A 57,002-nucleotide genomic window follows, 5' to 3' on the forward strand; every position below is an offset into this window, starting at 1 on the left:
CACACTCAGCTTGAAACACTGTTATTGGACGTGCTTATCAAGTGCCCCAAGCTATTTCGGTTGCTAGAAGCTTGGCGAGTTCCACACGTACTGCATGTGGTGCGGCTCGTTCTCCACCAGCGGGCCGACGGTGGCGGTGTTGACCACGTGGCCGTAGGTCGGCGAGCCCTCGGTGGCGTCGATGACGGCCAGGAAGTCCGGGCCGGGCAGCGCGTTGGTGATCTTGCTGAGCCCACCGGCGAGCGAGCCCGGCAGGTTCTTGAGGTCCTTGACCAGGGTGTCGGCGATGTTCTCGTCACCGGCCCAGACCAGCAGCCACTCCTTGCGCTTGCCCTCCGCGGCGGCGGAGCGGTTCGCGGCGTCGCCGACGAGGTGGTTCTTGACCCAGTAGGACTTGCCGTCCGAGGCCACCAAGCTGGCGGTGGTCGTCTGGACATCGGCGTAGGCGGCGCTGTTCTCACCGCTGTAGGTGACGGCGCCGACGGCGAGGACGCCGGTCAGCAGACCGACCAGGCCCTTGCGCCATCGTTGTGATTTCGAGGACATGACTGTCTCCGTGTTCGATGCGGGTCCGCGCGCCCGGATTCGGGCGCGCGGCAGTTCCCGACCCGCTCAGGGCACGCGTCGGGAGTCCACACGGCATGGCCGCGGGAGTACTTGGGGTCTAACGGAAGTGGACAGTCCTACTCGGACTGATCAGAGCGCGCTGGACTGCAGGCACAGGTCGACGTGGAGCCGCCAGACCAGGGGGAGTGAGGAGCGCATGCCGGAGAGCATCGCCATCCCGGCCGGGGGGTGTCAATCGATGTCACAAGCTGAGACGAGCCTGAGAGAAACTGCGCTTACCCCATTCGGAGCAGCGGCGACTACCCTGGGTGCGCCATGGGCCGGGGTGCGTCACCGCCGGTATCCGACTGAACCGTTCCACCTGCGGCAAACGGGTTCTCCGGAATGTCCACGAAGGCCAGTGGGAAGTTCCCGGGTGGACCTGTGATCACGACGACCGTAACCCGGGACGGCGTTGATCGTTAGAGTGGCTTCCCGAATCCTTTTCAGGATACCGAAAGGAACCACCGTGACCGCACCGACCGTGACGCAGGTCGCCGACGGCGTCCACTTCGTCGAGAGCACCCACGTCAACTGGACCCTGCTGACCGAGGGCGACGCGCTCACCCTGGTCGACAGCGGCTACCCGGCCGACTTCCCGGCGCTGCGGCACTCGGTGCAGAGCATCGGCTTCCGGCTGGAGCAGATCGCGGCGGTGCTGCTCACCCACGCCCACGTCGACCACATCGGCGGTCTCCCCCGGTTGCTCGCCGAGGTGCCGGTTCCCGTGCACGGCACCGAACCCGAGGCCCGCCACGCCCGCCGCGAGTTCCTCCAGCAGGCCACCCCCGTCGACGTCCTCACCAACCTCTGGCGCCCGGGTTTCCTGCCCTGGACCCTCTACCTGGTCCGCGCGGGGGCGTTGAAGGACATCAAGGTCCCCACCGCCACACCGTTCCCGGACCCGCTGGACGTGCCGGGCGCGCCCGTCCCCGTCCCCACCCCGGGCCACACCAGCGGCCACTGCGCCTACCACCTGCCCGCCGCGGGCGCGATCATCACCGGCGACACCCTGGTCACCGCCCACCCCACCTCGTCGGCGGACGGCCCCCAACTCCTGCGCCCGTTCTTCAGCCACGACCAGGCGCAGACCGTCGCCGCCCTGGACACCCTGGCGGCCGTGGACGCGAACGTGGTCCTGCCCGGCCACGGGCCCGTCGTCCGCCAGGACATCGCCGCGGCCACGGCCCACGCCCGCTCCCTGCTCTGACCGCGTTCCCCCGGTCAAGCCGCCCGGTGCACCGACACCGCGTAGTCGCCGCCCTCGAACGGGTCGCGGGACCAGGTGGCGAACCGGGAGTCGAGGACGAGCCCGGCGGCCGCCGCGTGCGCGTCGTAGTTGGCGGTGCCGTAGCCGCGGTCCAGGGAGAAGCCCGCGATCAGCACCCCGCCGGGGCGCACGTGCCGTGCGACCCCCGCCACCAGCGCGGCCTGCGTGCCCGGCGGGGTGAAGAGGGGGACGTTGCCCGCCATGACCACCACGTCGAACACCCGCCCGAGGTCGAGGGTGGTGAGGTCGGCGGGGACCCACTCGATGCCGGGGCCGAGGCGGGCCGCGGTGGCGAGCATCGACCCGTCGACGTCGGTGCCGGTGACCTCGATGCCGTGTCGGGCCAACTCGACGGCGACGCGCCCGGTGCCGCAGCCCGCGTCCAGGACGGTGGACGGGTCGAAGGCGCGGACGAAGGTGGCCTCACCGTGCACGTCGGTGCCGGTGGCCGCCAGCGCGTCGAACCGCCGTTGGTAGTCCTCGCCGTTCCAGCTCATGCCCCCACCGTGCCACAGGCACCCGCCCTCAGCGCCGCCGCAGCGCCGAGAGCGCGAACGGGCCGGGGCCCAGCGCGGCGATCAGCAGGAACACCCAGCAGAACAGCACCGCCTGCTCGCCCATGTTCTGCAACGACAGCACCGCCAGGGGCTGGTGCACGGTGAAGTACGCGTAGGCCATCGCCCCGGAGCAGACCAGCGCGGCGGGCCGGGTGAACAGGCCGACGAGCACCAGTGCCCCGCCGACGACGCCGATCACACTGGCGTACCAGCCGGGCCAGGAGCCGACCGGCACCGCCATGCCCATCGTGTCGACGCCGCCGAACAGGCCGAAGCCCTGCAACCCGTGGCAGAGGAACAGGAACCCGACGACGACCCGCACCGCGGAGAGGACGGCGCCGGACACCGCCGGTCCGGTCAGGCGGGCGCGCAGAGCGGTGGTGCCGGTGGTGCTCATCAGGCGTACACCCCGTCCAGCCAGGCGTTCCAGGCCTTGGTGATGGCCTCGGCGTCGGCGTCCTCGGCGAAGACGTGGTGCGCGGCGGCGACCGGCATCCCCCACGGCTCGCGGGCGTAGAAGCGCAGCAGCGAGTCGGTGGTGCGGATGCCGACGAACTGGCCGTCGAGGTAGTCCACCTCGCCCTCGACCGGCGCCAGACCGGGGACGTCCAGGGTGATCTTGTCGCCCGGCTCGCTGTTCGCCGTGAGCCCCAGGGCGGCGTGCAACTTGTCGACGGCGCCGGGGAACTGCGAGGCCTCGGTGCCGGGGGCGGCGACGTAGGTGACCGGCCTGCCCGCGAAGTGCTCCAGGTACTGCCCGAGCGAGTGCAGGTAGAAGTCCGTGTGCTTGCCCGCCGCGTCGAACTGGGTGTCCCAGTCGTCGGCGAAGACCCCGCTGTGGACGTAGCGGACGACGGTCGTGCCGCCGTCGCGGGCCTCGATGACGTGCTCCAGGGCGTTGAACCAGCCGTCCTCGCCGTCGGTCCGGGTGTGCAGGTGGTTCGGGGCGTCCCAGACCAGCGCGCGGGTGCCGGACTCGTCCGGGGTGCCGTCGGCCGGGGGCGGCGAACCGGGGAACAGCCAGCCGCCGAGACCGTCGGTGACCGCCGCGAAGACCTGCTCCGGGGTGGCGCTGAGGACGACCTCGCGCTCGATCTCGAAGTTCTTCGACATTCTCACTTCTCCTTGGCTTCCGTGCTGAAGTCTCGGGTGATGGCCGGGTGCAGCGCCACGATGAAGCGGTGCTCGCGCCCGTTCGGCGCGTTCTCGCTGTGGTAGCGGCGGACCAGGTCCGCCACCGCGCCCTGCAACTCGCCCGCGAAGGCCGCCCGGTCGGCGGCGGAGGCGAAGGTGACCCTGGCGTCGGCGGCGTAGGTGGCCAGCCGCCGGTCGGCGGCGTTCGCCCCGGCGATGAGCCGCCCCAGTTCCCGGACGAGCCGGGCGGCCAGGGCCATCAGCCAGCGGGCGGAGAGCTGGTCCGGCGACCGGTCCGGGTCGGGGGCGACCGCGGCCAGCGCGCTGGGCGAGATCACGTACGAGGCCGCGCTGGCCCGCATGACCCGCTCCGTGCAGTTGCCCTTGCGGCGCTCCTCGACCAGCTCGACCAGGCCGTGCTTCTCCAGGGCGCGCAGGTGGTAGTTGACCTTCTGCCGCGGCAGGCCGACCGCCGCGGCCAGCGTGCTGGCCGAGCCGGGTTCGACGAGCGCGGCCAGCAGACCGGCGCGCACCGGGTCGAGCGTGACCTCGGCCGCGGCCGGGTCTTCGATCACTGCCACCTCGTGCATGGGAGAACCCTCGCACCGACAACTTTATTTGTCAAGACAGTTGTCCTTGTCGGCTACCGGGATGCTTTAAACTGCCCCTGACCAGCACTTCTCCGACCTGATCAGCGGGAGCCATGACCCAGTACGCGCTGCTTGTGCAGCCAGCCGCGAACCGCGTCTACGCCGAGGCCTCGGTGGCGCTGACCACCGCGGAACTGGAGGTGGTCAACCGGGCCGTCCTCGGCGGGCGGCTCACCGACATCGCCGAGACCGACCTCGCGGGCGTGCGCTACGTCGGGTTCCGCGCCGATGCCCTGGACGAGCGCGACGCGGAGTTCCTGGCGAACCTGTCCTCGGCCTTCGCCCTCTTCGCGGTCCGCGACGGGGGCCTGCTCGAGCCGGTGGAGCTGCGGCGGCTGGACAGGTTCGACGACGACCTGCTGACCATCCAGAAGTACTCGGGCAAGACGAACGAGCACTTCACCAAGCTGCTGCTGAACGTGACCGTGCTGTCCTCGACCGCGGCCCCGGACATGCTCGACCGGCGGCTGCGCGTGCTGGACCCGGTGTGCGGGCGGGGGACGACGCTCAACCAGGCGCTCATGTACGGGTGGCACGCCGCCGGGATCGACCTGGACCAGCAGGACTTCGACGCGTACTCGACGTTCCTGCAGACCTGGCTCAAGCGCAAGCGGGTCAAGCACACCGCCGAGGTGGCGCGCATCCGGCGCGAGAAGCAGAACGTCGGGCGGCAGCTCAAGGCCTCGATCGGCGTGGACCGCGAGAGCTACAAGGCGGGCGACGCGCTGGACCTGGGCTACGTCAACGCGGACACGGTGAAGGCCGGGGAGTTCTTCCGCGCCGGGACGTTCGACGTGGTCGTCGGCGACGCGCCGTACGGGGTCCGGCACGGGTCGCGCGCGGCCGGGCCGCGGCCGCTGGACCGCAGCCCGCTGGAGCTGATCTCGGCGGCGGCACCCGGCTGGGCGCGGCTGCTGCGGGCGGGCGGGGCGCTGGGCATCTCCTGGAACAACGTCGTCGCCAGCCGCGAGTCGGTGCTCGACGCGTTGGCCTCGGCGGGGTTGCAGCCGCTCGACGACGGGCCGTACCGGGGCTTCGAACACCGCGTCGACCAGGCGATCACCCGCGACATCGCGGTCGCGCGCAAGCCTGTGGACAACTGAACGCGACGATCGGGCTTTCGGCCTAGCCTGGGAGCCATGGAAAGCCCCGTTCTGCAGACCGTCCCACTGGGATCGCAGTGGCCCACGCTCGACCCGTTCCTGTTCTGCGCGCACCACGACGACGCCTACCCACCGGGCGACGACCGCATGGCCCCCGCCGTGCCGATCGACGACCGGGACCTGGGGCAGGACTTCTCCGGCCTGGACGGCTGGTCGATGTACCACGGGCTGGAGGTCCCGGGCTTCCCCGGCCACCCGCACCGCGGCTTCGAGACGGTCACCTACGTCCGCGAGGGCCACATCGACCACAGCGACTCCCTCGGCGCCGCGGCCCGCTTCGGCCGGGGCGACGTGCAGTGGCTCACCGCCGGGCGCGGGATCGTGCACGCGGAGATGTTCCCGCTGCTGCAGCGGGACGGGCCCAACCCGCTGCACCTGTTCCAGATCTGGCTGAACCTGCCCGCCTCGGACAAGCTGGTGGACCCGTACTTCACCATGTTCTGGGACGACGACGTGCCCCGCCACCGCCCAGCCGACGGCGTGGTGGTGACGGTCATCGCGGGCGCGCTCGGCGCGGCGGAGCCACCGCAGCCACCACCGAACTCCTGGGCCGCCCGCCCCGACGCCGACCTGGCCATCTGGCACCTCCGGCTCGACGCCGGAGCGTCCTGGGAACTGCCCGCGGCGGCGGGGCGGGAGACCGGCCGGGTGCTGTACGTGTTCGGGGGCGACCGGCTCCGGGTCGCGGACACGTCGGTGGGCGACGACACCGGCGTGGTGCTCGACGCGTCGGTGCCGGTCGCGCTGACCGCGGGGTCGACCCCGGTCGACGCGCTGCTGCTGCAGGGGCGGCCGATCGGCGAACCGGTGGCCAGGTACGGGCCGTTCGTGATGAACACCGAAGCGGAGATCCACCAGGCGCTGCGCGACTTCCAGGACTCCCGGTTCGGCGGCTGGCCGTGGCCGGACCAGGCGCCCACCCACGGCCGCGAGCGGGGCCGGTTCGCCCGGCACGTGGACGGCCGGGTCGAACAGGTCGATTGAAGTGCAACCGATGCCGAAAACCGGTGTTCTCAAGGGTATGGACATCGTTCCCACCCCCACGGCAGTCCTGCCGAACGCCCCACCAGGCGAGGTCCCCGCCGACCCCGACCTGGTCCCGCTCCTGCTCGCGGACCGCGACCGGGGATTCGAGGAGGTGGTGCGCCGGTACCAGCGCGACGTGTACTCGGTGGCGGTCCGGCTCTGCGCGCAACTCGGCAGCTCCGACGCCGAGGACCTGTCCGCCGAGACGTTCCTGCGGGCCTACCGGGCGCTGGTGGGCTACGACGGGGAGCGGATCGCGGCACTGCGGGTGCGGCCGTGGTTGTTGACGATCCTGCTCAACACCTGGCGCAACCTGGTGCGCACGGCGGCCCGGCGCCCGCGGCAGGCGCCCCTGGCGTCGGCGTTGGCGGTCTCGCCCACCGGGATCTCGGCCGAGCCGCTGGGCCCGGGCGCGGCGGAAGTGTTCGAGCGCGGGGAGACCAGCCGCGAACTGGCCAACCTGCTGGCCGAACTGCCCGAGCGGCAACGGCTCGCCGTGGTGCTGCGGCACGTGGTCGGGCTGCCGGTGGCCGAAGCGGCCGAGGTGTTGCGGCTCCCGGAGAACACCGTCAAGTCGCACACCGCCCGCGGGCTGGCGACGCTGCGGTCGCTCTACACCGAACCCGGACGTCGAAAGGAGAAGCTGTGAACCACGACGCGGTACTCAAGGGCCTCGCCGAACTGGTCGCGGCACCCGCCACCGACCTCACCGATTCCCTGTTCGCCGACTGGACCCGGGTCCCGGGCCCGATCGGCGAGATCGACATCGCCTTCTCCGTCCGGGGGATCAGCTACGTGCGGGTGGTGGGCCTGCCCGACCGCACCGCGTCCGGCGATTTCGCCACCTCCTTCCACACCCGCTTCGGTCGACCACTGCGCCGCACCGACCGGGAGCCCCCGGGCCTGCGCGCGGCCCTCGACGGCAACCCCCCGGCGGAGCTGCCGGTGGACCTGCACACCCTGACCGAGTTCGAGCGCGAGGTACTGCGGGCCACCCGGCAGATCCCGCGCGGGCAGACCCGCCCGTACGGCTGGATCGCCGCGCAGATCGGCCGCCCCAAGGCCGTGCGCGCGGTGGGGACGGCGGTGGGCAACAACCCGGTGCCGCTGGTCATCCCCTGCCACCGGGTCGTCCGCTCCGACGGTTCCCCCGGCGAGTACGTGTTCGGTGCCGCCGCGAAGCAACGGCTGCTGAGCGCCGAGCGGGAGGCCGGTTGAGCGTTGTCACCCACGTGATCGGCTTTTGCGAATCCACGCGCTGTTCTCCCCCTCACCTTGTCCGGGTGGTCGCGGCCGTGCTCTGCTGACCACCGGTTCTCGACGACGAGGGTGGACGGCGATGGCACGGCAGCACGGGTACGTGATCCGGCGGAAGTACACCGCACCCCCCGAGCGGGTGTTCGCGGTACTGGCCGACGCCGCGCACTGGTCGTCCTGGGCGCGGCCGGTGATCATGACCTCCCGGTGGGCCGAGGGCACCGGGGACGTGGACTCGGTCCGGGTCGCCGGGATGTGGCCGGTGCTGATCCGGGAGCGGATCACCGAACTGCACCCGCCGTCGCGGTTGTCCTACCGCATGCTGGGCCGCAACATCCCGGTGCGCGACTACGAGGCGGCGGTCGAGTTCCGGCCCGCTGCGGACGGGGGGACGGAACTGACCTGGTCGGCGTCTTTCCGGCCGCTGGTGCCGGGGACCGGGGCGTTGATGACCGCTGTGGTCAAGTCGACGGTTCTGTTTCTGGCGTGGCGGTTGGGGCCTGCTGCTGCTCGTGGTCGGGTCGGGACTGAGCACCAGGGCTGAGTACTGGGGCTGGGGCTGGGCCGAATCTGGTTGAAAGCTCGGTTGTTTGTGGGTGGTGCCCGGCTGGGTGGATGTGTTTGGCCGGGGCCCCTATGGCGATCATGTGCTCCAGTGTGACCGGGTGGGGCTGAAAAGATGCCCCACCGCCCAGGCAGGCTGTCACATGATCGCCACCCCCGGCCAAACACATCCACCCACCCGGGCATGTCCGTAGCCGGGTCGCCGGTTCTCGGGGTGGGCGACTGTCTTTGAGACAGATCCCCAGGCCAAGCCCGCTTGGCTGGTCAAGGAGGCGAACTGGGCTGGCGCGCCAGCCGGGCCAGGCTGGCCCGGCCCGGGTGGGCCGGACCGGGTGGGCCGGACCGGCTGAGCCGGGCCAGGCCAGGCCAGGTGGGGTGAGCCAGGCCGGGTGGGGTGAGCCGGGCCGGGTGGGTCAGGTGCCGAGGGTGGTGGCGAAGAGGGGGGTGGCCTTGTCGATGGCGTAGAGGGTGCCCAGGGTGGAGCCGCTGGAGAAGGCGTTCACCAGGGTCTTGTCGTCCAGGATGACCAGGTGGCCTGCCTTTGCCGAGGGGATCTGGTTGAGGACCTGGTCGTTGCGCAGTGGTGTGCCGTCGGTGCCGATGGGGAAGACGACGGTCAGGTCGGCGCTGAGGAGTTCGATTTGTTCTCGGGAGAGGTCCACGGCGAAGCTTTCGCCTGCCAGGGCTTGGACTTCGGGTTTGTTGGTGAGGCCCAGGCTTTCCAGGAAGTCCACTCGGGAATCGCCTCGGACGTAGGCGCTGTACTTGTCGGAGTAGTGGGCACCCACCGCGACCGTCTTGCCGGTGAGGGTGGGGTGGTCGGTCTTGGCCTTGGTGAAGGCGTTGTCGACCTCGGTGGTGAGGCGTTTGCCCTCTTCGACCTTGCCCAGGGCCTGGGAAACCAGGTCCATTTGTTGGCGCCAGGTGGTTCCGTAGGCGACCACGCCCGCCGGTGAGGAGACGGTGGGGGCGATCTTGCTGAGTTCCCGGTACTTCTCCTCGGAGTTGTCCGAGCGGGTGTTGAGGATCAGGTCCGGTTGGAGTTGGGCGATGGTGGGGTAGTCCAGCTCCAGCGTGGGCAGGATCTTGGGTGGGGTGGTGTACCTGCCCGCCGCCCACGGTCCCACGCCCTCGCCGCCGAAGGCGAGCCAGTCGCTGGCGGCGATCGGTTGCACGCCCAGGGCCAGGGCGGTTTCGGCGTCGGACCAGCCCAGGGCGATGACCTTGGTGGGGTTGGCGGGGACGGTGACCGGGCCGAAGCGGGTCTGCACGGTGGGGCCCGCCTGGGCGGTGGTGTTGTCGCCGGGCTCCTCCACCTGGCCGCAGCCCGCGAGGGCCAGGCCTGCGGCGGCCAGCACGGCGGCGATGCGTCTGATCACTGGGGTTCTCCTTGTTCTGCGCAGTGGTGGCGGCCGATGGGGACGACCATCGGAGTGGCGGACACCGGGTCCGGCACGACGTGCGCGCGGAGTCCGAACACGCGCTCGATGACCTCCTCGGTCACCACCTCGGTCGGGCTGCCCTGGGCGACGATCTCCCCGGCGCGCATGGCGATGAGGTGGTCGGCGTAGCGGCAGGCCAGGTTCAGGTCGTGCAGCACCACGACGACCGTGGTGCCCTGGGTGCGGTTGAGGTCGGTGAGCAGGTCGAGCACCTCGACCTGGTGGGTGATGTCGAGGTAGGTGGTGGGCTCGTCGAGCAGCAGCAGGTCGGTGCGCTGGGCCAGGGCCATCGCGATCCACACCCGCTGGCGCTGCCCGCCCGACAGCTCCTCCACCGGGCGGCCCGCCACCTCCAGGGTGTCCGTGGCGGCCAGCGCCTCGGCGACTGCGGCGTCGTCCTCGGCGGTCCAGCGGCGGAACCAGCCCTGGTGCGGGTAGCGGCCCCGGCCGACCAGGTCCGCGACGGTGATGCCCTCGGGGGCGACCGGGGTCTGCGGGAGGATGCCCAGCACCGTGGCCAGTTCCCGGCTGGGGATGGTGTGCAGCTCGCGGTCGTCCAGGTGGACCGTGCCGGAGGCGGGGGTGAGCAGCCGGGCGAGGCCGCGCAGCAGGGTGGACTTCCCGCAGGCGTTCGGGCCGACGACCATGGTGACCCGGCCCGGTGGGATCGCCACGGTCAACCCCTTGACCACCTCGCGGCGGTCGTAGGCCAGCCGCAGCGCGTCGGTGCGCAGGGTGTGCTCGGCCGTCATCATCCGCCCTTCCCGGTCCGGTTGGCCCTGGCCAGCAGCAGGAGCAGGTAGGGGGCGCCGACCGCGCCGGTCAGCACCCCCACCGGGTACTGCGGCAGGCCGGGCAGGTTCTGCGCGGCGAAGTCGGCGACCAGCACCACGGCCGCGCCGACCAGCCCGGACGCCACCAGCGCCGGACCACCGTCGCGGGTCAGCCGCCGTCCGATGGGGGCGGCGAGCAGCGCCACGAACGCCACCGGCCCGGCCGCCGCGGTGCCCGCCCCGGCGAGGGCGACCGCGCAGCCCAGCAGGGCGAGCCGGGCGGGTTCCACCGCGACCCCGAGGCCGCGGGCGGCGTCGTCGCCCAGGCGCAGCAGGCCGAGGGTGCGGGCGAGCACCGCCACGGCGGGCAGCAGCACCGCGAGCAGCACCGACAGCGGCACCACCTGCGTCCAGTTGCGACCGTTGAGGCTGCCGGTCAGCCACACCAGGGCGTCCTGCGCGGTGGCCACCCGCGACCGCGTCATCAGGTACGACACGACGCTCAGCAGGATCGCCGCGACGCCGATGCCGACCAGCACCAGCCGGGAGCCGGAGATGCCGCCGCGCCAGGTCAGCGCGTACATCAGGGCCGCGGTCAGCAGCGCGCCCGCCAGGGCGACGACCGAGACGGCGGTGCCGCTGAGTCCGAACGCGACGATGCCCAGCACGGCCGCGGCGCTGGCCCCGGTGTTGATGCCGATGACGTCCGGGCTGGCCAGCGGGTTGCCCAGCAGGCTCTGGAAGATCGCCCCGGACACGCCGAAGGCGAACCCCACCAGCACGGCCGCCAACGCCCGGGGCAATTTCAGGTCGAGGATGACGTAGTCGGTGCTCCGGCTCCCCAGACCGACCAGAGTGGACAGCACGTCCGGCAGCGGCACGTACCCCCGCCCCCAGGTGAGCGCCACGCCGAAGAACACGACGAGCAGCAACCCCAGCGCCCCGGCCACCGCCGCGAACCGCCGCCGCGCCCGCCCCCGACCGGCCGCGATCGCCGCACTCCCCGCCGACACCGCCATCACGCCCCCACCCCGACGCGGGAGCACCCGGCACTCGGCGCACCGAGCCGCGTCCGCGGGCCCGCGGGGGCTCCGACAGGGGCCGCGCCCGTCGGTGGTGTCGTCACAGCCCGGCCACCTTCCGGCCGCGCACGATGGCGATGAACACCGGCGCCCCGATGACCGCGGTGAGGATGCCGACCTGCAGCTCACCGGGCCGGGCGACGACCCGGCCGACGACGTCCGCGCCGACCACCAGGACCGGGGCCAGCACCATCGAGTACGGCAGCAGCCAGCGGTGGTCGGGCCCGGTGACGGCGCGGGCGAGCAGCGGCACCGCCAGCCCGACGAAGGCGATCGGTCCCACGCTCGCCGTGGCCGCCCCGCACAGCAGCACCACCGCGAGCCCGGCGACGACGCGCGTGCGGGTGACGTCCTGGCCGAGCGAGCGGGCCAGGTCGTCACCCAGGGACAGGGTGTTCAGCGAGCGGGCGGCACCGAGGGCGACCACCAACCCGAGCGCGATGAACGGCAGCGACTGCCAGAAGACCGCCATGGAGCGCCCGGACAGGGCGCCGACCTGCCAGAAGCGGAACTGGTCGAAGGTGTCGGAGTCGGTCAGCAGCACAGCGGTGGTCAGCGAGACGAAGGCGGCGTTGGTGGCGGCCCCGGACAGGGCCAGCTTGATCGGCGTGGCCCCCTCGCGCCCCATCGCCCCCACCCCGTAGACCAGCAGGGAGGCGACCAGCGCGCCCGCGAAGCCGAACCACACGTAGCCGGTGAGCGCGGTGATGCCGAACAGGTTGATGCCGATGACCACGAACAGCGCCGCGCCCGCGTTGACGCCGAGCACCCCCGGGTCGGCCAGCGGGTTGCGCGCCACCGCCTGCATGACCGCCCCCGCGACGCCGAGCGCGGCGCCGACGAGCAGGCCCACCAGCGTGCGCGGCACCCGTTCGGCCCGCACGAACAGGTGGTCGTTGTCGGTCGGGTCGAAGCGCAGCAGCGCGTCCACGACCGTGCCCGCCGGGATCGGTTTGGCCCCGGTGAACACGCTCGCCACGGCCACCGCGATCAGCAGCGCGGCGGCCAGCAGCAGCCCCAGGGAGAGGTGGCCGGACCGCCGGGTGGTCACCTGCGCCATGCCACCTCCCGCACTCCGACCGGACCGAGCGGGCTTAGGTTAGGCTAAGGACAGTATCACTGAGTAGTTGAAACGTGGAGTTCCCAGTCACAATCCGGCCACGCGATCACCCGGGGTGACCACCCGGTCCACCGCCGGGTCACAGGACGGAGATGAGGACCCGCAGCTCGTCCGCCCGGACCTCCAGCGACACGAAGCACCGGTCCAGCACGATGTCGAGGCCGACGACCTTCTCCGCGGCGCGGGTGAGGTGTACGGCGACCACCGTGTTGCCCACGACCTGGGCGTACCCGGCCGCCGCGGAGCGGTCGAAGACCGTCCACTTGCCGTGCCTGCGGACGAACTCGCGGTTCTCGTCGGTCAGCGGCTCGGTGAACGGGTCGACCCACTCCCTGGCCTCGACCCGGATGGACTCGCCGTCGGCACCGGAGTCGAAGAGGGCGACGAACCCGTCGTCGGCGCTCAGCTCGATGAACCCGGACCCCGTGTCCGGCTCACCGCTTGGGTCGACGTAGTGCACCCGCCGCACCCGTCGGATGGTCTTGCCGACCAACTCGTCCACGCGAAGCTCCACCGGCGCCACCACCCCGCATGTGATCGACTCTATTCCCCCAGGGTAAGCCAACAGCGGCACTCCACGGCCCGTTTGCGGCCCGTTTGTCACCCACTGATCGCATCGAACTCCCCCGGTCGCCCGGGTCCGGTCCCGGCACCGCACGCCGGGCCACCCCGGCACGCCGCCGACCGGGTGACGGCGCACGGCCGCGGGCAGCGAACCGCGGCGGTGCGCCGCCCGCGGTTCGACAGGGAGCGAACAAGCGGACTCGCCGAACGCCCCGGCCGGCCCCTCCGGCGCGGTGGCGCGCTCGCGACCGGGGTACCGCCGGGCCGGTTCGACCCGACCGGCCGCGTCCCCGGAGCGGGCTCGACAGCCCCACCGCGCGCACCGGGTTGTCCACACCGGACAACCCGTTCGCGGCGCACCGGTTGGGCCGTGGGGGATCTCGACCGGGGGACGTGCCCGCGGCCTGGCTCGCGTCGGCGCGGACCCGGCACTTACACTCGACGCACTCGCCGCTCCCCCACCGGGTCCGCAACACCACGATCCGGGAGAACGATGACCGCCACCCTCACCGCCACCGACACCGCGACCCGGTTCGCCATCACCGAGGCGTTCGTCCGGGAAGCACTGAACGAGGGAGACCTCGCGGTCGTCGCGGACTTCGCCCACCCCGGCATCCGCGACGGTTCCGGCACCCGACTGTTCGACGACGGCGTGCGCGGCCTGGAAGCGGCCGTGCTCGCGATCCGGCGATCCATGCCGGACCTGTACGCCCGGGTGCCGTTCATCCGCGACTGCGGGAAGGACACCGTCGAGGTGCACCTGGAACTGACCGGCACCTACCGGGCACCCAACCTCGCCCAGAGCGGGCGGGACGGGCGGGTGGCGCGGTGGCGGCAGATCCACCGGTTCAGCTTCCGCGGTGCGCTTGCCGAGGCACACCTGGGGTGGGTGGACCGGGCCGCGATCCGGGCGTGCCTCGGCGAGCCGTACTAGGCCGGGCTGTTTTGGAGCCCGGGGTTTTGGTGGGGGTGCCCGGCTGGGTGGATGTGTTCGGCCGGGGCCCCTACGGCGATCATGTGCTCCAGTGTGACCGGGTGGGGCTGAAAAGATGCCCCACCGCCCAGGCAGGCTGTCACATGATCGCCACCCCCGGCCAAACACATCCACCCACCCGGGCAGGGCCGTAGCCGGGCCGGCGGTTTCGGGGGTGGTCGGCTAGGCAACCGCATCCACCCACCCGGGTAGTGGCGTAGCCGGGCCGCCGGTTTGTGGGGTGGCCGGTTGTCGCTTCGCCGATGGGTCCGGGTGGGTGGTGGCTGGTGGGCCCTCACTCGTCGTCGAAGACCTCTTCGAAGACCTCGCCGAGGACCATGCCGCCGACGATGCCCGCTGCCGCGCCGCCGACGATGCCGCCCATGCCGGGGCCGCGTCGGTGCGGGTCGCCGTAGTGGCCGTGGTCCTGGTGGTACCCGTGGTCCTGGTGGTGGCCGAAGGCGGAGTGGCCGCCGCGACCGGCGACCTGGGTGAGCCAGTCGCCCACGATGGGGGTCCAGTCGGTGCGTTCCGCTTCCTGGTGGGTCATCCGGAAGTGGCCGAAGGCGTCGCCGCCGGAGCGGAAGAGGCCGCCGCGCTTGTCGGCCTCCAGCACCACGTACAGCTCGTGCGGGGTGGCCACGAAGGTCAGCTCGACCTGGTTGATCCGGCCCGCCGCCTCGCGCGGGGGGTAGAACTCGATCTCCTGGAAGAAGCCGAGCTGTTGCGGCACCCCGTGCAGCACCCCGGCCTCCACGTCGGCGCTGCTGAACTGGAAGCCCAGGGCGCCGAAGGCGTCGAGCACCCGGTCCTGCGACGGCAGGGGGTGCACCTCGACCGGGTCCAGGTCGCCCTTGTCCGGGGCGCCCGCGATGACCAGTTCGGTGCGCAGGCCGACCGACATCCTCGGCAGCGGGGAGCCGGAGACGGCGGTGATCGGCGCCTCCCACGGCAGTTCGACCCGGAACGGCACGTCCACCCGCTGGTTCTCCGGGATGACCAGGCGGTCGGCCACGACCACCCGCAGGAGTTCGCCGGTGCCCACGCCCTCGTGGTCCCCGTGCTCGACCTCCACCCTGGTGATCAGCGACAGCACGATCCGGTCGATCTCGGCGCGCGCGCTGCCGCCCTGCACCCGCACCTGGCCGGTGACGGCCTGCCCGGGGTAGACGTGCGGCGAGTCGAGCACGGTGTCCACCGACGGGCCGCCGACGCCGAAGGCCGAGAGCATCCGCTTGAACATGTGGGAGTCCTCCTGGGGTCGCGTCCGGGGGCCCGCACGTGGGGCCACGACGCCGAAGCGCTCCAATCGGACAGTACCGGATCTTGTGCTCGGGATGACAAGAACCCGGAGCGGAACAAATGCGGAAATGCCGTCCACGCGGCGGGCACCATTGCCGGGAAAAGGTCAGCCGCCGGGAGGTCGGCCGCAGAAGGGTCAGCGCAGTGCGGTGACGACCTGTTCGGCGACCGACACGGCGGTCTGGCACTGGCCCCCGGTGTCGTTGGCCCCGCTGGCGCCTGCGGCCACGACGACGCCCCCGCCGTCCCCGGCGCCGACGACCACCTCGCACAGCACGGTGCCGTCGGTCCGCTGCGCGCGCACCAGGGCGGGCTGGCCGTCGACGCTGATCTGCTCGAACAGCTTCCACCGCAGCCCGGTCCCGTCGGCGCCGGGCCGCGACGAGTCCTGGTACGCGGCGGCCAGCGGGTCGTTGCCGCTGAAGCCGACGCTGATCCGGGGCCACTCCACCCGGTCGGCCCACACGCAGAACCTCGTGGTCCCCGCCTCGCCGCCGTGCGGCTGGCCGGGTCCGTAGACGCCGAGGCCCAGCGGGATGCTCTTCGGCACCACCGCGCACGGGTCGACGGCCTTGGCCAGGTCGAGGGTCCGGGTCGCCGCGGGCGCCTCCGTCGGCCGCCCCGCCGCGGTCACCGTGGGCACCTGCGAGGCCCCCGCGGCGCACCCGCCGAGCAGGGCGGCCACCACCGACCCGACCACCACCCGACCGAGCACCATGTCCCCCACCCCTCATTCCGACATCCACCATCATCCCCGGCCGCCATCGTTTTCGGGCGGCCCCGGGGCGGTTTTTTCCACGTTGTTCGCTCACGCAAAGAGCGAATGCTGTGTGTGATTGTTCGGATACCGCCTTTTTGCGTTCCCGGTGACAAAAAGCGGGGTCAGTTCAAATGCCCGACCCGGCGATCGTTGAGGTCAGCGCCCACCCGAGCCGGGGACAACACTCGGGTTATGCCCCTATCCGAACCCCTGATCCCCGGCTTTCGCCGCGACCGGGCACCCGGCGCCACCCTAGGGGTTGAGCCCCGCCGAACCGGGGTGGCACCTTGGGCCGAGCGTCGGGGGAAAGGGAGTCGGGCAGCCGATGAGTGGACCGGGGGATTCCTGGCTGCGCCGCCTGCGCGCCTGCGACCGCCCGGCGGCCAGGGTCGTCTGCCTCCCGCCCGCGGGCGCCGACGCCCTGTTCTACCTGTCCTTCGCCCGCGCGGTGTCGCACCCGGTGGAGGTCCTGGGGGCGCAGTACCCGGGCCGCCGGGACCGCCGGGGCGAGGCGCCCGCGCGGACGGTGCAGGAGTTGGCCGACGGGATTGCCGGGGCCGCCGGGTCGGACCTGCCGGTGGCGCTGTTCGGGCACGGGATGGGGGCGGTGGTCGCCTTCGAGACGGCCCTGCGGCTGCACCGGCCGCCGCTGGTGCTGTTCGTCTCGGGTGCGCCGGGACCGCCGCGGCACCGGGTGGCGGAGTCGGCCGAGTCCTCCGGGACGGCACACGCGGACCTCTCGGCGGCGGCGACCTACCGGTGGGGCGACGCGCGGGTGGGTGCGCCGGTGGTGGGCATGGTCGGCGACGAGGACCCGGTGGCGCGGGCCGAGGAGGTCGCCACCTGGCAGTCCGTCACCTCGGGGGCCTTCGAGTTGCAACTGTTCTCCGGGGGCCACCTGTACCTGACGTCTTTCGTGTCCACTGTGGCCAACGCGGTGGGGGAACGGGTGCTGGGGATGCTGGGGTGATCGTGGCGCTCCACCGGTGCCAGGCGGAGCAGCCAGTGCCAGGCGGAGCAGTCGGTGGCCAACCGGGCTAGCTGGGGCAGCCGGTAGCCAGCCAAGCGGCCGGTGTCAGGCGGAGCAGCCAGTTGCCAGCCGGGGCAGCCAGCGGCCAACCGGGCGGCCGGTGTCAGGCGGGGCAGTCGGTGGCCAACCGGGCTAGCTGGGGCAGCCGGTAGCCAGCTAGGGCAGCCGGTGGCCAACCGGGCGGGCGGTGGCCAGCCGGAGCAGCCAGTTGCCAGCCGGGGCAGCCGGTGGCCAGCCGGGCGGTCGGTGTCAGGCGGGGCGGCCGGTGGCCAGCCGGGCGGGCAGGTCGCCCCGGCGGCGGACGCCGAGCTTGCGGTAGACGCGGGTGAGGTGCTGCTCGACCGTGCTCACCGTGACGTGCAGGCGGTCGGCGATCTCCTTGTTGGTGTGGCCGAGGGCGGCGAGGGTGGCAACCCGCTGCTCGGCCTCGCTGAGGTCGGCGAAGGCCGCGTCGGTGGGTTCGGGGTGGGCGGCGGGGCGGTGCCGCAGGACGCGGTCGACCAGGTCGGTCACCCCGCACAGCTTGGCCTCGTCGGTGGCGCTCCTGGCCACCCGGCGGGCCTCGGCGGGGTCACCGCCCTCGGTGAGGGTGCGGCTCAACTCCGCCAGGGACACCGCGGCGGCGTAGCGATCCCCCGCGGCCCGGAACTCCTCGGCCGCCTGGTGCAGCAGGCCCGCTCCCCGACTGCGCGCCAGCACCCGCAGGGCCAGCGCCCGGGTGTAGCGGCTGGCGGCGGCGGGCAGGGCCAACTGCTCGTCGGCCAGCAGGGCGGCGGCGCGGACCCTGCCCGCGCGGAGGTGCGCGGCGGCCAGACCGGTGCGCCAGGGAGCGAGGGACGGCAGGTCGAGGCCCCAACCGGTCATCCGCCGCCCGCACTCCTCCAAGTCCGCCACGGCGGCCAGCACCCGGTCGGTGGCCAGGTGGCGCATCCCACGGGCGTACAGGTAGCGGACGCCGAAGACGGTGTCGTAGGTCGATTCCGGCAGGACGTGGCGCAGCGCCGCGCTCGGGGTGACGCCGAGCGCGGTCTCCGCGCTGAGCATCGTCGCCAGCGGCAACGCCACCAGAATCCCCCAGGAGCGGTCGGGGAGCATCCGCAGGCTCTCCTCGGCCGTGGACCGCGCCACCCGCAGCGCACCTTGGCGCAGCGAGATCTCCGCACGCGCCGCACCGAGCACGGCCGACCACGTGGTGGCCCCCCGTTCCCGCGCCCGCCCGAGCAGGTCATCACCCCATCGAGCAGCCAGGTCCACCCGATCGGCGTGCACGAGGGCGGCGAGCGCCCCCGCGAGCACCTCGAGCGTGTGGTCGGTGAGGGGACAACCGCGGAGCACCCGCTCCGCGTCCCGGACCACATCCGGGAGCGCACCCGCGAGCAGCCCCGGCAGCAGCGCGGCGGCAGAGCGCTGCCAGCGGTCGACGGCCCGCACGGGCTCCGGAACGGGCCGAGGACGGCGGGGACCGCGCAGCCAGTCGTCGGCGAGGGTCAGCTCGGCGCCCACCCGAGGATCGGCACGGCGGGCAGCGGCCAGTAGGGCGGCGGCGGTGTCCGGATCGGCGTGCCAGAGCCCGTGCCGGGCAGCGACGACGGGATCGGCGAAGCCGTGGTGGGCGGGGTGGGCGGGGTGGGCGGGGTCCGCCACGCGGTGGAGGTCGCCGCCGGGGCGGGTGGTCCGGCCTGCCGCGTCTTCGGCGCGGGAAGCCGGGCCGTGGGAGCCGCCTGCGTCGGCGGCGGGGGTGGTCGCGTCGCGAGTGGGGCGGGCGGCGGGATCACCGGAAGGACGACCGGGGCCGCCTGAGGCGGGATCGGCAGAGGCGGGACCGGCGGAGCAGGCGAAGCGATCGGTGGAGGTGGCGGAACCACCGGCGGAACCGACGAGACCGCCTGCGGTGGAACCACTGGTGGCGAGGTCGGTGGGGGTGCTGGGGCAGGCGGCGGTGGCAGGACCAGCCGCAGCAGGGCCACCACCAGCGGCAGCGGCGGCAGGACCAGCGGCAGCAGCAGGACCAGCGGCGGTGGCAGCGGCCGAGCCGACCGCAGAGACAGCGGCGCCGCTGGCGGCGGGGGCAGGGCCGCTGGCGGCGGGGGCAGGGCCGCCAGCGGCACTGGCCACGGTTCTGCCGTCAGCGGTGGCGGCAAGGGCAGCAGTGGTGGGGGCAGTGGGGGCGGGGCTGGCGGCAGCAGGGCGGGCGGTGGGGGCTGCGGTGGGGGATTCGGGGAAGGTGGTGTCGGGGCGGGGGACGGGGTTGTAGCGCCATTCGGCGGCGGCCAGGGCGTCGGCGGTTCGTTGGGGGGTGGGGGAGGTCGGGAGGGCCAGTTCCAGGCAGCGGACGGCGAAGGGGCCGTCGTCGGTGGCTGCTGCGGTGTGCAGGACGTCGGTGGCCCAGGGGTGGTCGGTGCGGCCTGCGGCGACCAGGTGGTGCGCGACTTCGGTGGGGCAGGCGCCCCGGTCGTGCAGGAGGGCGGCGGCTCGGTGGTGCAGGTCCGCTCGTTCTTCTCCGGTGAGGGCGCCCAGGACCGCTTCCCGCACGGCGGTGCGGGCGATGCGGCCGCCGGACATGAGGCCCGCCGAGGTCAGGGCTCCGGTCATGGTCGCCACCGCTGACCTGGTGGTGCCCGCCAGGTCGGCGATGAGGCCGGGGAGGGCCTGGTTGCCGAGGACCGCCGCCGCCTTGGCCAGGTCGGGGACGCCGTCGTCCCAGCGGTGCAGGCAGGACAGGACGGCCTGGCGGAATGCCGTGCCGTGGCCGGGTTCGGCGGGGGCGTCGGCGAGGAGGGCGTGCAGGAGGACCGGGTTGCCGCCGCTGATCCGGTGGTGGGCCGCCACGTGGGCGCGGTCGGGGGGTGCTCCGGTGCTGCGGGCGATCAGCTCCGCCACGCCGGTGGCGGACAGGGGTGCCAGGCGGACCCGGTGGTCGGCGGTGCGGACCAGGTCGGTGCCGGAGACCGGTTCGCGTTCGGCCAGGACGACCAGGACCGGGGCGGCGGCCGAGCGGCCGCGCAGCGCGGTGAGGACGTTGAGCGATTCCGCGTCCACGTGCTGCACGTCGTCGACGGTGAGGACGACCGGGCCTCGGGCGGCGGCGGCGAGGGTGGATTCGACGAAGCGGGACGTGGACGGGTCCGGCAGGCCCGCCGCCAGTTGGCGGACCGCGCCGAGCGGTAGGTCCTGTTCGCCGCGCGAGCCGGTGGCGGTCAGCACCAGCGCGCCGGATTCCAGGGCGCGGTCGGCGAAGTCGGCGAGCAGCGTGGTCTTGCCGCAGGCGAGTGCGCCGGTGACGGCGGCGAAGCGGCCCGCGCCCGCGGCGCTCTCGGCCAGCGCGCGCGCCAAACCGGTCCCGGCGGTTCGGCGTTCGACCAGCGCCATCCGGTCTTCCCTCCACCCCGCGAGCGGTGCACGGCCTGGGAAATGTACTCCCGGTCCGCAAGTCCGGAGAAGCCGTGACCACCCCGCACCCGGCGAGCTTCGCTCGACAACACCGCGCATCCTGCGGCACGTCGGTGAAAACCCGGCGGTCAGGGGGTTTTAGGGGTACCGGCGGTCACCCCTACCGGCGCGCGGGCGGGCGTGTTCTTCGTACCGATAGGACAACCGCGTGTGCCGCGGTAGGGGTGGACATGGGGGTTGTCGGCCCGCGCCCGCGCTGGAACAGTCGGCCGGGGTGGGCGCGGTCCGCACGGGCCGGGTGACGCTGATCACCAACATGCCCGCGGCAGTTCGCCCACCGCGGCGGACTTCCGGGTCACCATGGGAGCGGCTCCCGGTGGAGCGCGGGCTTTCCCGAACGGCACTTTCCAGGACGGCGGAGGGACACCGATCCGACATGGCAGCGACCGACACGACCGAGCTGTGGGTGCGCAGGTTCCACCCGTCCCCGGACACGGCCGCGCGCCTGCTGTGCCTGCCGCACGCGGGCGGTTCGGCGAGCTACTTCTTCCCGGTGTCGCGGGCGATGGCGCCCCGGGTGGAGGTGCTCGCGGTGCAGTACCCGGGGCGGCAGGACCGGCGGCACGAGCCGTGCCTCGACAGCGTGCAGGCGCTGGCGGACGCGCTGGTCGACGTGGTGGTCCCGTTCGCGGACAAGCCGCTGACGCTGTTCGGGCACAGCATGGGCGCCTCGCTGGCCTACGAGCTGGCGATCCGGTTGGAGGCCAGGGGGGTGGTCCCGGCCGGGTTGTTCGTCTCCGGGCGGCGGGCGCCGAACGCGGTGCGCGACGAGCGGGTGCACCTCAGCGGTGACGACGGGCTGATCGCGGAGATCAAGCGGCTCAACGGGACCGAGTCGCAGTTGCTCGACGACGACGAGGTGCTGCGCATGGTGCTGCCGTCGATCCGCGCCGACTACAAGGCCGCCGAGACCTACCGGCCCACCCCGGGGCAGTCGGTGTCGGTGCCGATCCGGGCGCTGGTGGGTGACAGCGACCCGAAGGTGACCCCGGAGGAGGCGGCGCGCTGGGCCGAGCACACCACCGGGCCGTTCACGCTGGAGGTGTTCCCCGGCGGGCACTTCTACCTCAACGCCGTGGTGCCGCAGGTCATCGACCGCATCTCCCGGCACATCGAGAACAGCCTGGCGACCGCCGACTGAGGGGCCGCCGGGTGGGCCGGGTCACTCCCGGCCCACCCGGCGGTCACGGCCCCGGCGGGGTGGCACAGCCGGTCGACACCGCCGATCGGCTGTGTCGACCGGGCCTACCGCTCAGTTCTCCTCCGCCGCGGCGGAGGCGAGGAGCTGCTGCGGCAGGCCCGCGGGCAGGTCGGTGCGGCGGCTGACGTTCAGCTTCCGGTAGACCCGGGTCAGGTGCTGCTCCACCGTGCTGACGGTGATGTAGAGCTTGCCGCCGATCTCGCGGTTGGTGTGCCCGAGCGCGGCCAGCACCGCGACCCGGCGCTCGGCGTCGCTGAGCAGGTCGAGCACCGCCGTGTCCGCCGTCCGCCGGTCCGTGGTCTGTTCGGGCACGTCCGCCTCCCGTCCCGGCAGCAGCTCGCGGGTGAGCGGCTCCGCCTGGCAGCCCTTGGCAAGCTGGGCCGCGCGGCGGGCGACCGTGCGGGCCTTGTCGCAGTCGGCCGCGGCGTTGTGCGCGTGGCTCAGCGCCAGCAGCGACCGGGCGAGTTCGTAGCGGTCGCCGCCCGCGTGCAGCGCCTCCACCGACTCCAGCAGCAGCGCGGTGCGCCGGTCGGCGGTGGCCGCGGCGGCCAGCACGCGCAGCGACTGGCCGCGGGTGCGCGGGCCGTCGCAGCCGGGCCGGGCCAGTTGCTCGGCCATCAGCGCGCGGGCCGCGTCCCGGTTGCCCAGCGCCAGGTGCGCGGCGGCGGCGCCTGCGCGCCACGGCACCAGGGTCGGCAGGTCCAGGTCCCAGTGCGCCATCAGCGCGCCGCAGCGCTGGTGGTCGGCGAGCGCGGCGTGCGCGCGGCCGGTGGCCAGGTTGTGCCCGGCGCGGGCGTGCAGGTAGCGCAGGCCGAACTGGGTCTGGAACATGGCCTCCGGCACCGGCGTCCGCAGCAGGGTGGCGGCGAGCTCGTGTTCGCCCATGGCGGTGGCCGCGGCCACCCGCACCGACAGCGGCACGCCGATCGCCACGCCCCACCCCTGCGGGGTCAGCAGGTCGATGGCGGCCTGGGCGCGCTCGGCGGCGGCGGGCAGGTCGCCCTGGCGCAGCGCCACCTCGGCGCGGATCGCGCCCAGCACGGCCAGCCAGGTGTCGGCGCCGCGGCCGGTCGCCTCGGCCAGCAGCGCGTCGCACCAGTACGCGGCCCGGTCGTTGCGGTCGGCCAGGACCAGCGCCACCAGCGCGGAGAGCTGCGAGCCGAGGGTCTGCTCGCCGAGGCGGCAGCTCTGCAGGATCTGCTCGGCGGCGGTGACGATCTCGGTGCGCGCGCCGCCGCCGCGGATGCGTTCGAGCATCGCCGACACCCGCGACCACGGGTCGGCGATCACCCCGGCCACCCGGGGCGCGGGCACCGCGGGGACCACCGTCGGGTGCAGGAACTCCAGCCAGCGCAGGGCCAACCCGGCCTGGCCGGTGGCCGGGGCGTGCGCGGCGGACCCGGACAGCTCGGCCAGGGTTTCCGACAGCTCGCGGGTGTGGCCATACCAGAGCAGGAACTTGGCCAGGTGCAGGCGGTTGCGCGGGGTCAGCCTGCCCGCGGTGCGCGCGGCGCGCAGCGGACCCAGGTAGCGGGCGGCGGCGGAGGGGTTGCGCCGCCACTCCACCCGCAGCAGCAGGGTGATCAGGTCGGCGCGCTCGTCGTCGTCGCGGGTGATCCGGGCGGCCAGTTCCAGGCCGCGCAGCGCGGGGGCGAGCCGGTCGGCGACCAGGTCCTCCTGGGCGGCGTGGCGCAGCACCGACACCGCCCACTGGCCCTCGACCGGGGCGTCCAGGTCGGCGGCGGCGGTCAGGTGCGCGGCCACGTCGGCGGCCTGGGCGCCGTCGCGCAGCCGCAGCCGGGCGGCGCGCAGGTGCAGGTCGGCGCGGTCGGCGGTGGCCATGCCGTCGAGCACGGCGGTCTTGGCCACCGGGTGCCGGAAGCGGCCCGCGTCCAGCAGCCCGGCCAGCTCCAGCACGTCGAGCGCCTGCGCGGCGGCGTCGGAGGTCATCTCCAGCAGGGCGCCGAGCAGCGCCGGGGTGGCGGCGTCGCCGAGCAGGGCGAGCCCGCGGGCCACCTGGCGCATCGCCGGTTCCCCGCGGTGCAGGCAGGCCAGCACGCCCGCGGCGAACTCCGGCCCCACGGCGACGTCGGGCTCCCCGGCGCGGGCACCGGCGCGCAGCGCGGCCCGGTGGTCCTCGGCGAGGGCGTTGACCAGCAGCGGGTTGCCGCCGCTGATGGCGTGGTGCACCGGGGCGAGGGCGGCGACGGTGGCCGGGTCGAACCGGTCGGCGAGCAGGTCGGCGACGCCCTCGGCCGACAGCGGGGACAGCCGAAGCTGCGAGGTGTTGGGTTGGCGGGTGACCTCGGCGCGGAACACGGCCTGGGTGGGGCGGGGCTGGGCCCACTCGGTGAGCACCACCAGGACGCGGCCGAAGCGCATCCGCCGCTGTAAGTAGAGCAGGGCCTCCAGCGAGGCGCCGTCGGCGAACTGCACGTCGTCGACGGCGATCACCACGGGCTGCTTCTTCGCCAGCTCGATCAGGGTGGCGCAGAGGGTGTCGAGCAGCCGGGCCCCGGCGCGGCCGAGGGCGTTCGGGTCCTCGACCGGCTCGGCCTGCTGGGCGCGGACCCGGCGGGTGGCGTCCTCGGCCAGCTCGACCGGGATCGCCGGGCTCTGCGCGAGTTGCAGGACCACGCCGAAGCGCAGCGTCCGCTCGGCCCGCGAGCCGGTGGCGGTCATCAGCACGGCCCCCGCGGCGGCGACGTGCTCGGCGAAGGTGTGCAGCAGTTCGGTCTTGCCGCTGGCGACACCGCCGCTGACGAGCGCGACCTGGCCCCTGCCCCGGACGCACTCGGCGTAGAGCCGGGTGAGTGTGCCGAGTTCCTCGTGCCGTTCGACCAGCGCCATGGTCTGCCTCTCCGCTTCTCCCGCGCGTCCCATCCGCGTGCACGGTGGGAACTCTGTCGCCAGTCACGCAGTGTGACGGTTTTTCTCCGTTCCCCCACCGTCCGGGATGAATCTAACGGCTTCGACGGCCATTGTGGAAGCTTTGCCAATTGACTCGATGAACAATGCGATTCCCGGAGGTGACCGCACCCGCGCAGTGGCCCATTCGGCCCATCCGGCTGGGCCCGCAGGGGGTATCCGGCTGCCCGCCTCTTCCCACGGCCGAGGACTTTTCGCAATGGACGAAATAGGTCACGACGCCGAAGGGTAGTCACTGGCCATGTTCGCTACGGTTGGTGAGTCACCAACCGTAACCTCAAGAGTGCCTTAAGTAGTCGCAGTTGAGGAGGCCAAGGTGAGCCCGGGACGCACACCGCCGAACCCGCACCACCGCTCGGCGACCCTTCCGAACGGCGCCCGCGGACCCGGAGCGGACACTTTTCCGACACCTCGGATTAACCCAACCGAGTGACGCCGGGAATTCAACGGCAGCCAATCCGAGACCTAATTGCGACAGGACCAATGCGATCGAACACGCCGGGGCGGCGCCTTCGGGGTCAATGCGCGCCCGCGATGGCGGCGCTGCGCCGTATCCACAGCAGACCCAGCACCGGCAGCACCAGCGGGACGAATCCGTAACCCCGCCCGAATAGCGACCACACGGTCGCATCGGGGAAAGCGGCCGGGTCGAGCAGGCTGAACGCGCCCACCGCCACGACCCCCACCAACTCCACGGTGCAGGACACCACCGCCACCCGGCGCGAGGCCGCCGAGCCCCGCACGAGCCCCACGGTCGCCACCACGTAGACCACGGCGGCGAGGGCGGAGAGCAGGTAGGCCAGCGGGGCCCGGTCGAAGTGGGTGCCGAGCTGCACCGCCGACCGCGCGCACGCGGCGAGGGCGAACAACGCGTAGACGGCGATCAGCAACCGGCCCGGGCCGCTGCGGGTGGCCGCCCGCAGCCCCGGCCGGGCCTGCCCGTGCGGCTCGGCGCTCGGCGCGGGCTCGGGGGTCGGGTGGGAGGGGGTGTGGGGATCGGGTTCGAGGGCAAGCCGTGCCCCAGGTTCGGGATCGGACTCAGCACTCGGGTGCTCGTCGGGTCGGGAGCTGGACTCGGGAGCCGGGTGCGCCTCGGGGCGGAGGCCGGACTCGGAACCCGGGTGCGCATCGAGTCGGGGAGCGGACTCAGAGGCCGGGTGCGCGTCGGGTCGGGCGCCGGGCTCGGGAGCCGGGTGCGCGTCGGATCGGGCGCCGGGCTCGGGAGCCGGGTGCGCGTCGGATCGGGCGCCGGGCTCGGGAGCCGGGTGCGCGTCGGGTCGGGGGTCAGACACCGGGGACCGCCGCCCAGACCTGGTCGAGTCGCAGGTTCAGCACCGGGACCACCAGGCAGCCGATCACCAGGACCGCGATGCCCCACCGGGTGCGCTCGGCCAGTGCCCAGAACACCGCGATCGGCAGCACCAGCAGCGCGCCCAGCAGGTAGCCGCCGAAGGTGAGCGCCTCGACGTCGCGGTCGGTGGTCGCCAGGTTCACGAAGCCGACGACCGCCTGCACCAGCAGGCCCAGTTCCAGCAGCACCAGCAGCCCGAGGTAGGCCCACCCGTCCGGGCGACCCGGCAGCGGCGGTCGGAGCAGCACGACCAGGACCAGCGCCCACAGCGCGGCACCGAGGGCGACCCAGTTGAGCACGGAGGTCAGTGCGTCGACCACCGGCACCACCGCACACCCGAGAACCCGCGCATGTCCAGAGCTTCGCACGGCCAGTCGGCGGGAAGCACGTCGGGGCGGGGCGGCCGGGTGCCACAATCGACCCCGGCCGACGACATACGGTGTACCGGGGGGTGCGATGTCGACAGCGAACCTGCCCGCCCTGCTGCGGGACCCGACCCGCCGCGCGGAGGCGGTGGCCGCGGTGGGCGACGCCCTGGCCGCGCTGGGCCGGGGGGCTCCGGCGCGGTGGGTGCCGGACCCGGAGCGGGTCCGGCGCCTGCGGCGCGGGCTGATCGCCGGGACCGACTTCGACAGCCTGGCCGAAGACCTGCGCCTGCTGTCAGAGGACGAGGCCGCCGAACTCCTGGCGGGTGAGCCGGACCGGTGGGACCGCGCGGCCATCACCGCCGTGGTCGGCCGGTTGGCGCCGAGCGCGATCCCGGTGGGAGCGCTGGCCCGGCTCTGGCTGACCACGCACACCGGGTTGAGCACGGGGGACGTGGCCGCGCTGCTGGGCCCGGCACCGCGGCGGACCCTCTACCGCGGCCTGCTCCCCCTGCTCACCGACGACCTGGCGGGTCTGCTGGCCGCGGAGCTGCTGGCCGATGTGCTCGACGGTACCCGGCCCGCCCACCCGACCCCGGAACCCGCCGATCTGCCCGACCAGCCCCGGGACAGCACCGGACACTGGACGCCGGTCGACGAGGACCCGGGTGACCACGACCACGCCCCCCAGCAGGGGAGTGGTGGTCGACCTCCCGCCAACGGCGGGTATGGCCAGGCCTTCCCACCTGCGGACAGGGTGGACCCGTGCGCACCGTCCGGCGGTCGCGGCGCCGGGGCGGAGCGGGTGGCCTGGCCCGTGGTGGCGGCGCCGGAGGTGGTGCCGACCGACACGGAGTTCGACCTCGTGGTGGGCATCGGGGCCGAGCCCTCGGCGGAGGTGACCGGCACCGGGTCGCTGCGGGTACCCGCCGGGGATGTGCTGATCGAGGTGACCGTGATGTTCGACCCGGTGGCGTTCGCACCGGTGGGGTGGGCGAACCCGGTGACGTTGGCGGCCACCGGCACGAACCCGTTCCCCCGGATCAGTCTGCGGGTGCGGGCGCTGGCCGGGGTGGACCTGGGGGTGCGGCGGGAGATCGGGGCGGCGTACTTCGTCGGTGGGGCGTTGCGCGGGTACGGGTCGCGCACGGTGCAGGTGACCGATGGGCCCGGGGAGCGGTTGGACCTCGTCGACGGGGACAGCCTGGACCTCGGGCCGCTGTTGGCGGCTGACGCGCCGGACCTGGTGGTCGTGGTGGAGCGCGGGGCGGATGTGTGCGGGCAGACGTTGTTGTGGAGTGCGCGGTCCCCCTTGGCGGGGGTGGTGGGGGCGCCGGGGCCGCACCGGGTGGGGATCGGGGACGATCCGGCCGGGTTGGCCCGGGCGGTGCGGTTGAAGATGGGGTCGGTGGCCGATCCGCGGGACGCCGTGTTGACGTTGGTCGGGTTGGGGCGGGAGATCGGGGACAAGGTGCCGGTGCCGGTGGCGGACGCGATCCGGGCGGTGGTGGCGGCGCGGGCCCCGGCGCCGCCGTCGGTGTTGCTGCTCAGCGCCGAGCCGCACGTGCCGTGGGAGTTGGCGGTGTTGGGCGAACCCGAGCCGGACCGCAGTCCGTTCCTGGGGGCCCAGGTGGTGCTGGGGCGGTGGGTGCTGGACACCCGCAGGCCGCGGCCGACGCCGCCGGTGCGGGCCTCGGGGGCGGGGCGGGCGGTGGTGACGGCGCGGTACGAGGGGGTGCCGGGCTGGAGCCGGTTGCCCAGTGCCGAGGCGGAGGCGGCGGGGTTGGCGGCGGCGTACCCGCCGTGCGCGGAGGTGGCGCCGCTGCACTCGGCGGTGTTGGACTTCCTGGAGTCGGGGCCGCCCGCGCGGGCGGTGCACTTCGCGCTGCACGGCAAGTTCGACCCGGACAACGCCCAGGACGGCCTGGTGCTGCTGGCCCCCGCACCGGCCGACCCGAACCGGCTGGTGCCACGGTTCCTCAGCCCGGAGCACGTGTCGGCGATGTCGTTCACCGGCCACCCCTTCGTCTTCCTCAACGCCTGCCAGGTCGGGGCGGGCGGTACCGTGCTCGGTGACTACTCCGGGCTGGCGCGGGCCTTCCTGGCGGCGGGCGCGTGCGGGGTGGTCGCTCCACTGTGGAACGTCGACGACGTGGCGGCGAGCGAGTTGGCCGAGGCGTTCTACGCGGCGGCCTACCGCGGGCTGCCCGCCGCCGAGGTGCTGCGGGGGCTGCGGGCGGGCGTAGACCGGCGGACCCGGGACGGCAAGCCCGCGACCACCATGGCGTACCAGTTCTTCGGGCACCCGCGACTCGCCCTGCACCTGTGAAGGAGGACCGCGATGGCTGAGGACCTGCGCCCGGACGGGACGGACGTGCGGATCGGGGACGTGGTGGTCAGCTCACCGGGGCTGATCGGCCGGGTGGAGGTGCACCCGGCGGGCGGCGCGGGCATGCGCGGCGCCGAGGCGGCCTCGGCGGACCTGCTGTCGGCGTTGGCGCGCAACGGCTTCGGCGAGCAGTTGACCGTGGAGCTGCTGGACCCGGTGGAGGTGCCCGAGCTGGCCTCCGGGGCGACCCGGTCGACGGCCACCGGCGGGCCGGGGGTGCGCTTCGAGGTGCCCGGGCCGGGGACCGGGCTGGGGCAGGTGGTGCTCGCCAAGGACGAGCAGGGGGTGCTGAGCTGGGTCCTGCCCGACGACATCACCCCGGCGGAGGTGGCCACGCGCGGGGGCGACCGGCGCTCCTACACGATCGCCCGTCGGGTGGCGCCGGTGGACCCGGGGGCGGACCCGTCGCGCGGGCTGCTGGGGGCGCTGGGGTCGAAGCTGTTGAAGGTGCTGGTGTTCCCGCTGGTCGACCCGGTGGTGGGGGAGGTCGGGGAGTTCTTCGTCAGCCGGTGGGAGCAGCGATACCGGCCGGTGCGGCTGCGCCGGTTCACGCCTGAGGACCACGCGCTGCCGCAGCCGGTGGACCCGTCCGGGCCGGACTGGGCGGCGTTGGCGGCGGGGCCCGCGCTGCTGTTCGTGCACGGGACCGCCAGTTCCAGTCACGCCGGTTTCGGCGGGTTGCCCCGGGAGGCCGTGCTGCGGTTGCACGAGCGCTACGGCGGGCGGGTGCTGGCCTTCGACCACCGCACGCTGTCGGTGGACCCGGTGGTGAACGCGCGGGAGCTGGTGGAGCGGGTGCCCGAGGGGGCGGGGCTGGAGGTCGACGTCCTGGCGCACTCGCGCGGCGGGCTGGTGGGCCGGGTGCTGTGCGAGCTGCCCGGCGAGGTGGGGTTGGACCCGGGGCGGCTGCGGGTGCGGACGCTGGTGATGGTGGCGACCCCGAACGCGGGCACCGCCCTGGCGCACCCGGACAACCTGGGCAGGTGGCTCGACCGGATGACGAACCTGCTTCAGTTGGTGCCCGTCAACGCGGTCACCGACGTGCTCGACGTGGTGCTGACCGTGGTCAAGCAGTTGGCGCTGGGCGTGCTCAAGGGGCTGGAGGGGCTGATGTCGATGAACCCCGCCGGCGACTTCCTCACCACCCGGCTCAACGTGCCCGCCCCGCACGCGGCGGTCTACCGGGCGGTGGCGTCGGACTACGACCCGCCGCCCGGGGCACCGCTGCTGGCCTGCGCCCGCGACGGGTTGACCGACCTGGTGTTCGGCAGCGCCCCCAACGACCTCGTGGTGCCCACCGACGGCGTGTTCGCCGCCAACGGCGCGTCGGCGTTCCCGGTCGGGGAGCCGGAGGTGTTCGCCGCCGCCGACGCGGTCGACCACAGCGGCTACTGGGCCCGGCCCCGGGTGGCGGCCGCGCTCGACCGGTGGCTGACCGGCTGAGAACAGGTCACCGACAACCCCGGCAACCGGGCGTCCACCCACGACAGTGCGAATCGGATTCACCTCAGCGGGGCATGCGCCGCCACAGCCACCGGGGCAGCAGGCGCAGTCCGAAGAAGAGCGGGCGCAGCGCCCCCGGCACCCACACGTCACGCTTGCCCGCGGCCAGGGCGCGGGCCGCCGCGCGCGCCACCTGTTCGGGTGTACTGGACAGGGGCGCCGGTGCCATACCCTCGGTCATGCGCCCGACCACGAACCCGGGGCGCACCACGAGCAGCCGGACGCCGCTGCCCACCAGCGCGTCGGACAGGCCGCTCGCGAACCCGTCGAGGCCCGCCTTCGCGGAGCCGTAGACGTAGTTCGCCCGGCGCACCCGGACCCCGGCGACGGACGAGAACGCGACGACGTCCCCGCTTCCCTGCGCCCGCAACAGGTTCGCCAGGTGGCTCAGGACGCTCACCTGGGCCACGTAGTCGGTGTGCACGACCGCCAGGGCATGATCGACATCACGTTCCGCCCTGGATTGGTCGCCGAGCACCCCGAAGGCGACCACGGCGGTGGCCACCGGGCCGTGCTCGGCGACGATCCGGGAGAGGACGGACGGGTGCGCGGCGAGGTCGTCCGCGTCGAAGTCCACACAGGTCACCCGGGTCGCGCCCGCCGCGCGCAGCTCCCGCTCCCGCTCCGCCAGGGCGCCGGTGTCCCTGGCCGCCAGCACGACTTCCCGCGCACCGCCGACCACCAGCAGGCGGGCCAGAGCCGAACCGATTTCACTTCCGCCACCGAGGACGACCACCGAACCGTTCATTGGACCAGTCTGCCGTCTCCGTCACCAGCGTTACGCGGCACCTGACCCCATTTGCCGCAGCGACCGGACGGATCGAGTGAAAGATCCACTCGGCGGTCACTCCGAGTTGATCTAAGTCGGACATCTGATTCCGCTTGTTGGGACACGACCATCCCATTCGGGGACTGCCGGCCCCCGATCAGCGGTGCTAACTTCGACGCCGTCGGTGTCGAACGTTTGGGGCACAGGGACAAACCCGGACACCCGGTCGGCCGAGGCGCGACCGCGGGGCCGCTTCCACCCGCGCCGACCAGTCGGCAACTCCTCCCACCTCGTGAAATCCGGATCAGGAATGGCGGTACCGCTGTGACCGAGACCCTGCACCCCTTGGACCCCGCCGCGCAGCCGTCGCAGCAGTCCCTGGGGACGGCGGCGGCGAGAAACCTCGCGACCACGACCAAGTCCGTGCCGCAGATGCAGGAGATCACCTCCCGCTGGCTGCTGCGCGTCCTGCCGTGGGTGCAGGTCAGCGGCGGCACCTACCGGGTGAACCAGCGGCGCAGCTACGTCGTCGGCGACGGCCGCATCGACGTCGACCGCAGCGGCTCGCAGTCCCGGGTGATCGCCGGTGACCTGCGCGAACTGGCGTTCCTGCGCGAGTTCGACGACGAGGAGACCCTGGGCGCGCTGGCGAACCTGTTCGCCGAGGAGACCTACGCCGCGGGCGACACCATCGTCGAGTGGGGCCACGCCGAGGACCGGTTCCTGGTCATCGCGCACGGCCGGGTCGAGCAGCACGCCGCGGGCCAGTACGGCGAGGAGGCGGTGGTGGGCGTGGTCGCCGACGGCGACTACTTCGACCAGTGGGGCCTGCTGGAGGAGCGGATCTGGGACTTCACCGCCCGCGCCGCCACCAACACCACCGTGCTCGCGGTGCGCCGCGCGGACTTCCAGAACCTGGTGGAGCGCTCCCCCGCGCTGGCCGAGCACCTGCGCGCCTTCGCCGAGTCCGACGCGGGCAACCGCGACGGCGAGAAGCCGATCGAGCTGTCCGCGGGCCACACCGGCGAGGTGGAGCTGCCGGGCACGTTCGTCGACTACCAGGACGCCCCGCGCGAGTACGAGCTGAGCGTCGCGCAGACCGTGCTGCGGGTGCACAGCCGCGTCGCCGACCTCTACAACCAGCCGATGGACCAGGTCGAGCAGCAGTTGCGGCTGACCATCGAGGCGCTGCGCGAGCGCCAGGAGCACGAGCTGATCAACAACCGGGACTTCGGCCTGCTGCACAACGCCGACTCCCGCCAGCGCATCCACACCCGCACCGGGGCGCCCACGCCGGACGACCTGGACGAGCTGCTGGCCAAGGTGTGGAAGAACCCGGGCGTGATCCTGGCGCACCCGCGGGCCATCGCCGCCTTCGGCCGCGAGTGCAGCAAGCGCGGCATCTACCCGGCCAACGTCGACATCGCGGGCCACCAGGTGCCGTCGTGGCGCGGGGTGCCGGTGCTGCCGTGCAACAAGATCCCGGTGTCGGACACCCGGACCACGTCCATGCTGCTCATGCGCACCGGCGAGGCCGACCAGGGCGTCATCGGCCTGCACCAGACCGGCATCCCGGACGAGTACCAGCCGAGCCTGTCGGTGCGGTTCATGGGCGTCAACGAGAAGGCGGTCATCTCCTACCTGGTGAGCGCCTACTACTCGGCCGCTGTGCTGGTGCCGGACGCGCTGGCCGTGCTGGAGAACGTCCAGATCGGTCTCTAGCCGGGTGCCGGTGGTCCCACCCGGGGCCACCGGCCCCGCGCCCGACCCAGCGCCAGGAGCGACATGCCCGCACAGCAGTCCCATCCCGCCACCCCCCACCCGGCGACGCCGCCCGGGCGGCCCACCACCCCGACGCCGCCGGGCCGGGCCCCCGACCACGCGCCGCCGTACTCGCTGCTGTTCCCGCGCCCGCCCGCCACCAGCGGCGGCGCCGGGGTCCCGGTCCCGGCGACGGACCCGGAGGCCGCGGCGGTGCGCCCGCCGTTCCACCCGCCCGCCCCGCGACCGCCCGCGGGCGCCGGGACGGTGCGCACGTCGGTGCCGACGCCGCCGGTGCGGACGCCGAACCCGGCTGACCGACCCACGGGCACCCACCCGCCCGCCAAGCCCGACGTGCCGAGGGTTCCCGGCGCACCGAAGCCCCCGTCCACCTCCAGCGTCCCCACGCCTTCCCAGAGCCCAGATTGGCGGTACCACGCGTGACCGGTCTCCTCGAGTCCGAAGACCAGTACACCCCGCAGTCCCTCAGCACCGCGGCGGCCCGCAAGCTGGCGACGACGACCAAGTCCGTCCCGCAGATGCAGGAGATCTCCCCCCGGTGGCTGCTGCGGCTGCTGCCCTGGGTGGAGACCCCCGGCGCCGCCTACCGGGTCAACCGGCGCCTGACCTACACCGTGGGCGACGGGCGCGTGTCGTTCACCAACACCGGCGCGGACGTGGCGGTCGTGCCGCCGGAGCTGCGCGAGATCGGCCTGCTGCGCACCTTCCCCGACGACGAGGTGCTCGGCGTGCTGGCGGGCCGCTTCCAGCAGCGGACGGTGGAGGCCGGTGAGGTGATCACCACCGGCGGTCGGGCCGCCGACGGCATCTACCTGATCGCGCACGGCAAGGTCACCCGCTACACCGAGGGCGCCTACGGCGACGACGCGGCGGTCGACATCCTCGCCGACGGCCAGTTCTTCGGCGACAAGGCGCTGCTGGGCAGCGACACCACCTGGGACCACACGGTCAAGGCGAACACGCCGTGCATCCTGATGTTCCTCTCGCGCAGCGACTTCCTCGCCGTGCAGGAGCAGTCGGAGGTGCTCGGCCTGCACATCGAGTCGTACCGGGCGCTGTCCACGGGCGCGCAGAACCGGTGGGGCGAGGCGGAGATCGCCCTGGCCTCCGGGCACCAGGGCGAGGTGCCGCTGCCGGGCACCTTCGTCGACTACGACATGGCCCCGCGCGAGTACGAGCTGAGCGTCGCGCAGACCGTGCTGCGGGTGCACACCCGGGTGGCCGACCTCTACAACGACCCGATGAACCAGGTCGAGCAGCAACTGCGGCTGACCATCGAGGCGCTGCGCGAGCGCCAGGAGCACGAGCTGATCAACAACCCGGACTTCGGGTTCCTCAACAACGCCGACCTCAAGCAGCGCATCCACACCCGCGAGGGCGCGCCCTCCCCGGACGACCTCGACGAGTTGCTGTCGCGGCGGCGCCGGTCGGACTTTTTCCTGGCGCACCCGAAGGCCATCGCGGCGTTCGGCCGCGAGTGCACCAAGCGCGGGCTGTACCCACCGACGGTCGAGGTGCACGGCAGGCAGGCGGTGTCCTGGCGCGGGGTGCCGATGCTGCCCAGCGACAAGATCCCGATCAGCGGGAACAACACGACCTCGATCATCGCCATGCGCACCGGTGAGTCCAGCCAGGGCGTCATCGGCCTGCACCAGACCGGCATCCCGGACGAGTACCAGCCGGGCCTGTCGGTGCGGTTCATGGGCGTGGACGACAAGGCCCTGCTGTCCTACCTGGTCAGCACCTACTACAGCGCCGCGGTGCTGGTCCCGGACGCGCTGGGCGTCCTGGAGAACGTCCAAATCGGACTCTAGAGTCCTGGAGAAGGGACACCATGCCCACTGTCGACGCGCGCCCCGGTCACCGCTCCGCGCGCGAGGTGCTCGCGCACAGCCGCACCCTGCTCGACCCGGCGCTGCGCGCCGCGGTCGACGGTCTGCCCGAATCGATGCGCGGCATCGCCGGGTACCACTTCGGGTGGTGGGACGAGCACGGGCGCACCGCCACCGCGGACGCGGGCAAGGCGGTGCGCCCGGCCCTGGTGTTCCTCGCCGCCGAGGCGGTGGGCGGCGACCCGCTCACCGCCCTGCCCGCCGCGGTGGCGGTGGAGCTGGTCCACAACTTCACCCTGCTGCACGACGACGTGATGGACGGCGACCGCACCCGCAGGCACCGCCCCACCGCGTGGACCGTCTTCGGCCTCGGCCAGGCGATCCTGGCGGGCGACGCGCTGCTCACCCTGGCCTACGACGTGCTCGCCGCGAGCGGGCACCCCAAGGCGCAGGAGGCCGCGCGGGTCATGTCGGCCGCGGTGCTGGCGGTGCAGGACGGCCAGGCCGCCGACCTGTCGTTCGAGAAGCGCCTCGACGTGGGTGTCGAGGAGTGCCTGCGGATGGCCGAGGGCAAGACCGGCGCCCTCCTGGGCTGCTCAACGGCCCTCGGCGCCCTGTTCGGCGGCGGCGACGCCGAACAGGTCAACCACCTGCGCGTCTTCGGCGAGCGGATGGGCCTGTCCTTCCAACTGGCCGACGACCTCCTCGGCATCTGGGGTGATCCGGAGACCACGGGCAAACCGGTCCACTCGGACCTGGCCAACCGCAAGAAGTCCCTGCCGGTCGTCGCCGCCCTCGCCGAGGTGTCCCCGGCGGCGGTGGAGCTGAGCACGATCTACCACAGCGCCACCACGCTCACCCCGGACGAACTGGCCCACACCGCGAGCCTGATCGAAACCGCGGGCGGCCGCGCCTGGGCCAGGAACCACGCCGACGACCTGCTGGCCCAAGCCCTCGACCGCTTGGCGGCGGTGGACCCACTGGCCCGCCCCGCGGCGGAACTGGCGAGCCTGGCCCACCTGGCCGCCCGCCGGGACCACTAAGCCCACCCCCAGAACCGGGACCGCGCGGGAGCCCGGATGAGCGGAGCCGCTGGGCCGGGCGCGGGGCCAACTGCCCCGCCCCGACCCGGCGAGCAAGAGCCCCGGGTGGATGCCCGAGTGGGCGGGTGGATCTGCCCGACCAGCCGACCACCCCAGGAACCGGCGGCCCGGCGAGCGACTGCCCGGGTGGGTGAAGGTGCTTGCCCAGCCGACCACCCCGACAACCGCCAGCCGGCCAAGCAGACGCCCAGGTGGGTGGATGTCCTCAACGCAGGCCGACCACCCCGGGAACCGCCGGCCTGGCGAGCGAACTGCCCGGGTGGGTGGAGATGCTTGGTCAGCCGGCCACCCCGAAAACCGCCAGCCCGGCTAAGCAAACGCCCGGGTGGGTGGATGTGTTTGGCCGGGGGTGGCGATCATGTGACAGCCTGCCTGGGCGGTGGGGCATCTTTTCAGCCCCACCTGACGCACTGGAGCACATGATCGCCATAGGGGCCCCGGCCAAACACATCCACCCAGCCGGGCACCACCCACAAACAACCGGCGACGAAGGCAGAGCACACCCACCCAGTCGGGCACCCCACGGCAAGCCCGGGCTCGCGAAGGCACGGCCGAGCACATCCAACCGGGCACCCCCACCAAGACCCAGAGCTTGGGCCGAAGCTCAGGATCAGCCCAGGGGGCAGGTCTCGCGGAACTCGGAGATCACCGCGTCGGGCGCCGGGGCCGGGCACAGGAACCGGTCGTACCGGGTGTCGGAGTCGATCCAGCGCTTGAGCCAGGCCACGGTGAACTTGCCGACGGTGGGGGTGGCGGTGGTGACGACGAAGTGGTCGGCGTCGCGCAGTTCCAGGTACGCCTTCTCGCCGCCGAGGGATTCGTAGAACGGTTCGGCGTGCTGGGTGACACCGGCGATGGTGTCGTTCTCCGCGCCCACGATGAGGCTCGGCACCGACTCCGCCGCCCAGTCCTTGACCGTGTTCCACGGCGCGAGCGGCACGGTGGCCAGCAGCGACGGGCGCTTCTTGGCCGCGGCCAGCGACGCCCCGCCGCCCATGGAGTGGCCGAGGACGCCGAGCCGGTTCGCGTCCACCCGGTCCTTGACCGGGCTGGCCGTGGTCAGCCAGTCCAGGGTGGCCAGCAGTTGGTCGGCGCGGGCGGCGGGTTGGTCGAACGGGGACAGGGTGTCGATGGTGACGACCACGAACCCGTGCGAGGCCAGCCGCGGGCCCAGCCAGGAGATGGCCGCCTGCACCTCCAGAAACCCGGGCGAGACCGCCAGACCGCCGAAGGTGCCCTCGCCGGTGTCGGCCGGGTAGTAGACGGTGCCGCCCGCGAACCCCGCGCCCGCCTGCACCGGAGCGGATTCCACGGTGAACGGGCCCGCGGCGGCCTCCAGGCTCTGCACCGTGGGCTCCGGGCCGCGCTGGTACGGGTTCTCCGCCGCGGACGCGTCCACGCCCACCAGGGCCCCGGCGGTCAGCGCGGCGGCGGCGAGCAGGCCGAGCGGTCCGCGCAGGGACCGCCTCCCGGTGCGGGGGGCAACAGTCATCGGAACGGCTCCTCAGCGTCGAGCGGCACGTGCTGGGGTCGACCGTAAATCGTTGCCCGGGTCTTGTGAACAGTGGTGAATGTTTGGCTCAACCCGGTGCGCAAAAGCACCGGGCGCAGTTGTCACGCGGTGCGCAGACCAGGTCCACGGCCCAGCCGCCGAGCGGCGGCACGGGTGTCCACTCCGGATCACGGGATGGCGAACCGATCGAGGATTTCCCGGGCCTCAGGGGTGTGGCGGCGGTCGAGGGGGTAGATCAGGACGTCGGCCGGGTTGAGGCTGCCCACTTCGAGCGCGTGCCTGATCTGGTCCGCCGTGGTGCGGACCGCTTGGAGTTGGGCGATGAGAGCGGTCAGCACGGCGGCCCGCTGTCGTGCTGACCGCCTGCGCGCGACCACCTGCCACGAATCCCCATGTTCGATCTCCATTGCTTCCAGGCGCACCAGGGGTCGTTCCCGTATTCCTCCGCGACGGAACCGACATGGTGGGCGAGCGTCTTCCGCCACCAGTACACGCCGTGCGCGCAGGCAGGAAAAGGACGAAAACCTCCTGCCACGCCGGACGCATTTTCGGACGTTCACCGGACGTCGACGCGATCCACGTGCGGAAATGCGCAGTGCACCGGTGACGCCCGTTGTCGCAATGCTTAATCCAAATGGGTGGCAGGTTGAATATCCGGGCTGCCCACACCTATCCCCGGCTACACGTCCACCGGGTCATCAGGTGGACGACCGGGCCGCGGGAGGTGGCGTGGGGCGCGGAAGCGGCGGCTCCGACAGCGGGCTCCGGGCCGCCAGGCGGGCACTGGGTTTCTTCCAGGATGAGTTCGGCTACCGGTTGGGAGTGAGTTCCAAGACGGTGGGCCGTTGGGAAAAGGGCGTCCACGAACCGCAGCCGTGGATGCGGGGAAAGATCGCCAAGGTGCTCGGCCTGACGATCCCGGAATTGAGCGCACTCCTGCCCTCGCCCGAACCCGTGAACCCGCCGCCCGTCGCACCTGCGAGCTGCGCCCGCTCCTTTCCGTGTCGTGACGGGATGGCGCGGTGCGATGAGCAACCCGAACCCATTCGGACCCTAGCGTGGGAGTTGATGGGCACCATGAACCGTCGAGACCTGCTCCGACTGCTCGGCTGGATGACCGCCACCGCGGGCGTACCCGCGATCCAACTCGACCCGGACGAGCAAGAACGCGTCGTGAAAGCGATCGCCGCTCCCGGCCGGGTCGATGAACAGGTCATCGGGCACATCCAGACGGTGTACCAGACGTGCCGGCGGCAGGACGACACCTTGGGGGCTCAGGCGGTGCTCCCGACGGTGCTCGCCCAACTGTCCCTGGCACAGGGACTGATCGGCAGTTGCCCACCACAACTGCGGCAGGCACTTCTGTCGACCTGCGGCGGACTGGCCGGGTTGGCCGGGTGGTTGCTCGTCGAGAGCACGGACTACGGCAAGGCGTGGGAGCACTTCGAGCGCTCGCGCGCCTTGGCCCACGAAGCCCGCGACCCGGCGCTCAGCAGCCTCACCCTGGCCCGCATGAGCAACACCGCGAAGAACCAGGACCGCTTGCACCAGGCGGTGGATTTCGGCGAAGCCGCCCGCAAAGCCGCCGAACGGGCCGACGACCCCCTACTGCAAGCGTACGCGGCGAGCGAAACGGCCCGCGCTTACGCCAAGGACGGCCAAGAAGCGCTGTGCATGGCAACACTGGAGGAGGTGGAGGGAAAGCTGTCGACAGCCGACCCGGAAATGTCGTCGAAGTCGCCTGCCTATTTCTTCGACCACAGCTACCTGCCCAGCACGAGGAGTGCTTGCTTCCTCAATCTCGATCGACCGGCTGACGCCGCCCGGCAGGCGCGTGATTCCCTCACGCACCGCGATGGGGCGCTCGTGCGGGACAACGCCTACACGATGCTGTACCTGGCCGATGCGCAGATCAAGCTGCGGCAGATCGATGACGCGGCGACGATCACGGGCACCGTGGCCGAGGCCACGGCGCAGAACGGCTCGGTCCGGCTGCTCGAACGCCTGCGCACCACCCGGGCCACCCTGGGCCCCTGGGCGGACACCGCCGCCGTCCGGGAACTCGACCAGCGACTCCTCCCGTAGGAACGACGCGGGGCTACGTCCACAGGCCGGTGCCGTAGGTGTCCTGGCCGCGGTGGACGACCTCGCGCAGTTCCATCCGGCGCACCTTGCCGGTGCCGGTGCGCGGGACCTGTTCCCAGGTGAGGACCACCGGTTCGGCCAGCGGGGGCAGGTCGTACTGCGCGGCCCGCCAGGCCCACACGTCCAGCGTGCCGTCCCGGGTGACCAGCACCGGGACCGGGGTCGTGCCGGGGGTGCCGAGGACCACGCACTCGACGACGCCGGGCACCCGGTCCTCGATGACGTCCTCCAGTTCCACCCCGCTGTGCCCGGGGATCAGGTCGACCTCCCGGTCCAGCAGCCGGAAGGCGCCCAGCGGGGTGCGCACGCCGACGTCGCCGGTGTTCCACCAGCCGTCGTTCCACTTGGCGTGCCAGCGGTCGTGTTCGCCGACGTAGCCGACGCAGACCACCGGGGTGCGTACCAGTACCAGGCCGGGGGTGCCCGGAGGCAGTTCGGCGAACGTGCGCGGGTCGACCACCTTGAGCCGGGTGCGGCCGGGCACCGGGCGGCCGAGGTCGCGGGTGGTGGGGTGGCGGCGCTCGGCGGCGGCCAGTGCGCGCCGGGTGAGCACCCGGAAGGTCAGCGGGCCGGTCTCGGTCTGCCCCCACACCTGCAACCACAGCGGGCCGCGGCGAGCGGTGGCGCCGAGGTAGGCGCGGACGGTCGGCGGGTGCATGGCGTCGAAGGTGCTGACGTAGAGCCGCACCCCGCGGAACGGGCCGTCGGGGCCGGTCATCGGCATCCACCGGACGTAGGTCGACGGCAGTGCCTCCACCGTGGTCGGCGGGTGCGCGCGCAGCACCGGTTCGGCGTTCTCGGCGTCGGAGACCACGACCAGCTCGCGCGGGCCCAGCGACAGCACCGAGGCCGTCCACGGGACCGCGCGGCCGTGGCTGAAGGCGATGGCGGAGCAGGCCGTGTCCGACGCGCGGGTCGACACCACCGGCACCCGGGTGGCCTCGGCGGCGGCGATGCCGTGCAGCAGGGTGCGGGTGGTGTGCACGACCAGCTTCGGCAGCCCGGTGGTGCCGGAGGTGTGGTTGACCACCAGCGGCGCGTCGGGGGCGCGCTCGACCGGCGGCGGGGGCGGGGTGCCGCGCAGCGAGGCGAGGCTGACCGCGCCGGGCTGTTCGCCGTCGAGGCAGACCGTGCACCCGACCAGGCTGGTGAGGTCGATGCCGTGCTCGTGGCCGTCGTCGAGTACCGCCCGGGTGGTCACCAGCGCGGTGGGTTCCAGCCGCTTGAGCAGGATCTGCAACGACTCCGGTGTGAGGTGGTCCGACAGCAGCGCGGGCACCGCGCCCAGCCGGGCGGCCGCGGCGGCGATGAGCACGTAGTCCCAGTGGTTCTCCTTGACCACCGCCACCGAGTCGCCCGGTCCGACCCCGGCGGCGTGCAGCGCGCCCGCGGTCTCGCGGACGAGGGCGGCCACGGCGGGCAGGTCGAACCGGGTGCCGCGCAGCGGGGCCAGGTCCAGCGGCCGGTCCAGGTGGACGACCGTGCGGATGCCGCGGGCGACCACGTCGTCGAACAGGGTGCCCAGCGATCGCACTTTCACGGGAGTTCCTTCCTGCCCAGGACGGTCACCATCACCTGCGAGAGCCAGGTGTGCGCGGGGTCGGCGAAGTCGCGCACGGCGGCGTCGACGGCCGCCTCGGGGACCCGGCCGAGCAGCCGGGGCCGCAGGTGCTCCAGCCACAGCGCGTACCAGCGGGCCGCGGGGGTGCCGCCGCGCACGACCTCCGCGCGCCCCTCGGCGTGCACGGTCAGGCCCGCGTCCTCGGCCAGGTCGACGTCGAGCAGGCCGCAGCGCGGGTGGTACCCGGATTCGGCCATCACCGCGTAGGCGGCGGCCTTGACCTCGGGGTGGAACGGGCCGTCGGCGTGGCTGAACAGCGACGCGGTGTCGGTGTCCTCCAGCACCAGCCAGCCGCCGGGGGCGAGCGCGTCGGCCATCCGCCGCACCGCCACCCGCCGCCGGTCCAGGTGCTGCACCACGAGCCGGGCGTGCACCAGGTCGTAGTCGCCGCCGGGCGGGTCCTCGCGGGTGATGTCGCCGCGGTGCACCGCGACCCCGGGAACCCGGCAGCGGTCGGTGTCGAGGTCGACGGCGGTGACCGAGGCGCCGCGGGCGGCCATCCACCCGGCGACGGACCCGCGCCCGGCGCCCACCTCCAGGCATCGCCAGCCCGGTCCCACACCGAGCGCGGCGAGCCGGACCCGCGTCCCCGGGTCCCAGAGCTGCTCGCCGAGGACCAGCCGCTCGTCCTCCCCGGCGAAGCCGGTGTCGAACACGTACGTCGCGGTCACGTCGGGCTCCCCACGGGTGCGGTCCTGCGGTCGAGCACCCGGTCGGCGACCAGTTCGGCCGACCGGACCGCCCCCTCGGCGCACGGCCGGGCGGTGTACCAGTCCCCCACGTAGTCCACCGTGGAGGGTGGGCGGGCGGTGAAGTCCGACCGCAGCGCGAGCGCGGTCGGGGTGGGCATCGGCAGCCCGTGCCGGAACCGCGACACCACCGAGCCCAGGGTGGCGGCGGTCATCCCGGGCACGTACCGCTCCGCCCCGGCCAGCAGCGCCGCGGCGACCTCCCGGTCGTCGGCGTCGAGCCAGTCGGCTGGCCGGGTGGCCACGACGCTGACCAGGCCGCGCCCGGGCGGGACGCGGCCGGGGTGCTTGCGGTGCTCGAAGGACAGGCCCGCGACGCGGGTGTCCTCGACGGCGGGCACGGCCAGGGCGAACGAGTCGGTCGGCGGTCCCAGCGGCCGGTCGAGCAGGTACCCGACCTTCACCATCGGCCGGAACTCGCAGGCGTGCACGTACTCCGGGGCGGCCGGGTGCAGCGCGGCGGCGACCGGGGCGGGCACGGCGAGGACGATCTGCCGGGCGGTCAGCGTCGCGGCGTCGGTGACCAGCCGAGCGCCGGTGCGGGTGGTGGTGACCGCGCGGACCGGCACGCCGGTGCTGACGTCGAGGCCCGCGGCGAGCCTGCGCGCCGGGGTGTCCATGCCGTCGCGGTAGGTGCGGTAGGTGCTGGGGGCGCCGACGGCGCGCAGGTGCGCCAGCATCGGCCCGGCGCAGGCCAGCCGGGTGTCCCAGCCGAAGAAGCCGCCCGCGAGCGGCTGGACGAGGTAGTCGTGCAACTCCCGGGTGCCGACGTCGGCGAGGAGGTGCCCGGGGGTGGTCTCGGGCGCGTCGGTGTCGAGCCTGCGCCCGCCCAGGGCGGCCAGCATGGCGGCCCGGCCGAACAGGCTCAGCCCGCTGCCGCGCAGTTCACCCAGGTGCGCCCGCGCCCGCCCGCGGCGCCACACCGCGATGTCGCGGCCGATCACCGGGACGTCGTCGGTGGTCAGGCCGAGTTCGCGCAGCAGCCGCCAGGTGGCCGGGTAGCCGCCGGTGCCGAGCATCTCCGCGCCCGTGTCGACCACGTACCCGTCGCGCCGCACGCTCGCCATCCGCCCGCCGACGTGGTCGCCCGCCTCGAAGACGTGCACCGACCGGCCCGCGGCGGCGAGCGCGCCTGCGACCGCCAGCCCGGCGATCCCCGCTCCCACCACCGCCACGTCCAGGTCGGCGCTCATGCCGCACCGCCCAGGAGGTTGACCGCGATCAGGGACACCACGGTCACCCGGTGCGCCAGCAGGCCCAGCTTCCGCGCGCGCAGCACGTCGCCCAGCCCCACCCCGCGCCGCAGTTGGGCCACCCGCACCGCCACGGCGGGCAGCAGCGCCAGGGCGAACCACCACGGTCCCACGCCGAGCCCGGCCGCGAACACGACCAGCGCGACCTCGGCGAGCGAGAGCCCGGTGATGAACGCCCGGTTCCCGGCGGGACTGGCGAGGACGGCCACCGTGCGCCGCCCGACGGCCGCGTCCCCGGCGGCGTCGGCGGTGTTGGAGTACACGCCGAACAGCAGCGGTCCCAGGCCGAACAGCACCGCCTCGACCACCACCAGCGGCGTCAGCTCCCCGGTCACCAGGCCCACCCCGCACAGGACGAGCCCGGTGCCGAACCCGGCCAGGAACACCTCCTGCCCGCCGCGGTAGCTGATCCGCAGCCCCCAGGAGTACTGCACCGACGACAGCAGGCACACCAGCAGCAGCACCAGCGTCCACAGTGGAGCAGACAGGCCGAGCAGCAGCCACACCGCGCCACCGGCGAGAGCGCAGCCGCAGGCGAAGCGGATCGCCTGGGCGTCGGTCAGCTCCCCGGTCAGCAGCGGTTTGCGGGCCAGCCTGCGGGCGGGGGCGTCCGGGCCGTAGTTGGCCGCGTCGCTGCCGTCGCGGTGCCCGGTGACGTCGTCGAGGGCCACCGAGGCGGCGACGACCAGGACGGTGCCGACGCCGAAGAGCAGCAGGGTGCCGGTGCCCCGCCCGCCGACCAGCGTCCAGGCCAGCGGCAGCGCCAGGTAGTAGTCCCAGACGTCGAGCTTGGCCAGGCGGGCGTAGGCGCCGAGGGTGGCGCGGTCCAGCGCGGTGGTCACCGGGCACCCCCGGGGAAGGAGCAGACCGCGTCGGCGACGGCCTCGACCTCGGCGTCGGTCAGGTGCGGGTAGATCGGCAGGGCCAGGGTGCGGGCGCAGGCCAGTTCGGCGTGCGGCCAGTGCCTGCCCGCCCTGGCGTACGGGGCGAACGCCTGCTGCGCGGGCAGCGGGGTCGGGTAGTACACGTGGCTGCCGATGCCGTGCCGGGCCAGGTGCGCGCGCAGGTCGTCGCGGCGCTCGGCCAGCAGCGAGTACACGTAGTGGCAGCGGCCCTCGCGGCCCGGCGGCGGGGGCTGCACGCCGCGCTCGACCACCTCCTGGAACCGGGCGGTGTAGTAGTCGGCGATGTCGGCGCGGCGGGCCAGCCGGGCGGCCAGGCCGGGCAGCCTGCGCAACTGCACGTCGGCGGTGATCTCGTCGAAGCGGCTGTTGTAGCCGACCAGGTGGTGCTCGAAGCGGCGGCCCGGCGGCTGCCCGTGGTTGCGCAGCATCCGCGCCAGCCTGCCCAGCTCCGGGTCGTCGGTGATGACCACACCGCCCTCGCCGACCGTGCCGAAGGTCTTGACCTGCACGAACGAGAACACGCCCGCCTCTCCCCAGCGGCCCGCCGGGATGCCGTCGAGCACCCCGCCCTGGGCCACCGCGGAGTCCTCGACGAGCCGCACGTCGTGCCGGTTGGCCAGCTCGCGCATCGCGGGCATGTCGGCCATCACCGAGAACATGTGCGCGGGCATCAGCGCCGCGGTGCGCCCGGAGACGGCCTGCTCGACCTCGTACGGCTCGACGGTCATGGTCCACGGGTGCACGTCGGCGAAGACGGGGGTGGCGCCGACGGCGATCACCGAGGCGGCCAGCGGCGCGCACCCGAACGCGGGCACCACCACCTCGTCGCCGGGGCCGACGTCCATCGCGCGCAGCACCAGGATCAGGCCGCTGGTGCCGCTGGAGCAGGCGACCACGTCGGCGGCGCCGGTGTGCTCGCGCAGCGCGGCCTCGAACGCGGCGGTGCGCTCACCGAGGATGAACCGCTGCGCCGGGTCGGTGCCGACGCGGCGCACGGTGTCGAGCAGCTCGGCGTGCTCGTCGGCGAACAGGTCCGGGGGGAAGAACGGCAGCTTCACGCGCCACCCCCGCCGTAGAAGGCGCGGACCAGGTCGCACACCCGGTCGAGGTCGTCGTCGGGGAGGTCGGGGTAGAGCGGCAGCGCCACCGCGTGCGCGCAGGCGTGCTCGGCGCGGGGGAACTCGCCGCGGCGGTGCCCGAAGTCGGCGAAGCAGGGTTGCAGCGGCAGCGGCGTCGGGTAGTAGACCTCGGTCTCGACGCCGTGCGCGCCCAGGTGGCGCACCAGCGCGTCGCGGTGGTCGACCTCGACGAGGTAGACGTAGAACACCGGGTTGCTCGGCACGTCGCGGCGGACCACGGTGGGCAGCCTGCGCACGCCGGGGCAGCCCGCGAGCCGCTCGGTGTAGCGCAGCGCCAGCTCCGCGCGCCGGGCGATGTCGGCCTCCAGGGTGCCCAGCTTGGCCAGCAGGATCGCGGCCTGGAAGTCGTCCATCTTGCTGTTGAGGCCGGGGACGGCGCTCTCGGTGTTGATCGCCGGGAAGTCGTCGACGGTGCGCCCGAAGCGGCCGTGGTGGCGCAGCGCCGCCGCGGTCTCGGCGATCCGGTCGTCGTCGGTGAGGATCGCGCCCGCGTCGCCGAGGGCCCCCAGGGTCTTGGTGGGGAAGAAGGACAGCACCCCGCCCGAGCCGACCAGCCCGGCGTGCACGCCGTCCCAGCGCATCCCGATGGCCTCGGCGCTGTCCTCCAGCAGGGTCAGCGCGTACCGCTCGGCCACCTCGGTCAGCGCGCCCAGGTCGGCGGTCTGGCAGAACAGGTGCGCGGGCATCAGCACCCGGGTGCGCCGGGTGACCGCGGCGGCGGTGGCGTCCGGGTCCATCGCGTAGGTCAGCGGGTCGACGTCGGCGAACACCGGCCGCCCGCCCGCGAGCACCACCGAGGACGCCGAGGCCACGAAGCTGAACGCGGGCACCACCACCTCCGCGTCCGGGGTGAGCCCGGCGGCGCGCAGCAGCAGCACCAGCGCGTCGGTGCCGGAGTTGACGCCGACGACGTGCCGGGCCCCGGTCCACCGCGCGAGCGCCTGCTCGAACGCCCCGACCAGCGGCCCGTGCGAGTACTTGCCGCGTTCGAGGACCTCGGTCAGCAGCGGCTCGACCCTGGGCCACAGGGCGGCGAAGCCCGCGGCCTGGCTGAAGAAGGGCACTCGCGCGCCCTGGGCTGTCGGGGAGCCGGAGACCGTGGCGGCCTGCTCCATCGCTGTCCTCTCGGGACTGGGCACCAGCACGGCCCCCAAGGTAGGCCCGGCTGATCCGTTGCGCGGCAAGGGAAACAAAAGAGCACTCGGACGTGTGGTGTGACGCCGTTCGTTTTGACATCCACCCGGCCCACCGCTCGGGCGACCATGAATTTCACCCACACGATCGAGTGGCCCGCGTTGACACGCCTGCCCGGTGGGACAAGCCTTCCAAGCGCAACCCGACACCCCCGCTGGAGGCACGCACCGATGCTGGGCACGCTCGTGGTCGGACTCGGTCGGGCGGGCGGCGGCCTGCACCTGCCGGTGCTGCGCAGGCTCGGCCACGGCAGCGGCCGCGCCCTGGGCAGGCCCCCGATCGTCGTGGTGGACCCCGGTGTCGTCGTCCCGGTGGCCCCGGACCTGCTGGTCGCCACCAACCTGGCGCACGCGGCGGCGCTGGTCGACCCGGAGCGCACCGCCGTGCACCTGTGCACCCCGCCGAACGCGCGGCTGCGCCCGCTGACCGAGCTGGCCGACCTGGGCTTCCGGCGGATCGTGGTGGAGAAGCCGCTGGCGGTCGACGAGGTGGAGCTGGCGGCGATCCTGCGGCTGCGCGCCGCGGCCGACCTGGACCTGGTCCCGGTGGCGCAGTGGCGGTGCAGCGAGCTGACCCGGCGCGTCCGCGCCGTGCTGCGCGGCGGCGAACTGGGCGCCCCGCGCTCGATCGTGTTCACCCAGAGCAAGCCGCGCTTCGGCCGGACCGTCTCCGGCGACGAGCACCCCAGCGCGTTCGACGTGGAGGTGCCGCACTCGCTCGCCGTCGCGCTGCGGCTGGCCGGACCGGCAGCGGTGACCGCCGCGGGCCTGACCGACATGCTGCTCGGCGACGCCGTGTTCTCCGGCCTGGGCGGGGCGTGGCTGCGGCTGCGGCACGACTCCGGGGTGCGCACGGAGATCCGCACGGACCTGACCGCCCCGGTGCGCGAGCGGCGGATCACCGTCGAGCTGGAGCACGGCACCCTGGTCGGGCACTACCCGGTGAGCGCGGCGGACGAGTACTCGCAGCTCGTGGTGCGCACCAGGGGCACCCAGTCGCACTCGGTGTTCCGCGACGACTCGCTCACCGCGTTCATCGCCAGGGCCCACCAGCACTTCGAGGGCACCAACCCGATGCTCGACGAGCCCGCCACCGGCGCCGCGGTCGTCACCCTGCTCGCCGGGGCCAAGCGGCTGGCGGCTGGCCGCGTCCCGGTCGGGGCCGCCCGGTGACCCTGCTCGCCCGCCTGGCGACCACCCCCGAACCGCCCCCGGCCGGGCCCGGCTGGCGCGGGGTCGACCTGGGCTTCCCGGTGGCGGCGCTGCCGGAGGAGGAGTTCATCGAGCTGGCCGCGGTCGTCGAGCGGCGCGACCTGGTCACCGTGTGCGTCGACTCGACCATCGGCGCGGGCACCATCACCGACGACTTCGGCACCGACCTGGAGGAACTGCGCGTGCTGGCCGAACGCTGCCCGGCCCTGGGCACCCGGCAGGTCCGCGTCGGCTCGCCCACCAACACCGGCCTGCACGCCGACGACTGGGAGTACCGGGTGCTGCGCAGGCTCCGCGAACTGGCCCTGCGCGCCGAGCAGGCCGACCTGGTGCTGCTGCACCCGAGCACCGGGGGCTGGCCGGACGGCGCCGAGGCCCGGCTCGGGCACCTGCTCACCGAGGCGGGCACCCCCGCGCTGCGCCTGCTGCACACCACCGGCGCGGGCCCGCTGACCGCCTTCGTCGCCGAGCGGACCGCGCACGTGCGGGTCGCCGACGCCGGGTCGGCGCGGCTGGCGGAGGAGCTGGCGCTGCTCGCCGCGCACGGCTACCGGGGCGCGCTGACGCTGGCCGACGACGACGCGGGCGCGGGCAGCGCGTTGCAGGCGCTGGCCTCCGGGCGGGCGGAGCCGTGACCCTGGTCGACGCCGACGCGCTGCTGGCGTTCACCACCGACGTGTTCACCGCGCACGGCCTGCCCGCCGGGGACGCGCGGGCCTCGGCGGAGGCGCTGTGCCACGGCGACCTCACCGGGATGGCCTCGCACGGGGTGGCCAACCTGACCCGGATCTACCTGCCGCTGCTGGAGTCCGGCCGGGCCAAGGCCGACGCCAAACCGGAGCGGCTGGTCGACCGGGGCGCCACCGTGCTGGTCGACGGCGACCGCGGGCTGGGGCTGTGGCTGGCGGGCGCGGCGGTGGAACTGGCCGCGATCCGCGCCGCCGACTACGGCGTCGGGGTGGTGTCGGTGCGCAACGGCACGCACTTCGGCTGCGCCGGGCACCACGCGCTGCGCGCGGTCGGGCAGGGGATGATCGGCGTGGTCATGGCCAACTGCGGCCACCAGCAACTCGTCCCCGCGCCCACCGGCGGACCACGGCTGCTGGGCACGAACCCGCTGGCGGTGGCCGCCCCCGCCGGTGAGCACCCCCCGTTCCTGCTGGACATGAGCACCACCACCGCCCCCACCGGCAAGGTCCGCGCGGCGGCCCGCGCCGGGGAGCCCGCGCCGCCCGGCTGGCTGGCGGACGCGGACGGCCCGGTGACCGACCCGGCCGCGCTCGACGCGGGCACCGCCCGGCTGACCTGGCTGGGCGCCCCCGGCCCGGCGGAGTACAAGGGCTTCGGCCTGGGCCTGGCGGTGGAGGTGCTGGCCGCGCTGCTGCCCGGCGCCGGGCTGGGACCGCCCGCGGGCACCGGCCCCGACGACGACATCGGCTTCCTGGCACTGGCCCTGGCCCCGGACGCCCTGCGCACCGGTTTCGCCGCCGACGCGGGCAGCGTGTTCGGCGCGGTCCTCGACGCCGGGGCGACCTACCCCGGCCTGCCCGAGTCGGTGCACAGCGCCCGGTCCCGGGCCGAGGGCGTGCCCCTGGCCGACGGGCTGTACGCGGAACTGGAGCGGGTCGCCGCCGCGCTCGACCTGACCCCGCCGACGGTGCTCGGGTGACCCGGGGTCACCCGGCGCCCGACCCCGCCCCCGGAGAACCGGAGAGGACCACCGCGATGCCCCAGCCGCACCGCCCCGCACCGACCGGGGACTCTTCCTCCCGCACCGCGCCGTCCTCGGGGGTGTGCGCGTGAACCGGGGACCGGTGAGCTGTCCGGCGCCCGCAGAGCTGGAGAGGACCACCGCGATGCCCGACCCACGCCCCACCACCCGCACCGCGCCGTCCGCCGGGGTGTGCGCGTGAGCCGGGCGCTGGTGGTGGGCGGGAGCGTCGCCGGGTTGCTGGCGGCGCGGGTGCTCGACGAGTGGTTCGACGAGGTCGACCTGGTCGAGGCGGACGAGTTGCCCGCCGGGGCCGGGCCGCGCACCGGGATCGCCCACGGCGACCAACTGCACGTGCTGCTCACCATGGCCCAGGAGCTGCTGGACGGGTGGTTCCCCGGGATCGTCGACCGGGTGGCCGCCGACGGCACGGTGCGCTGCGGCGCCGGGGAAGCCCGGATGCTGGTCGACGGCGTGGCCCGGCCGCCCGCGCCGGGCCTGGTGCCGCTGCCGGTGCGGCGGTGGCTGCTGGAATCGCACCTGCGCCGGGAGGTGCTGCCCCGGCCGGGGGTCCGGCTGTTCCGGGAGCGGGTGGTGGGGCTGATCGCGGACGCGGGCCGGGTGCACGGGGTGCGGTTGGCCAGTGGGCGCGAGATCACCGGGGTCGACCTGGTCGTGGACGCCAGCGGGCGGGGGACCCGGATCGGCGAGTGGCTGCGCGGGATCGGGCACCGGCCGCCGCCGAAGCGGCGGCTGAACCTCGACCTCGGGTACGCCACCGCGCTGTTCCACCGCTCCCCCGACCAGCGCCTGGACGACCTGCGAATGGTCCACTCGATCCGGTCGGTGGACTGGGCCCCGCCGGGGGTCGGGGTGCTGGCGCCGGTGGCGCCCGACCGGTGGGTCTGCGGGATCTCCGGGTACGGCGCCGACCGGCCGACCGCGGACCCGGCGGAGTTCCGGCGGCGGTGCCTGGGCGAGCCCGCGCCCGCCTTCGCCGAGCTGGTGCGCCGTTGCGCGCCCGCCGGACCCGTCGCGGTGCACCGGTTCCCGCACGCCCTGCGGCGCGACTTCCACCTGGCCCAGGACTTCCCGGCGGGGCTGGTCGCGGTGGGCGACACCGTGGTGTCGTGCAACCCGGTCTACGGGCAGGGCGTGCCGTCGGCGGCGCTGCACGCGGGCGCGCTGCACGCCTGGCTGCGGGCGGGGGCGGGCGGGGACCTCGACAGCGCGGACTTCTTCGCCCGGCTGCGGGTGCTGGCGGACGCGGTGTGGCAGGTGGCGGCGATCGAGGACACCCGGCTGCCGCACGTGACCGGGGACCGGCCGCGCGGGCTGCGCGCCCTGCACGCGGTGAGCAGCCTGGTCAGCCGGGCCGCGCGGACCGACGACGTGGTGGCGCGGGAGTTCACCGACGTGGTCAACATGCGGTCGCACCCCTCGGCGCTGAGCCGCCCCGGCATCCTCGGCCGGGCCGTGCTCGCCGAGGCCCGCTCCCGGTTCACCCGCTGACCGCCCTGCCCACCGCCCACTCTGTCCACAACGGACACCGATCGTTCCCGGGTGCGCAAAACGCTCGGCTGGAACGTCCCAGCCGAGCGCCTCGCCGCGACGACCCCGACCCGGTCGGTCACCCGTGGTGCGACGGCCCCGGGAACCCCGGCTCGGAGTTTTCTCGGGCCGTGGTCAGCGGCCGAGCAGCGGGATGTCGTTCTTGCCCTGGTGGTAGTCGCGGACCGCGGTGACCAACTCCTCCACCGTGAGGCGGCCGCTGCCGTCGTTGTCGATGCGCTCGAAGGTGGTGTCGGCCTGCTTGGCGTCGACACCCACCGCCTTGAGCCAGCGCTGGAACTCCTGCGGGTTGACCTCGCCGTCGCCGTCGGTGTCGCACAGGTCGACGATGGCCTCGATGGTCGGGCGCAGGCTCCGGTCGAAGCCCGCGTCACCGCCGCGGACCACCTCGGAGTCGGCGGCCTGCATGAACTGCTCCTCGGTGACCGCGCCGTACGGGCCGACCCCGGTCATCTCGGCCAGCTTGTCCCACATGGACAGGTACGCCGTGAACAGCCTCCGCCCCTTGGGCGAACCCTCCTGCTCGCCGAAGTTCTGCAGCAGGCGCCGCGCCTCGGTCTCGTAGTCGGTCCGGTCGATGGTCCCGTCGCCGTTGGCGTCCCAGAGCTGGAAACGACGCTTCAACCTGCTGTCCTGGACACTTGCGGTCACGACCGTGCTCCTTCGCAGTCAGTGGAAAGTCCGGGGCGACCCGCGCCCCGGAAATCGACACTAGCAACGTTCCCGACATTCGGCGCACGTCTCACACCCCCTTTTCGGGTGCACTTCCGATCCAGTTGCACATGCCCTGAGCTGCGACGATACATGCGGGAAAGGGAACAATTCCTGCATGCGCGGAGGGTGACCGGAGACCTATCAATGGTGTGACGGGTCCTACCCGGGTCAGCGACTGCGGTGTTCGGAGAATGAAGACGAGAATGGCCGCACCAGTTGTTCCCGCCGGGGAAGGAAGTCCATGCCGCACCTCCGCGCAGTCGTGCCGAGCGCTGCCGCCGCCTGCCCGCCCGCCGCCCCCGCGGCCGGGGGCTCGCCGGACCGGGTGGTCGTCTCCCAGCACGGTTCCAAGGCCTGACAACCGGTTCCAGACCGAGCGGAGGGAAGCACCGAAGGTGGCCGTGGACCTGGTGGTCGTCGGATTGGGGTACGTGGGGCTGCCGTTGGCGGCGCGCGCCTGCGCGGCGGGGTTGACCGTCGTGGGCGTCGACACCGACGCGGCGGTGGTGGAGGCGTTGCGGGTCGGGCGGTGCCCGGTGCCCGGCGTCGACCCGGCCGTCCTGGCCCCGGAGCGCTTCACCGCGACCACCGGGTTCTCCGCCGTCGCCGCCGCCGACACGGTCGTCATCTGCGTGCCGACCGGTCTGGTCGACGGCGAGCCGGACCTGCGCGCGGTCATCGGCGCGGGCCGCTCGGTGGGTGAGCACCTGCGCCCGGACACGCTGGTGGTGCTGGAGTCCACCAGTTACCCGGGCACCACCGAGGAGGTCCTGCAACCGCTGCTGGCGGCGCGCGGCCTGGTGCCCGGGATCGACTTCAACCTGGCCTACTCCCCCGAGCGGGTCGACCCGGGCAACGGCCGGTTCGGGCTGCGCAACACCCCGAAGGTGGTCAGCGGCCTGACCCCGTTGTGCGCCAAGCGGTGCGCGGCCTTCTACGAGCAACTGGTGGACACCGTGGTGACCGCCGCCGGGATGCGCGAGGCGGAGACGTCGAAGCTGCTGGAGAACAGCTACCGGCTGGTCAACATCGCGCTGGTCAACGAACTCGCGGTGTTCTGCGAGCGGTTGGGCATCGACGTGTGGGACGTGCTGCGCTGCGCGGGGACCAAGCCGTTCGGCTTCGAGCCGTTCCGGCCCGGTCCGGGGGTGGGTGGGCACTGCATCCCGGTGGACCCGCGCTACCTGGCCGCGCGGGCGCGCGCCGAGGGGCTGCCGTGCTCGATGGTGAGCACCGCGCAGGAGGTCAACGCGGGGATGCCGGGGTACGTGGCCCGCCGGGCGAAGGACATGCTGGCGGCGGCGGGGGTGCCGCTGCCCGGGGCGCGCGTGCTGCTGGTGGGGGTGACCTACAAACCGGACGTGCCGGACCTGCGCCACTCGCCCGCCGTCGGGGTGGTGCGGGCGCTGCGGGCGCTGGGCGCCTCGGTGACCTACCACGACCCGCACGCGCCGGTCTTCGCCGTGGACGGCGAACCGGTGCCCGTCGAACCCGCGCTGGACGCGCCGGTCGACCTGGTCGTGCTGTTGCAGGACCACCGCTGCCTCGACCTGGCCGTGCTGACCCGGCAGCCGGTGCTCGACACCCGGGGTGTGCTGGAGGGAGACCTCGTCCGCAGGCTCTGATCGGGTGCCGCACCGGGAACACCCCTGTGGTGGGACCATCGGATGACTGTCCGAACCAGACTGTCCTGCCGGTCGGACCCGTCCCGGGAAAAGCTCAGGCGGGCTGGTTGTTCACCTGGAGTTCGTTGACAGACCACAGGTATTGCACGGCGTAGGCCCGCCACGGCCGCCAGGCGGCAGCGTGCGCGGCCAGGGTGGCGGGGGTGAACGGCAGCCCGAGGGTGCGGGCGGCGGCGCGGACCCCGATGTCGCAGGCGAGGAACGCGTCCGGGTCGCCCAGGGCGCGCATGGCGATGGTCTCCACGGTCCACCGGCCGAAACCGGGCAGCACCGCCAGCCGGGCCCTGGCGCGTTCCCGGTCGGCGCCCACCCCCAGGTCGATCGCCCCGCCCGCCAGTGCGGAGACCAGCGCGACCAGCGACTCCCGGCGCCCGCGGGGCAGCCCGAAGCGGTCCGGGTCCAGGGCGGCCAGGGTCGCCGGGAGCGGGAACAGGTGGGTCAGCCCGCCACCGGCGTCGGCCACTGGGTCGCCGTGCTCGGCAACCAGCCGGGCGATGTGCGTGCGCGCGGCGGCGGTGGACATCTGCTGCCCGACCACCGTGCGCACGGCGAGCTCGGCACCGTCGACGGTGCGCGGCACCCGCCTGCCGGGTTCGCGGCGCACGTGCGGGGCCAGCACCGGGTCGGCGGCGAGCAGGTCGTCCACGGCCACCGGGTCGGCGTCGAGGTCGAGCAGCCTGCGGCACCGGCTGATCGCCCGGGACAGGTCGCGCAGGTCGGTCAGCGCCAACTGGCAGGCGATGTGGTCGGCGGTGGGGCGCAGGGTGGCCACCCCGCTGCCGTGCGGCAGCCGCAGCGTCCGCCGGTAGGCGCCGTCGCGGAACTCCTCAACCCCGGGCACGGCGGTGGCGGCGAGGTGGCCGAACAGGTTGTCCGGGCACAGCGGTTCGCGGAACGGCAGCCGCAGCGAGATCACCCCCGGGCTGGCGACCTGCCTGCCCGCCCGCAGCCGCAGCTCGGTGGGCGGCAGCGCGAACACCTCGCGCACGGTGTCGTTGAAGGTGCGGATGCTGCCGAACCCGGCCGCGGCGGCCACCTCGCTCATCGGCAGCGCGGTCGTCTCGATCAGCAGCCGGGCCGTCTGCGCGCGCTGGGCGCGGGCCAGCGCCAGCGGACCGGCGCCGAACTCGGCCAGCAACTGCCGCTCCACCTGGCGCACGCTGTAGCCAAGCCGCGCGGCCAACCCCGGCACCCCCGCCCGGTCCACCACCCCGTCCGCGATCAACCGCATGGCCCGGGCCGCGAGGTCGGCGCGCTCGTTCCACTCCGGCGAACCGGGGCTGGCGTCCGGCCGACACCGCTTGCAGGCGCGGAAACCCGCGCTCTGCGCCGCGGCGGCACTGGGGAAGAACGTCATGTTCTCCGCCTTGGGCGGCATACTGGGGCAGCTGGGCCGGCAGTAGATCCGGGTCGTCCGCACCGCGGTGTAGAACCAGCCGTCGAAACGCGCGTCCTTGGAACGAACGGCACGCACGCAGCGATCAAAATCCTCATGCACCCGGTAGAGGATGATGGTCGCCACCAATGCACCGCTAGCGGTAAAACGACGCGGAGTTCCTACTTTCGGGTAGGGTCGCTTTCCCGCCGGCCACCGTGCGTGCCCGATCCCTCACCCCGGCGCGATCCCGCACTGTCCCGATCGGATGCTCGCGCAGGTTCCCCTGCGGTGTCGAGGATTCCTTTTCTTCCGGGTGACGAGCGGGGAAGCCGAGCCGGTCGCTTTCGTGGACAGTCCCGTCCACGATGTCCGCCCCACGCCCGGTGAACGCCCGTACGGTCTAACGGCGCGGCCCCCGAGGTGGGAGATCCCACTGCTCGGTGGCGATCCCTCATTCCGGTGGTGCCGCCGGGCTGTGGGGTCAGTCCCGTTCGCGGACGGTTCCTCCCGCGACCTCCACCCTGCGGTTGACCGAGACCGCGTCGAGCATCCGGCGGTCGTGGGTCACCAGCAGGAGGGTGCCGGGGTAGGTGGACAGGGCGCTCTCCAGTTGTTCGATGGCGGGGAGGTCCAGGTGGTTGGTGGGTTCGTCGAGGACCAGCAGGTTGACCCCGCGTGATTGCAGCAGGGCCAGTGCCGCCCTGGTGCGTTCGCCCGGGGAGAGGGTGGCGGCGGGGCGCAGGACGTGGTCGGCGCGGAGGCCGAACTTGGCCAGGAGGGTGCGCAGGTCGGCGGTTTCCCAGTCGGGGACGTGACGGCCGAAGGCGTCGAGGAGGGGTTCTTCGCCGAGGAAGAGGGCCCTGGCCTGGTCAACCTCGCCGACCTTGACGCCGGGGCCCTGGTGGGACTCGCCCTCCGCCAACTCCGCGCGGCCGAGCAGGGCGGCGAGGAGGGTGGACTTGCCCGCTCCATTGGCGCCGGTGATGGCGACCCGGTCCGCCCAGCCGATCTCCAGGCTGACCGGGCCCAGGGTGAACGTGCCCCGGCGGACGACGGCTTCGCAGAGGGCGGCGACGACCGCGCCGGTGCGGGGGGCGGCGGCGATCTCCATCCGCAGCTCCCACTCCTTGCGCGGCTCCTCGACCACCTCCAGGCGTTCGATCATGCGGTCGGTCTGGCGGGCCTTGGCGGCCTGCTTCTCGCTGGACTCCGCGCGCAGGCGCTTGCCGATCTTGTCGTTGTCGGGGGCCTTGCGCCGGGCGTTGCGGACGCCCTTCTCCATCCAGTTGCGCTGGGTGCGGGCGCGCGCCTCCAGGTTGGCCACCGTGCCCGCGTACTCCTCGTACCGCTCGCGGGCGTGCCTGCGGGCCACCTCGCGCTCGTCGAGGTAGGCCTGGTAGCCGCCGCCGAACTCGCGGATCTGCTGTTGGGCGAGGTCCAGCTCCAGGACCCCGGTGACGGTGCGGGCGAGGAATTCGCGGTCGTGGCTGACGACCACCGCGCCCGCGCGCAGGCCGGACACGAACGCCTCCAGGCGGGCCAGGCCGTCGAGGTCGAGGTCGTTGGTGGGCTCGTCGAGGAGGAACACGTCGTAGCGGCTCAGCAGCAGCGACAGCATGCCCGCGCGGGCCGCCTGGCCGCCGGAGAGGGCGACCATCTGCTGGTCGAGGCGCACGCCGAGGCCGACCTCGGTGGCGGCGTCCTCGGCTCTGTCATCCAGGTCCGCGCCGCCGAGGGCCAGCCAGCGCTCCAGGGCCACCGCGTACTCGTCGTCGGCGCCGGGGGTGCCCGCGCCCAGGGCCTCGGCGGCGGCGTCCATGACCCGCTGGGCCTCGGCGACGCCGGTGCGGCGGGCCAGGAACGCGGCCACGGTCTCGCCGGGGCGGCGGTCGGGTTCCTGCGGGAGGTAGCCGACGGTGGCGTCCTGCGGGCTCAGCCGGACCTCGCCCCCCTCGGCGGGCAGCAGGCGGGCGAGGGTGCGCAGCAGCGTCGACTTGCCCGCGCCGTTGACCCCCACCAGGCCGATCACGTCGCCGGGGGCGACGACGAGGTCAAGGCCGGTGAACAGCACGCGGTCGCCGTGGCCCGCGGCGAGGCCCTTGGCCACCAGGGTGGCGCTCATGCCAGCTCCGCCCGGAGGGTGGCCGCGACCTGGGCGATGGCGGCGCGGGCGGCGTCGAACAGGACCAGACCGCGGAAGAAGTCGTGCGCCTGGCCCTGGTAGCAAACCGACACCGTGGGCACGCCCGCCTCGGCCAGGGCGTGC

The 57,002-nt window shown here is 73.7% G+C and carries 49 protein-coding genes and 1 pseudogene (1 of these 50 running past the window's edge); 20 read left to right on the forward strand and 30 right to left on the reverse strand.

Annotation, left to right across the window (positions count from 1 at the left end; genetic code table 11):
- Positions 1-78: 78 nt before the first annotated feature.
- Positions 79-546 (reverse strand): annotated as a pseudogene (locus DFQ13_RS31785) (hypothetical protein); the annotation flags it as partial.
- 529 nt (positions 547-1,075) lie between these two features.
- On the opposite strand from DFQ13_RS31785, the gene DFQ13_RS31790 reads away from it, so the two are divergent.
- Positions 1,076-1,816: an MBL fold metallo-hydrolase gene (locus DFQ13_RS31790; protein WP_219994722.1), complete on the forward strand. Its 741-nt coding sequence runs from the start codon at positions 1,076-1,078 to the stop codon at positions 1,814-1,816.
- Positions 1,817-1,830: 14 nt separating this feature from the next.
- On the opposite strand, the gene DFQ13_RS31795 is transcribed toward DFQ13_RS31790, so the two are convergent.
- From DFQ13_RS31795 to DFQ13_RS31810, 4 genes are read right to left on the reverse strand one after another with little or no spacing between them, the layout of a single operon-like run.
- On the reverse strand, positions 1,831-2,373 hold the full coding sequence (locus DFQ13_RS31795) for a class I SAM-dependent methyltransferase (protein WP_110082482.1): 543 nt from the start codon (positions 2,371-2,373) through the stop codon (positions 1,831-1,833).
- A 28-nt stretch (positions 2,374-2,401) separates the two neighbouring features.
- Complete coding sequence (locus DFQ13_RS31800) at positions 2,402-2,830, reverse strand: DoxX family protein (protein ID WP_110082483.1); 429 nt, start codon at positions 2,828-2,830, stop codon at positions 2,402-2,404.
- Positions 2,830-3,546 (reverse strand): SRPBCC family protein, encoded by a 717-nt coding sequence (locus tag DFQ13_RS31805; RefSeq protein ID WP_110082484.1) that lies wholly within the window; start codon positions 3,544-3,546, stop codon positions 2,830-2,832. The genes DFQ13_RS31800 and DFQ13_RS31805 overlap by 1 nt, the downstream gene beginning before the upstream one ends.
- A 2-nt stretch (positions 3,547-3,548) precedes the next feature.
- On the reverse strand, positions 3,549-4,157 hold the full coding sequence (locus DFQ13_RS31810) for an ArsR/SmtB family transcription factor (RefSeq protein ID WP_110082485.1): 609 nt from the start codon (positions 4,155-4,157) through the stop codon (positions 3,549-3,551).
- A 113-nt stretch (positions 4,158-4,270) separates the two neighbouring features.
- Between DFQ13_RS31810 and DFQ13_RS31815 the strand changes: the two genes are divergently transcribed.
- From DFQ13_RS31815 to DFQ13_RS31835, 5 genes are all read left to right on the forward strand, one after another.
- The gene (locus DFQ13_RS31815) at positions 4,271-5,320 is read left to right on the forward strand and encodes a TRM11 family SAM-dependent methyltransferase (RefSeq protein ID WP_110082486.1); all 1,050 of its coding nucleotides are present in this window, start codon (positions 4,271-4,273) and stop codon (positions 5,318-5,320) included.
- A 36-nt stretch (positions 5,321-5,356) separates the two neighbouring features.
- Positions 5,357-6,364 (forward strand): pirin family protein, encoded by a 1,008-nt coding sequence (locus DFQ13_RS31820; RefSeq protein WP_110082487.1) that lies wholly within the window; start codon positions 5,357-5,359, stop codon positions 6,362-6,364.
- A gap of 37 nt (positions 6,365-6,401) precedes the next feature.
- Positions 6,402-7,055 carry an RNA polymerase sigma factor gene (locus DFQ13_RS31825; protein WP_110082488.1) on the forward strand — a complete coding sequence of 218 codons (654 nt, stop codon included), beginning with the start codon at positions 6,402-6,404 and terminating at the stop codon, positions 7,053-7,055.
- Entirely contained in the window at positions 7,052-7,624 is a 573-nt protein-coding gene (locus tag DFQ13_RS31830; protein ID WP_110082489.1) for a methylated-DNA--[protein]-cysteine S-methyltransferase, read from the forward strand. The genes DFQ13_RS31825 and DFQ13_RS31830 overlap by 4 nt, the downstream gene beginning before the upstream one ends.
- Positions 7,625-7,745: 121 nt before the next feature.
- Positions 7,746-8,207: an SRPBCC family protein gene (locus DFQ13_RS31835; protein WP_110082490.1), complete on the forward strand. Its 462-nt coding sequence runs from the start codon at positions 7,746-7,748 to the stop codon at positions 8,205-8,207.
- 433 nt (positions 8,208-8,640) lie between these two features.
- On the opposite strand, the gene DFQ13_RS31840 is transcribed toward DFQ13_RS31835, so the two are convergent.
- The 5 genes from DFQ13_RS31840 to DFQ13_RS31860 all read right to left on the reverse strand — a co-directional run bounded on the left by DFQ13_RS31840 (position 8,641) and on the right by DFQ13_RS31860 (position 13,146).
- Entirely contained in the window at positions 8,641-9,606 is a 966-nt protein-coding gene (locus DFQ13_RS31840; RefSeq protein WP_110082491.1) for an iron-siderophore ABC transporter substrate-binding protein, read from the reverse strand.
- Positions 9,603-10,421 carry an ABC transporter ATP-binding protein gene (locus DFQ13_RS31845; RefSeq protein WP_035287167.1) on the reverse strand — a complete coding sequence of 273 codons (819 nt, stop codon included), beginning with the start codon at positions 10,419-10,421 and terminating at the stop codon, positions 9,603-9,605. Before DFQ13_RS31845 ends, DFQ13_RS31840 begins: the two co-directional genes overlap by 4 nt.
- The gene (locus tag DFQ13_RS31850) at positions 10,421-11,461 is read right to left on the reverse strand and encodes a FecCD family ABC transporter permease (RefSeq protein WP_110082492.1); all 1,041 of its coding nucleotides are present in this window, start codon (positions 11,459-11,461) and stop codon (positions 10,421-10,423) included. Before DFQ13_RS31850 ends, DFQ13_RS31845 begins: the two co-directional genes overlap by 1 nt.
- A 103-nt stretch (positions 11,462-11,564) precedes the next feature.
- Entirely contained in the window at positions 11,565-12,584 is a 1,020-nt protein-coding gene (locus DFQ13_RS31855; RefSeq protein ID WP_110082493.1) for a FecCD family ABC transporter permease, read from the reverse strand.
- Positions 12,585-12,723: 139 nt separating this feature from the next.
- Entirely contained in the window at positions 12,724-13,146 is a 423-nt protein-coding gene (locus tag DFQ13_RS31860; RefSeq protein ID WP_035287160.1) for a hypothetical protein, read from the reverse strand.
- Positions 13,147-13,701: 555 nt separating this feature from the next.
- On the opposite strand from DFQ13_RS31860, the gene DFQ13_RS31865 reads away from it, so the two are divergent.
- Positions 13,702-14,142, forward strand: coding sequence for an ester cyclase (locus DFQ13_RS31865; RefSeq protein ID WP_035287157.1), 441 nt, complete (start codon positions 13,702-13,704; stop codon positions 14,140-14,142).
- A 334-nt stretch (positions 14,143-14,476) separates the two neighbouring features.
- Here DFQ13_RS31865 and DFQ13_RS31870 read toward each other — a convergent pair whose 3' ends face one another.
- A complete protein-coding gene (locus DFQ13_RS31870) occupies positions 14,477-15,424 on the reverse strand; it encodes a sporulation protein (protein WP_110082494.1) in 948 nt (315 codons plus the stop codon).
- Positions 15,425-15,619: 195 nt separating this feature from the next.
- Complete coding sequence (locus DFQ13_RS31875) at positions 15,620-16,201, reverse strand: DUF3558 family protein (protein ID WP_035290678.1); 582 nt, start codon at positions 16,199-16,201, stop codon at positions 15,620-15,622.
- A gap of 367 nt (positions 16,202-16,568) precedes the next feature.
- Between DFQ13_RS31875 and DFQ13_RS31880 the strand changes: the two genes are divergently transcribed.
- The gene (locus DFQ13_RS31880) at positions 16,569-17,213 is read left to right on the forward strand and encodes a thioesterase II family protein (protein WP_052022106.1); all 645 of its coding nucleotides are present in this window, start codon (positions 16,569-16,571) and stop codon (positions 17,211-17,213) included.
- A gap of 309 nt (positions 17,214-17,522) precedes the next feature.
- On the opposite strand, the gene DFQ13_RS35730 is transcribed toward DFQ13_RS31880, so the two are convergent.
- On the reverse strand, positions 17,523-20,642 hold the full coding sequence (locus DFQ13_RS35730; protein WP_110082496.1) for a helix-turn-helix transcriptional regulator: 3,120 nt from the start codon (positions 20,640-20,642) through the stop codon (positions 17,523-17,525).
- Positions 20,643-21,099: 457 nt separating this feature from the next.
- Here DFQ13_RS35730 and DFQ13_RS31890 point away from each other — a divergent pair, with 457 nt between their 5' ends.
- On the forward strand, positions 21,100-21,864 hold the full coding sequence (locus DFQ13_RS31890; protein WP_110082497.1) for a thioesterase II family protein: 765 nt from the start codon (positions 21,100-21,102) through the stop codon (positions 21,862-21,864).
- 111 nt (positions 21,865-21,975) lie between these two features.
- On the opposite strand, the gene DFQ13_RS31895 is transcribed toward DFQ13_RS31890, so the two are convergent.
- From DFQ13_RS31895 to DFQ13_RS31905, 3 genes are all read right to left on the reverse strand, one after another.
- A complete protein-coding gene (locus DFQ13_RS31895; RefSeq protein ID WP_110082498.1) occupies positions 21,976-24,807 on the reverse strand; it encodes an ATP-binding protein in 2,832 nt (943 codons plus the stop codon).
- A 563-nt stretch (positions 24,808-25,370) separates the two neighbouring features.
- Positions 25,371-26,144 carry a hypothetical protein gene (locus tag DFQ13_RS36070; protein ID WP_407643242.1) on the reverse strand — a complete coding sequence of 258 codons (774 nt, stop codon included), beginning with the start codon at positions 26,142-26,144 and terminating at the stop codon, positions 25,371-25,373.
- Positions 26,137-26,523 (reverse strand): hypothetical protein, encoded by a 387-nt coding sequence (locus DFQ13_RS31905; RefSeq protein ID WP_110082516.1) that lies wholly within the window; start codon positions 26,521-26,523, stop codon positions 26,137-26,139. The genes DFQ13_RS36070 and DFQ13_RS31905 overlap by 8 nt, the downstream gene beginning before the upstream one ends.
- Before the next feature lie 136 nt (positions 26,524-26,659).
- Here DFQ13_RS31905 and DFQ13_RS31910 point away from each other — a divergent pair, with 136 nt between their 5' ends.
- Both DFQ13_RS31910 and DFQ13_RS31915 read left to right on the forward strand, forming a co-directional pair.
- Positions 26,660-28,897, forward strand: a complete 2,238-nt coding sequence (locus tag DFQ13_RS31910) for a CHAT domain-containing protein (RefSeq protein ID WP_110082499.1) — start codon at positions 26,660-26,662, stop codon at positions 28,895-28,897.
- 12 nt (positions 28,898-28,909) lie between these two features.
- Positions 28,910-30,400 (forward strand): esterase/lipase family protein, encoded by a 1,491-nt coding sequence (locus DFQ13_RS31915; RefSeq protein ID WP_110082500.1) that lies wholly within the window; start codon positions 28,910-28,912, stop codon positions 30,398-30,400.
- 64 nt (positions 30,401-30,464) lie between these two features.
- Here DFQ13_RS31915 and DFQ13_RS31920 read toward each other — a convergent pair whose 3' ends face one another.
- Positions 30,465-31,208, reverse strand: coding sequence for an SDR family NAD(P)-dependent oxidoreductase (locus DFQ13_RS31920; RefSeq protein ID WP_110082501.1), 744 nt, complete (start codon positions 31,206-31,208; stop codon positions 30,465-30,467).
- Between the two features lie 345 nt (positions 31,209-31,553).
- On the opposite strand from DFQ13_RS31920, the gene DFQ13_RS31925 reads away from it, so the two are divergent.
- The gene (locus DFQ13_RS31925) at positions 31,554-32,951 is read left to right on the forward strand and encodes a family 2B encapsulin nanocompartment shell protein (RefSeq protein WP_035279016.1); all 1,398 of its coding nucleotides are present in this window, start codon (positions 31,554-31,556) and stop codon (positions 32,949-32,951) included.
- On the opposite strand, the gene DFQ13_RS31930 is transcribed toward DFQ13_RS31925, so the two are convergent.
- Positions 32,948-33,316, reverse strand: coding sequence for a hypothetical protein (locus DFQ13_RS31930; protein ID WP_146241431.1), 369 nt, complete (start codon positions 33,314-33,316; stop codon positions 32,948-32,950). The two genes, DFQ13_RS31925 and DFQ13_RS31930, sit on opposite strands and share 4 nt — an antisense overlap.
- A gap of 114 nt (positions 33,317-33,430) precedes the next feature.
- On the opposite strand from DFQ13_RS31930, the gene DFQ13_RS31935 reads away from it, so the two are divergent.
- Both DFQ13_RS31935 and DFQ13_RS31940 read left to right on the forward strand, forming a co-directional pair.
- Positions 33,431-34,825 (forward strand): family 2B encapsulin nanocompartment shell protein, encoded by a 1,395-nt coding sequence (locus tag DFQ13_RS31935; RefSeq protein ID WP_035279012.1) that lies wholly within the window; start codon positions 33,431-33,433, stop codon positions 34,823-34,825.
- A 20-nt stretch (positions 34,826-34,845) separates the two neighbouring features.
- Entirely contained in the window at positions 34,846-35,886 is a 1,041-nt protein-coding gene (locus tag DFQ13_RS31940) for a family 2 encapsulin nanocompartment cargo protein polyprenyl transferase (protein ID WP_035279010.1), read from the forward strand.
- Positions 35,887-36,556: 670 nt separating this feature from the next.
- On the opposite strand, the gene DFQ13_RS31945 is transcribed toward DFQ13_RS31940, so the two are convergent.
- Positions 36,557-37,438 (reverse strand): dienelactone hydrolase family protein, encoded by an 882-nt coding sequence (locus DFQ13_RS31945; protein ID WP_110082503.1) that lies wholly within the window; start codon positions 37,436-37,438, stop codon positions 36,557-36,559.
- A 188-nt stretch (positions 37,439-37,626) separates the two neighbouring features.
- Entirely contained in the window at positions 37,627-37,881 is a 255-nt protein-coding gene (locus DFQ13_RS34290) for a hypothetical protein (protein ID WP_181400248.1), read from the reverse strand.
- Positions 37,882-38,080: 199 nt separating this feature from the next.
- Here DFQ13_RS34290 and DFQ13_RS31950 point away from each other — a divergent pair, with 199 nt between their 5' ends.
- Positions 38,081-39,544: a helix-turn-helix transcriptional regulator gene (locus tag DFQ13_RS31950; protein WP_267897676.1), complete on the forward strand. Its 1,464-nt coding sequence runs from the start codon at positions 38,081-38,083 to the stop codon at positions 39,542-39,544.
- 13 nt (positions 39,545-39,557) lie between these two features.
- Here the strand turns inward: DFQ13_RS31950 and DFQ13_RS31955 are convergent, their stop codons facing one another.
- Genes DFQ13_RS31955 through DFQ13_RS34610 form a run of 6 tightly spaced genes read right to left on the reverse strand, consistent with a single transcriptional unit; the run spans position 39,558 to position 46,416 of the window.
- The gene (locus DFQ13_RS31955; RefSeq protein WP_035283150.1) at positions 39,558-41,144 is read right to left on the reverse strand and encodes an AMP-binding protein; all 1,587 of its coding nucleotides are present in this window, start codon (positions 41,142-41,144) and stop codon (positions 39,558-39,560) included.
- Entirely contained in the window at positions 41,141-41,896 is a 756-nt protein-coding gene (locus DFQ13_RS31960; RefSeq protein ID WP_052021219.1) for a class I SAM-dependent methyltransferase, read from the reverse strand. The genes DFQ13_RS31955 and DFQ13_RS31960 overlap by 4 nt, the downstream gene beginning before the upstream one ends.
- A complete protein-coding gene (locus DFQ13_RS31965) occupies positions 41,893-43,167 on the reverse strand; it encodes a protoporphyrinogen/coproporphyrinogen oxidase (protein ID WP_110082504.1) in 1,275 nt (424 codons plus the stop codon). Before DFQ13_RS31965 ends, DFQ13_RS31960 begins: the two co-directional genes overlap by 4 nt.
- A complete protein-coding gene (locus DFQ13_RS31970) occupies positions 43,164-44,069 on the reverse strand; it encodes a UbiA family prenyltransferase (protein ID WP_233438677.1) in 906 nt (301 codons plus the stop codon). Before DFQ13_RS31970 ends, DFQ13_RS31965 begins: the two co-directional genes overlap by 4 nt.
- Positions 44,066-45,190, reverse strand: a complete 1,125-nt coding sequence (locus DFQ13_RS34605; protein ID WP_219994723.1) for a DegT/DnrJ/EryC1/StrS family aminotransferase — start codon at positions 45,188-45,190, stop codon at positions 44,066-44,068. Before DFQ13_RS34605 ends, DFQ13_RS31970 begins: the two co-directional genes overlap by 4 nt.
- A complete protein-coding gene (locus DFQ13_RS34610) occupies positions 45,187-46,416 on the reverse strand; it encodes a DegT/DnrJ/EryC1/StrS family aminotransferase (protein WP_407643243.1) in 1,230 nt (409 codons plus the stop codon). Before DFQ13_RS34610 ends, DFQ13_RS34605 begins: the two co-directional genes overlap by 4 nt.
- A 219-nt stretch (positions 46,417-46,635) precedes the next feature.
- On the opposite strand from DFQ13_RS34610, the gene DFQ13_RS31980 reads away from it, so the two are divergent.
- From DFQ13_RS31980 to DFQ13_RS31995, 4 genes are all read left to right on the forward strand, one after another.
- A complete protein-coding gene (locus DFQ13_RS31980; RefSeq protein WP_035283144.1) occupies positions 46,636-47,637 on the forward strand; it encodes a Gfo/Idh/MocA family oxidoreductase in 1,002 nt (333 codons plus the stop codon).
- Positions 47,634-48,311 (forward strand): sugar phosphate isomerase/epimerase, encoded by a 678-nt coding sequence (locus DFQ13_RS31985; RefSeq protein ID WP_110082505.1) that lies wholly within the window; start codon positions 47,634-47,636, stop codon positions 48,309-48,311. The genes DFQ13_RS31980 and DFQ13_RS31985 overlap by 4 nt, the downstream gene beginning before the upstream one ends.
- The gene (locus DFQ13_RS31990) at positions 48,308-49,345 is read left to right on the forward strand and encodes an Ldh family oxidoreductase (protein WP_110082506.1); all 1,038 of its coding nucleotides are present in this window, start codon (positions 48,308-48,310) and stop codon (positions 49,343-49,345) included. Before DFQ13_RS31985 ends, DFQ13_RS31990 begins: the two co-directional genes overlap by 4 nt.
- Before the next feature lie 240 nt (positions 49,346-49,585).
- Positions 49,586-50,899, forward strand: a complete 1,314-nt coding sequence (locus DFQ13_RS31995; RefSeq protein WP_110082507.1) for an FAD-dependent oxidoreductase — start codon at positions 49,586-49,588, stop codon at positions 50,897-50,899.
- Positions 50,900-51,073: 174 nt separating this feature from the next.
- Here the strand turns inward: DFQ13_RS31995 and DFQ13_RS32000 are convergent, their stop codons facing one another.
- The gene (locus tag DFQ13_RS32000) at positions 51,074-51,610 is read right to left on the reverse strand and encodes an EF-hand domain-containing protein (protein WP_035283141.1); all 537 of its coding nucleotides are present in this window, start codon (positions 51,608-51,610) and stop codon (positions 51,074-51,076) included.
- A 458-nt stretch (positions 51,611-52,068) separates the two neighbouring features.
- Between DFQ13_RS32000 and DFQ13_RS32005 the strand changes: the two genes are divergently transcribed.
- A complete protein-coding gene (locus DFQ13_RS32005; protein WP_181400251.1) occupies positions 52,069-53,298 on the forward strand; it encodes a nucleotide sugar dehydrogenase in 1,230 nt (409 codons plus the stop codon).
- 94 nt (positions 53,299-53,392) lie between these two features.
- On the opposite strand, the gene DFQ13_RS32010 is transcribed toward DFQ13_RS32005, so the two are convergent.
- From DFQ13_RS32010 to DFQ13_RS32020, 3 genes are all read right to left on the reverse strand, one after another.
- Complete coding sequence (locus DFQ13_RS32010) at positions 53,393-54,856, reverse strand: AlkA N-terminal domain-containing protein (RefSeq protein WP_035283158.1); 1,464 nt, start codon at positions 54,854-54,856, stop codon at positions 53,393-53,395.
- Between the two features lie 361 nt (positions 54,857-55,217).
- Positions 55,218-56,858, reverse strand: a complete 1,641-nt coding sequence (locus DFQ13_RS32015; protein ID WP_110082509.1) for an ABC-F family ATP-binding cassette domain-containing protein — start codon at positions 56,856-56,858, stop codon at positions 55,218-55,220.
- On the reverse strand, positions 56,855-57,002 hold the final stretch of the coding sequence (locus tag DFQ13_RS32020) for an alpha/beta hydrolase (RefSeq protein ID WP_035283137.1). 779 nt of this gene lie beyond the right edge of the window; only the last 148 of its 927 coding nucleotides appear in the window; its start codon lies off the right edge, out of view; its stop codon occupies positions 56,855-56,857. Before DFQ13_RS32020 ends, DFQ13_RS32015 begins: the two co-directional genes overlap by 4 nt.

It is taken from the genome of Actinokineospora spheciospongiae, assembly GCF_003182415.1.
Taxonomy (GTDB): domain Bacteria; phylum Actinomycetota; class Actinomycetes; order Mycobacteriales; family Pseudonocardiaceae; genus Actinokineospora; species Actinokineospora spheciospongiae.

Excerpts from the sequence above, each read along its gene's own strand:
- DFQ13_RS31890 (WP_110082497.1), top strand. The coding sequence starts at position 21,100 with ATGGCAGCGACCGACACGACCGAGCTGTGGGTGCGCAGGTTCCACCCG.
- DFQ13_RS31940 (WP_035279010.1), top strand. The coding sequence starts at position 34,846 with ATGCCCACTGTCGACGCGCGCCCCGGTCACCGCTCCGCGCGCGAGGTG.
- DFQ13_RS31850 (WP_110082492.1), bottom strand. The coding sequence starts at position 11,461 with ATGGCGGTGTCGGCGGGGAGTGCGGCGATCGCGGCCGGTCGGGGGCGG.
- DFQ13_RS31950 (WP_267897676.1), top strand. The coding sequence starts at position 38,081 with ATGCTTAATCCAAATGGGTGGCAGGTTGAATATCCGGGCTGCCCACAC.
- DFQ13_RS31945 (WP_110082503.1), bottom strand. The coding sequence starts at position 37,438 with ATGACTGTTGCCCCCCGCACCGGGAGGCGGTCCCTGCGCGGACCGCTC.
- DFQ13_RS31865 (WP_035287157.1), top strand. The coding sequence starts at position 13,702 with ATGACCGCCACCCTCACCGCCACCGACACCGCGACCCGGTTCGCCATC.
- DFQ13_RS31815 (WP_110082486.1), top strand. The coding sequence starts at position 4,271 with ATGACCCAGTACGCGCTGCTTGTGCAGCCAGCCGCGAACCGCGTCTAC.
- DFQ13_RS31845 (WP_035287167.1), bottom strand. The coding sequence starts at position 10,421 with ATGACGGCCGAGCACACCCTGCGCACCGACGCGCTGCGGCTGGCCTAC.
- DFQ13_RS31820 (WP_110082487.1), top strand. The coding sequence starts at position 5,357 with ATGGAAAGCCCCGTTCTGCAGACCGTCCCACTGGGATCGCAGTGGCCC.
- DFQ13_RS31855 (WP_110082493.1), bottom strand. The coding sequence starts at position 12,584 with ATGGCGCAGGTGACCACCCGGCGGTCCGGCCACCTCTCCCTGGGGCTG.
- DFQ13_RS31810 (WP_110082485.1), bottom strand. The coding sequence starts at position 4,157 with ATGCACGAGGTGGCAGTGATCGAAGACCCGGCCGCGGCCGAGGTCACG.
- DFQ13_RS31800 (WP_110082483.1), bottom strand. The coding sequence starts at position 2,830 with ATGAGCACCACCGGCACCACCGCTCTGCGCGCCCGCCTGACCGGACCG.
- DFQ13_RS31795 (WP_110082482.1), bottom strand. The coding sequence starts at position 2,373 with ATGAGCTGGAACGGCGAGGACTACCAACGGCGGTTCGACGCGCTGGCG.
- DFQ13_RS31870 (WP_110082494.1), bottom strand. The coding sequence starts at position 15,424 with ATGTTCAAGCGGATGCTCTCGGCCTTCGGCGTCGGCGGCCCGTCGGTG.
- DFQ13_RS31835 (WP_110082490.1), top strand. The coding sequence starts at position 7,746 with ATGGCACGGCAGCACGGGTACGTGATCCGGCGGAAGTACACCGCACCC.
- DFQ13_RS31875 (WP_035290678.1), bottom strand. The coding sequence starts at position 16,201 with ATGGTGCTCGGTCGGGTGGTGGTCGGGTCGGTGGTGGCCGCCCTGCTC.
- DFQ13_RS32015 (WP_110082509.1), bottom strand. The coding sequence starts at position 56,858 with ATGAGCGCCACCCTGGTGGCCAAGGGCCTCGCCGCGGGCCACGGCGAC.
- DFQ13_RS31915 (WP_110082500.1), top strand. The coding sequence starts at position 28,910 with ATGGCTGAGGACCTGCGCCCGGACGGGACGGACGTGCGGATCGGGGAC.
- DFQ13_RS31880 (WP_052022106.1), top strand. The coding sequence starts at position 16,569 with ATGAGTGGACCGGGGGATTCCTGGCTGCGCCGCCTGCGCGCCTGCGAC.
- DFQ13_RS31895 (WP_110082498.1), bottom strand. The coding sequence starts at position 24,807 with ATGGGACGCGCGGGAGAAGCGGAGAGGCAGACCATGGCGCTGGTCGAA.
- DFQ13_RS31920 (WP_110082501.1), bottom strand. The coding sequence starts at position 31,208 with ATGAACGGTTCGGTGGTCGTCCTCGGTGGCGGAAGTGAAATCGGTTCG.
- DFQ13_RS31980 (WP_035283144.1), top strand. The coding sequence starts at position 46,636 with ATGCTGGGCACGCTCGTGGTCGGACTCGGTCGGGCGGGCGGCGGCCTG.
- DFQ13_RS31965 (WP_110082504.1), bottom strand. The coding sequence starts at position 43,167 with ATGAGCGCCGACCTGGACGTGGCGGTGGTGGGAGCGGGGATCGCCGGG.
- DFQ13_RS31910 (WP_110082499.1), top strand. The coding sequence starts at position 26,660 with ATGTCGACAGCGAACCTGCCCGCCCTGCTGCGGGACCCGACCCGCCGC.
- DFQ13_RS31825 (WP_110082488.1), top strand. The coding sequence starts at position 6,402 with ATGGACATCGTTCCCACCCCCACGGCAGTCCTGCCGAACGCCCCACCA.
- DFQ13_RS35730 (WP_110082496.1), bottom strand. The coding sequence starts at position 20,642 with ATGGCGCTGGTCGAACGCCGAACCGCCGGGACCGGTTTGGCGCGCGCG.
- DFQ13_RS31805 (WP_110082484.1), bottom strand. The coding sequence starts at position 3,546 with ATGTCGAAGAACTTCGAGATCGAGCGCGAGGTCGTCCTCAGCGCCACC.